This is a genomic window from Streptomyces sp. NPDC091280 (assembly GCF_044768565.1).
Taxonomy (GTDB): Bacteria; Actinomycetota; Actinomycetes; order Streptomycetales; family Streptomycetaceae; genus Streptomyces.
This window is the reverse complement of the sequence record NZ_JBIVUZ010000014.1, coordinates 285,975-341,299: the sequence shown is the minus strand read 5'-3', so window position 1 is coordinate 341,299 and position 55,325 is coordinate 285,975. Positions and strand designations below refer to the sequence as shown.

General features: G+C 70.3%; 56 protein-coding genes and 1 riboswitch (2 of these 57 cut by a window edge). Of the genes, 36 read left to right on the top strand and 20 right to left on the bottom strand.

What is annotated here, in order from left to right; genetic code table 11:
- Positions 1 to 1,289: the 5' portion of an ABC transporter ATP-binding protein gene (locus ACIQPR_RS37895; protein ID WP_403658120.1), read on the bottom strand. The gene continues 565 nt to the left of window position 1, outside the view; only the first 1,289 of its 1,854 coding nucleotides appear in the window; the start codon lies at positions 1,287 to 1,289; its stop codon lies beyond the left edge, outside the window.
- 148 nt (positions 1,290 to 1,437) lie between these two features.
- On the opposite strand from ACIQPR_RS37895, the gene ACIQPR_RS37890 reads away from it, so the two are divergent.
- The 4 genes from ACIQPR_RS37890 to ACIQPR_RS37875 are packed head-to-tail and all read left to right on the top strand — an operon-like array spanning position 1,438 to position 5,012.
- Entirely contained in the window at positions 1,438 to 2,349 is a 912-nt protein-coding gene (locus tag ACIQPR_RS37890; protein ID WP_403658117.1) for an ABC transporter ATP-binding protein, read from the top strand.
- Positions 2,346 to 3,080, top strand: coding sequence for an ABC transporter permease (locus tag ACIQPR_RS37885; protein ID WP_403658114.1), 735 nt, complete (start codon positions 2,346 to 2,348; stop codon positions 3,078 to 3,080). The genes ACIQPR_RS37890 and ACIQPR_RS37885 overlap by 4 nt, the downstream gene beginning before the upstream one ends.
- A gap of 26 nt (positions 3,081 to 3,106) precedes the next feature.
- The gene (locus ACIQPR_RS37880; RefSeq protein ID WP_403658111.1) at positions 3,107 to 4,375 is read left to right on the top strand and encodes a sensor histidine kinase; all 1,269 of its coding nucleotides are present in this window, start codon (positions 3,107 to 3,109) and stop codon (positions 4,373 to 4,375) included.
- Positions 4,368 to 5,012, top strand: a complete 645-nt coding sequence (locus tag ACIQPR_RS37875) for a response regulator (RefSeq protein ID WP_403658108.1) — start codon at positions 4,368 to 4,370, stop codon at positions 5,010 to 5,012. The genes ACIQPR_RS37880 and ACIQPR_RS37875 overlap by 8 nt, the downstream gene beginning before the upstream one ends.
- A 7-nt stretch (positions 5,013 to 5,019) precedes the next feature.
- On the opposite strand, the gene ACIQPR_RS37870 is transcribed toward ACIQPR_RS37875, so the two are convergent.
- Together ACIQPR_RS37870 and glgX are read right to left on the bottom strand one after the other, a co-directional pair.
- The gene (locus ACIQPR_RS37870) at positions 5,020 to 6,435 is read right to left on the bottom strand and encodes a sulfatase (RefSeq protein WP_403658105.1); all 1,416 of its coding nucleotides are present in this window, start codon (positions 6,433 to 6,435) and stop codon (positions 5,020 to 5,022) included.
- 127 nt (positions 6,436 to 6,562) lie between these two features.
- A complete protein-coding gene (gene glgX / locus ACIQPR_RS37865; RefSeq protein ID WP_403658102.1) occupies positions 6,563 to 8,860 on the bottom strand; it encodes a glycogen debranching protein GlgX in 2,298 nt (765 codons plus the stop codon).
- 229 nt (positions 8,861 to 9,089) lie between these two features.
- Between glgX and ACIQPR_RS37860 the strand changes: the two genes are divergently transcribed.
- From ACIQPR_RS37860 to ACIQPR_RS37835, 6 genes are all read left to right on the top strand, one after another.
- Positions 9,090 to 10,322: an Ig-like domain-containing protein gene (locus ACIQPR_RS37860; protein WP_403658099.1), complete on the top strand. Its 1,233-nt coding sequence runs from the start codon at positions 9,090 to 9,092 to the stop codon at positions 10,320 to 10,322.
- 166 nt (positions 10,323 to 10,488) lie between these two features.
- Positions 10,489 to 11,763 (top strand): Ig-like domain-containing protein, encoded by a 1,275-nt coding sequence (locus ACIQPR_RS37855; RefSeq protein WP_403658097.1) that lies wholly within the window; start codon positions 10,489 to 10,491, stop codon positions 11,761 to 11,763.
- 83 nt (positions 11,764 to 11,846) lie between these two features.
- Positions 11,847 to 12,614 carry an enoyl-CoA hydratase/isomerase family protein gene (locus ACIQPR_RS37850; protein WP_403658094.1) on the top strand — a complete coding sequence of 256 codons (768 nt, stop codon included), beginning with the start codon at positions 11,847 to 11,849 and terminating at the stop codon, positions 12,612 to 12,614.
- A gap of 203 nt (positions 12,615 to 12,817) precedes the next feature.
- Positions 12,818 to 13,426 carry an ATP-binding protein gene (locus ACIQPR_RS37845; protein WP_403658091.1) on the top strand — a complete coding sequence of 203 codons (609 nt, stop codon included), beginning with the start codon at positions 12,818 to 12,820 and terminating at the stop codon, positions 13,424 to 13,426.
- Positions 13,427 to 13,515: 89 nt separating this feature from the next.
- Positions 13,516 to 14,316, top strand: a complete 801-nt coding sequence (locus ACIQPR_RS37840) for a polysaccharide deacetylase family protein (protein WP_403658088.1) — start codon at positions 13,516 to 13,518, stop codon at positions 14,314 to 14,316.
- A complete protein-coding gene (locus ACIQPR_RS37835; RefSeq protein WP_403658085.1) occupies positions 14,316 to 15,503 on the top strand; it encodes a hypothetical protein in 1,188 nt (395 codons plus the stop codon). Before ACIQPR_RS37840 ends, ACIQPR_RS37835 begins: the two co-directional genes overlap by 1 nt.
- On the opposite strand, the gene ACIQPR_RS37830 is transcribed toward ACIQPR_RS37835, so the two are convergent.
- Positions 15,470 to 16,162 (bottom strand): GNAT family N-acetyltransferase, encoded by a 693-nt coding sequence (locus tag ACIQPR_RS37830; protein ID WP_403658082.1) that lies wholly within the window; start codon positions 16,160 to 16,162, stop codon positions 15,470 to 15,472. The genes ACIQPR_RS37835 and ACIQPR_RS37830 overlap by 34 nt on opposite strands.
- A gap of 58 nt (positions 16,163 to 16,220) precedes the next feature.
- On the opposite strand from ACIQPR_RS37830, the gene ACIQPR_RS37825 reads away from it, so the two are divergent.
- Positions 16,221 to 17,315, top strand: coding sequence for a MerR family transcriptional regulator (locus tag ACIQPR_RS37825; RefSeq protein ID WP_403658079.1), 1,095 nt, complete (start codon positions 16,221 to 16,223; stop codon positions 17,313 to 17,315).
- A 48-nt stretch (positions 17,316 to 17,363) separates the two neighbouring features.
- Complete coding sequence (locus ACIQPR_RS37820; RefSeq protein WP_403658076.1) at positions 17,364 to 17,576, top strand: EF-hand domain-containing protein; 213 nt, start codon at positions 17,364 to 17,366, stop codon at positions 17,574 to 17,576.
- Between the two features lie 59 nt (positions 17,577 to 17,635).
- On the opposite strand, the gene ACIQPR_RS37815 is transcribed toward ACIQPR_RS37820, so the two are convergent.
- Positions 17,636 to 18,448, bottom strand: coding sequence for an ABC transporter ATP-binding protein (locus tag ACIQPR_RS37815; protein WP_403658073.1), 813 nt, complete (start codon positions 18,446 to 18,448; stop codon positions 17,636 to 17,638).
- A 91-nt stretch (positions 18,449 to 18,539) separates the two neighbouring features.
- Here ACIQPR_RS37815 and ACIQPR_RS37810 point away from each other — a divergent pair, with 91 nt between their 5' ends.
- The 3 genes from ACIQPR_RS37810 to ACIQPR_RS37800 are packed head-to-tail and all read left to right on the top strand — an operon-like array spanning position 18,540 to position 20,566.
- Positions 18,540 to 19,217, top strand: a complete 678-nt coding sequence (locus tag ACIQPR_RS37810; protein WP_403658071.1) for a FadR/GntR family transcriptional regulator — start codon at positions 18,540 to 18,542, stop codon at positions 19,215 to 19,217.
- 46 nt (positions 19,218 to 19,263) lie between these two features.
- Entirely contained in the window at positions 19,264 to 19,833 is a 570-nt protein-coding gene (locus tag ACIQPR_RS37805; RefSeq protein WP_403658068.1) for a GNAT family N-acetyltransferase, read from the top strand.
- A gap of 40 nt (positions 19,834 to 19,873) precedes the next feature.
- Positions 19,874 to 20,566: an NADPH-dependent F420 reductase gene (locus tag ACIQPR_RS37800; RefSeq protein ID WP_403658065.1), complete on the top strand. Its 693-nt coding sequence runs from the start codon at positions 19,874 to 19,876 to the stop codon at positions 20,564 to 20,566.
- Between the two features lie 91 nt (positions 20,567 to 20,657).
- On the opposite strand, the gene ACIQPR_RS37795 is transcribed toward ACIQPR_RS37800, so the two are convergent.
- Positions 20,658 to 21,215, bottom strand: a complete 558-nt coding sequence (locus tag ACIQPR_RS37795) for a glycoside hydrolase family 25 protein (RefSeq protein ID WP_403658062.1) — start codon at positions 21,213 to 21,215, stop codon at positions 20,658 to 20,660.
- A 36-nt stretch (positions 21,216 to 21,251) separates the two neighbouring features.
- Positions 21,252 to 22,328, bottom strand: coding sequence for a phosphatidylinositol-specific phospholipase C domain-containing protein (locus tag ACIQPR_RS37790; protein ID WP_403658059.1), 1,077 nt, complete (start codon positions 22,326 to 22,328; stop codon positions 21,252 to 21,254).
- Positions 22,329 to 22,515: 187 nt separating this feature from the next.
- On the opposite strand from ACIQPR_RS37790, the gene ACIQPR_RS37785 reads away from it, so the two are divergent.
- Together ACIQPR_RS37785 and ACIQPR_RS37780 are read left to right on the top strand one after the other, a co-directional pair.
- Entirely contained in the window at positions 22,516 to 22,872 is a 357-nt protein-coding gene (locus ACIQPR_RS37785) for a PRC-barrel domain-containing protein (RefSeq protein WP_403658057.1), read from the top strand.
- 53 nt (positions 22,873 to 22,925) lie between these two features.
- Positions 22,926 to 23,213, top strand: coding sequence for a hypothetical protein (locus ACIQPR_RS37780; RefSeq protein ID WP_403658054.1), 288 nt, complete (start codon positions 22,926 to 22,928; stop codon positions 23,211 to 23,213).
- A 39-nt stretch (positions 23,214 to 23,252) separates the two neighbouring features.
- On the opposite strand, the gene ACIQPR_RS37775 is transcribed toward ACIQPR_RS37780, so the two are convergent.
- Positions 23,253 to 24,215 carry a LysR family transcriptional regulator gene (locus ACIQPR_RS37775; protein ID WP_403658051.1) on the bottom strand — a complete coding sequence of 321 codons (963 nt, stop codon included), beginning with the start codon at positions 24,213 to 24,215 and terminating at the stop codon, positions 23,253 to 23,255.
- 174 nt (positions 24,216 to 24,389) lie between these two features.
- Positions 24,390 to 25,739: a PLP-dependent aminotransferase family protein gene (locus tag ACIQPR_RS37770; protein WP_403658049.1), complete on the bottom strand. Its 1,350-nt coding sequence runs from the start codon at positions 25,737 to 25,739 to the stop codon at positions 24,390 to 24,392.
- Positions 25,740 to 25,939: 200 nt separating this feature from the next.
- Between ACIQPR_RS37770 and ACIQPR_RS37765 the strand changes: the two genes are divergently transcribed.
- Positions 25,940 to 26,587: a LysE family translocator gene (locus ACIQPR_RS37765; protein ID WP_403658047.1), complete on the top strand. Its 648-nt coding sequence runs from the start codon at positions 25,940 to 25,942 to the stop codon at positions 26,585 to 26,587.
- Positions 26,588 to 26,594: 7 nt separating this feature from the next.
- Here ACIQPR_RS37765 and ACIQPR_RS37760 read toward each other — a convergent pair whose 3' ends face one another.
- Positions 26,595 to 27,569, bottom strand: coding sequence for an MBL fold metallo-hydrolase (locus ACIQPR_RS37760; RefSeq protein WP_403658045.1), 975 nt, complete (start codon positions 27,567 to 27,569; stop codon positions 26,595 to 26,597).
- A gap of 27 nt (positions 27,570 to 27,596) precedes the next feature.
- The gene (locus ACIQPR_RS37755) at positions 27,597 to 28,484 is read right to left on the bottom strand and encodes a helix-turn-helix domain-containing protein (protein ID WP_403658042.1); all 888 of its coding nucleotides are present in this window, start codon (positions 28,482 to 28,484) and stop codon (positions 27,597 to 27,599) included.
- A gap of 396 nt (positions 28,485 to 28,880) precedes the next feature.
- Here ACIQPR_RS37755 and fabG point away from each other — a divergent pair, with 396 nt between their 5' ends.
- Positions 28,881 to 29,585 carry a 3-oxoacyl-ACP reductase FabG gene (gene fabG, locus ACIQPR_RS37750; RefSeq protein WP_403658039.1) on the top strand — a complete coding sequence of 235 codons (705 nt, stop codon included), beginning with the start codon at positions 28,881 to 28,883 and terminating at the stop codon, positions 29,583 to 29,585.
- Positions 29,586 to 29,752: 167 nt separating this feature from the next.
- Entirely contained in the window at positions 29,753 to 30,061 is a 309-nt protein-coding gene (locus ACIQPR_RS37745; RefSeq protein WP_403658189.1) for a hypothetical protein, read from the top strand.
- Positions 30,062 to 30,366: 305 nt separating this feature from the next.
- Here ACIQPR_RS37745 and ACIQPR_RS37740 read toward each other — a convergent pair whose 3' ends face one another.
- The 4 genes from ACIQPR_RS37740 to gcvT form a co-directional block, all read right to left on the bottom strand.
- Positions 30,367 to 31,734, bottom strand: a complete 1,368-nt coding sequence (locus ACIQPR_RS37740; RefSeq protein ID WP_403658036.1) for an L-serine ammonia-lyase — start codon at positions 31,732 to 31,734, stop codon at positions 30,367 to 30,369.
- Between the two features lie 158 nt (positions 31,735 to 31,892).
- Complete coding sequence (gene glyA, locus ACIQPR_RS37735; RefSeq protein ID WP_403658033.1) at positions 31,893 to 33,167, bottom strand: serine hydroxymethyltransferase; 1,275 nt, start codon at positions 33,165 to 33,167, stop codon at positions 31,893 to 31,895.
- Between the two features lie 14 nt (positions 33,168 to 33,181).
- Positions 33,182 to 33,562, bottom strand: coding sequence for a glycine cleavage system protein GcvH (gcvH, locus tag ACIQPR_RS37730; protein ID WP_403658031.1), 381 nt, complete (start codon positions 33,560 to 33,562; stop codon positions 33,182 to 33,184).
- A 110-nt stretch (positions 33,563 to 33,672) separates the two neighbouring features.
- Positions 33,673 to 34,800 carry a glycine cleavage system aminomethyltransferase GcvT gene (gene gcvT / locus ACIQPR_RS37725; protein WP_403658028.1) on the bottom strand — a complete coding sequence of 376 codons (1,128 nt, stop codon included), beginning with the start codon at positions 34,798 to 34,800 and terminating at the stop codon, positions 33,673 to 33,675.
- Positions 34,801 to 34,942: 142 nt separating this feature from the next.
- A riboswitch (glycine riboswitch) is annotated at positions 34,943 to 35,045 on the bottom strand.
- A gap of 149 nt (positions 35,046 to 35,194) precedes the next feature.
- On the opposite strand from gcvT, the gene ACIQPR_RS37720 reads away from it, so the two are divergent.
- From ACIQPR_RS37720 to ACIQPR_RS37685, 8 genes are all read left to right on the top strand, one after another.
- Entirely contained in the window at positions 35,195 to 35,884 is a 690-nt protein-coding gene (locus ACIQPR_RS37720; RefSeq protein ID WP_403658186.1) for an AAA family ATPase, read from the top strand.
- Between the two features lie 64 nt (positions 35,885 to 35,948).
- The gene (locus ACIQPR_RS37715; protein WP_403658025.1) at positions 35,949 to 36,734 is read left to right on the top strand and encodes an enhanced serine sensitivity protein SseB; all 786 of its coding nucleotides are present in this window, start codon (positions 35,949 to 35,951) and stop codon (positions 36,732 to 36,734) included.
- A 212-nt stretch (positions 36,735 to 36,946) separates the two neighbouring features.
- Positions 36,947 to 37,696: an enhanced serine sensitivity protein SseB C-terminal domain-containing protein gene (locus ACIQPR_RS37710; protein WP_403658184.1), complete on the top strand. Its 750-nt coding sequence runs from the start codon at positions 36,947 to 36,949 to the stop codon at positions 37,694 to 37,696.
- A 337-nt stretch (positions 37,697 to 38,033) separates the two neighbouring features.
- A complete protein-coding gene (locus tag ACIQPR_RS37705) occupies positions 38,034 to 39,041 on the top strand; it encodes an ABC transporter permease (RefSeq protein WP_403658022.1) in 1,008 nt (335 codons plus the stop codon).
- A 68-nt stretch (positions 39,042 to 39,109) separates the two neighbouring features.
- On the top strand, positions 39,110 to 40,906 hold the full coding sequence (locus ACIQPR_RS37700; RefSeq protein ID WP_403658020.1) for an ABC transporter substrate-binding protein: 1,797 nt from the start codon (positions 39,110 to 39,112) through the stop codon (positions 40,904 to 40,906).
- 111 nt (positions 40,907 to 41,017) lie between these two features.
- Positions 41,018 to 42,016, top strand: coding sequence for an ABC transporter permease (locus ACIQPR_RS37695; protein ID WP_403658017.1), 999 nt, complete (start codon positions 41,018 to 41,020; stop codon positions 42,014 to 42,016).
- Positions 42,013 to 43,110 carry an ABC transporter ATP-binding protein gene (locus ACIQPR_RS37690; RefSeq protein WP_403658014.1) on the top strand — a complete coding sequence of 366 codons (1,098 nt, stop codon included), beginning with the start codon at positions 42,013 to 42,015 and terminating at the stop codon, positions 43,108 to 43,110. The genes ACIQPR_RS37695 and ACIQPR_RS37690 overlap by 4 nt, the downstream gene beginning before the upstream one ends.
- Positions 43,107 to 44,387 (top strand): ABC transporter ATP-binding protein, encoded by a 1,281-nt coding sequence (locus ACIQPR_RS37685; protein WP_403658011.1) that lies wholly within the window; start codon positions 43,107 to 43,109, stop codon positions 44,385 to 44,387. Before ACIQPR_RS37690 ends, ACIQPR_RS37685 begins: the two co-directional genes overlap by 4 nt.
- A gap of 93 nt (positions 44,388 to 44,480) precedes the next feature.
- Here the strand turns inward: ACIQPR_RS37685 and ACIQPR_RS37680 are convergent, their stop codons facing one another.
- The gene (locus ACIQPR_RS37680; protein ID WP_403658008.1) at positions 44,481 to 45,002 is read right to left on the bottom strand and encodes a hypothetical protein; all 522 of its coding nucleotides are present in this window, start codon (positions 45,000 to 45,002) and stop codon (positions 44,481 to 44,483) included.
- A gap of 279 nt (positions 45,003 to 45,281) precedes the next feature.
- Here ACIQPR_RS37680 and ACIQPR_RS37675 point away from each other — a divergent pair, with 279 nt between their 5' ends.
- Both ACIQPR_RS37675 and ACIQPR_RS37670 read left to right on the top strand, forming a co-directional pair.
- A complete protein-coding gene (locus ACIQPR_RS37675; RefSeq protein ID WP_403658005.1) occupies positions 45,282 to 46,673 on the top strand; it encodes a M1 family metallopeptidase in 1,392 nt (463 codons plus the stop codon).
- Positions 46,674 to 46,696: 23 nt separating this feature from the next.
- On the top strand, positions 46,697 to 47,368 hold the full coding sequence (locus ACIQPR_RS37670; RefSeq protein ID WP_403658002.1) for a trimeric intracellular cation channel family protein: 672 nt from the start codon (positions 46,697 to 46,699) through the stop codon (positions 47,366 to 47,368).
- Here ACIQPR_RS37670 and ACIQPR_RS37665 read toward each other — a convergent pair.
- Positions 47,262 to 48,500, bottom strand: coding sequence for an alpha/beta hydrolase (locus ACIQPR_RS37665; RefSeq protein WP_403657999.1), 1,239 nt, complete (start codon positions 48,498 to 48,500; stop codon positions 47,262 to 47,264). The two genes, ACIQPR_RS37670 and ACIQPR_RS37665, sit on opposite strands and share 107 nt — an antisense overlap.
- Before the next feature lie 151 nt (positions 48,501 to 48,651).
- Between ACIQPR_RS37665 and ACIQPR_RS37660 the strand changes: the two genes are divergently transcribed.
- Positions 48,652 to 49,515: a thioesterase family protein gene (locus ACIQPR_RS37660; protein ID WP_403657996.1), complete on the top strand. Its 864-nt coding sequence runs from the start codon at positions 48,652 to 48,654 to the stop codon at positions 49,513 to 49,515.
- A gap of 46 nt (positions 49,516 to 49,561) precedes the next feature.
- Here ACIQPR_RS37660 and ACIQPR_RS37655 read toward each other — a convergent pair whose 3' ends face one another.
- Complete coding sequence (locus ACIQPR_RS37655) at positions 49,562 to 50,149, bottom strand: TIGR03086 family metal-binding protein (protein ID WP_403657993.1); 588 nt, start codon at positions 50,147 to 50,149, stop codon at positions 49,562 to 49,564.
- A 78-nt stretch (positions 50,150 to 50,227) separates the two neighbouring features.
- Here ACIQPR_RS37655 and ACIQPR_RS37650 point away from each other — a divergent pair, with 78 nt between their 5' ends.
- Both ACIQPR_RS37650 and ACIQPR_RS37645 read left to right on the top strand, forming a co-directional pair.
- On the top strand, positions 50,228 to 51,202 hold the full coding sequence (locus tag ACIQPR_RS37650; protein WP_403657990.1) for a helix-turn-helix transcriptional regulator: 975 nt from the start codon (positions 50,228 to 50,230) through the stop codon (positions 51,200 to 51,202).
- Positions 51,203 to 51,345: 143 nt separating this feature from the next.
- Entirely contained in the window at positions 51,346 to 51,717 is a 372-nt protein-coding gene (locus ACIQPR_RS37645) for a hypothetical protein (RefSeq protein ID WP_403657988.1), read from the top strand.
- 78 nt (positions 51,718 to 51,795) lie between these two features.
- Here ACIQPR_RS37645 and ACIQPR_RS37640 read toward each other — a convergent pair whose 3' ends face one another.
- Complete coding sequence (locus ACIQPR_RS37640) at positions 51,796 to 52,422, bottom strand: TetR family transcriptional regulator (RefSeq protein ID WP_403657986.1); 627 nt, start codon at positions 52,420 to 52,422, stop codon at positions 51,796 to 51,798.
- A 142-nt stretch (positions 52,423 to 52,564) separates the two neighbouring features.
- Between ACIQPR_RS37640 and ACIQPR_RS37635 the strand changes: the two genes are divergently transcribed.
- From ACIQPR_RS37635 to ACIQPR_RS37625, 3 genes are read left to right on the top strand one after another with little or no spacing between them, the layout of a single operon-like run.
- The gene (locus ACIQPR_RS37635; RefSeq protein WP_403657983.1) at positions 52,565 to 52,732 is read left to right on the top strand and encodes a hypothetical protein; all 168 of its coding nucleotides are present in this window, start codon (positions 52,565 to 52,567) and stop codon (positions 52,730 to 52,732) included.
- A gap of 44 nt (positions 52,733 to 52,776) precedes the next feature.
- The gene (locus tag ACIQPR_RS37630; protein WP_403657980.1) at positions 52,777 to 53,058 is read left to right on the top strand and encodes a DUF4190 domain-containing protein; all 282 of its coding nucleotides are present in this window, start codon (positions 52,777 to 52,779) and stop codon (positions 53,056 to 53,058) included.
- A 52-nt stretch (positions 53,059 to 53,110) separates the two neighbouring features.
- Positions 53,111 to 54,274: a cysteine desulfurase family protein gene (locus ACIQPR_RS37625; protein ID WP_403657977.1), complete on the top strand. Its 1,164-nt coding sequence runs from the start codon at positions 53,111 to 53,113 to the stop codon at positions 54,272 to 54,274.
- Between the two features lie 73 nt (positions 54,275 to 54,347).
- Here the strand turns inward: ACIQPR_RS37625 and ACIQPR_RS37620 are convergent, their stop codons facing one another.
- Positions 54,348 to 55,325, bottom strand: partial view of a multicopper oxidase family protein gene (locus ACIQPR_RS37620; RefSeq protein ID WP_403657974.1) — the 3' portion only. Its footprint extends 588 nt past the window's final position; only the last 978 of its 1,566 coding nucleotides appear in the window; the start codon falls outside the window, past its right edge; the stop codon is at positions 54,348 to 54,350.

Below are 55,325 nucleotides of genomic sequence, written 5' to 3'. Positions count from 1 at the left end.
AGGGTGATCCGGCCCGAGGTCACCTCGTGGAGGCGGGGGACCAGCGCGGTCAGCGTGGTCTTGCCGGAACCGGTGGCGCCGACCAGGGCCATCGACTCGCCGGGTCTGATGTGCAGGTCGACGTGATCGAGCACGGGAGGGGAGTCGGCGGGGGCGTCGGGGTAGCGGAACACGACGTCACGGAAGCGCAGCCCGCCGTCCTGCCCGCTGTCCGGCCCGCCGTCCCCCCGGTCGTCCCGCCGGTCCTCCTGCGCGCCGTCCCGCCCCTGGGCCACGACCCCGTGGTCCTCCGGGCTCTCGTCCATCACCTCGAAGTAGCGCTCCGTCGCCGTCGCCGCCTCCTGGCTCATCGCCAGGAGGAAGCCGATCGACTCCACCGGCCAGCGCAGGGCCAGTGCCGTGGAGAGGAAGGCGACCAGGGTGCCGGCCGACAGGTTCCCGTCCGCGACCTGCACGGTCCCCACCACGAGCGCGGAACCGAGGGCCAGCTCGGGGAGGGTCACGATGACACCCCAGATCGTGGCGAGCAGCCGGGCCTTGCGCAGTTCGGTGCCCCGCAGCTTCCGCGACAGTTCACGGAACGCGCGGGCCTGGCTGCGGTGGCGGCCGAAGCCCTTGATGATGCGGATGCCGAGGACGCTCTCCTCGACGACCGTGGTCAGGTCGCCGACCTGGTCCTGCGCGAGCCGGGCCACCCGCGCGTAGCGGCGCTCGAAGATCACGCAGGTGACGACCACCGGCACGGCGGGTCCCAGGATCACCAGTCCCAGCGTCCAGTCCTGGAGCAGCATGATGAGCACGCCCACCAGGATCGTCACGGCGTTGACCAGCAGGAACGTCAGGGGGAACGCGAGGAACATGCGCAGCAGCATGAGGTCCGTGGTGCCCCGGGACAGGAGCTGGCCGGAGGGCCATCTGTCGTGGAAGGCGACCGGCAGCCGCTGCAACCGCCGGTACAGGTCCGCGCGCATCTCCGCCTCGACCCGTGACAAGGGCCGCGCGACCAGCCAGCGCCGCAGCCCGAACAGGCCCGCCTCCGCGATGCCGAGCAGCAGCAGATACAGCGCCCCGAGCCACACCCCCGCCGTGTCCCGGTCGGCGACCGGGCCGTCCACCATCCACTTCAGGACGAGCGGGAAGACCAGCCCCGTACAGGACGCGACGACGGCCACACCGGCCGCGGTGAACAGCCGTATCCGCACCGGGCGGACGTACGGCCACAGCCGCAGCAGGGTGCGGACGGCGGAGCGGTCGGTGTGGTTTCCGGTGGTCGTGCTTGTCGTCGACATCACCGGCGAGCCTACGGACCGGCACTGACAGTGCCCACCGAGTTTTGGCCGACGACGGGGTCGTACCAGGGCATCAACCGATCGGTTGATGCGCGGTCGAGCGCGATGGCCGATGTGCCGGACCCGGTCCGCCCGGGATTCTCGGAGCATGTCAGCCACACCAGTCATCGAAGTCACCGCACTGCGCAAGTCCTACGGCGGCCGGGCCGTCGTCGACGGGGTGTCCTTCGCCGTCGAGGAGGGCGAGATCTTCGGCGTCCTCGGCCCGAACGGCGCCGGCAAGACCACCACCGTCGAGTGCGTCGAGGGACTGCGCGTCCCGGACGCGGGCCGTGTCCGGGTCACCGGCCTCGACCCCGTCGCCGACCACGAGCAGGTCGCCCGCGTCCTGGGCGCCCAGCTCCAGGAGAGCGAACTCCAGGCCAAACTCACCGTCCGCGAGGCCCTGGAGCTGTACGCGGCCCTCTACTCGCACCCCGCCGACTGGCGCCCGCTGGCCGAACGCCTGGGTCTGACCGGCCAGTTGACCACCCGGTTCGCGAAGCTGTCCGGCGGCCAGAAGCAGCGCCTGTTCATCGCGCTCGCGCTGATCGGCAACCCGCGGGTCGTCGTCCTGGACGAACTGACCACCGGGCTCGACCCGCGCGCCCGGCGCGACACCTGGCAGCTCATCGAGGACGTACGGGCCGGCGGGGTCACCGTCCTGCTCGTCACCCACTTCATGGAGGAGGCGCAGCGCCTCTGCGACCGGATCGCCGTGATCGACCAGGGCAAGGTGGCCGCCCTGGACACCCCGGACGGGCTGATCCGCCGCTCGGCGGGCTCCACCGTCATCAGCTTCACGCCCTCCGCGCCGCTGGACGACGGCGAGCTGAACGCGCTGCCCGCACTGACCTCGGTGGCCCGCAAGGACGGCCGGATCACGCTCTCCGGCAGCGACGAGACCGTCAACGCGGTCATCACCCTGCTCGCCCGGGGCCACATCACCGCCCACCAACTCCGGGTCTCCGACGCCACGTTGGACGACGCCTTCCTGGACCTGACGGAGGTCACCCGATGAACACCGCTGTCCTGCGCACCGAGGTGCGCCTCTTCCGCCGCGAACCCGGCGCCCTCTTCTGGATCCTGGCCTTCCCCACCCTGCTGCTGGTGATCCTCGGCTCCATCCCGGGCTTCCGCCACCACCAGGCGGACCTCGGCGGCCTGCGCACGATCGACGTGTACGTCCCGGTCGCCGTCCTGATCGGCATGATCGTCGGCGCGCTCCAGTCGATGCCGCAGAACCTCACCGGCTACCGCGAACGCGGCATCCTGCGCCGCATGTCCGCCACCCCGGTCCGCCCCTCCGCCCTGCTCTCCGCCCAGATGCTGGTCTACGGCACGGCGGCCCTGGCCTCCGCGCTGTGCGCGCTGACCGTCGGCCGGCTCGCCTTCGACGTACGCCTCCCCAAGCAGCCGTTCGGCTATCTCCTCGCCCTGCTCCTGGCGATCCTGGCCGCGCTCGCGCTGGGCGCGGTGGTGTCCGCGCTGTCGCGGACGACGAAGATCGCGGGTGCCATCGGGTCGGCCGTGTTCTTCCCGATGATGTTCTGCGCGGGCGTGTGGATCCCGGTGAACTCCATGCCGGACCTCATGGCCAGGATCGTCGGCTGCACCCCCTTCGGCGCCGCCGCCGAGGCGCTGAACCGGGCGGCGGCCGGGCACTGGCCGGGCTGGACGCACCTGGGCGTCCTGGTCGTCTGGACGGTCCTGCTCACGGCGGGTGCCACCCGCTGGTTCCGCTGGGAGTAGGGGCGACGGCCGTGCAGACTGGGGAGATGACCACCAGGGACCGGCAGATCGACCGCCGCTGGGAGCAGCTGCACACCTGGGGGCCCTACGGGCTGCTCGGCATCAGTGTCGTCCTCGCCGTCGCCTCCTCCGGTCTGTTCGACTACAGCACCGCCCAGTGGTGGAGCGGCTGGTCCCTGGCCGGTGCCGCGCTCGTCCTCCAGCTGTGGTGGCACCGCACCCGCGTCCGCCGCCCCGACCGCGGCCGGACCCCGTCGCGGGCGGGGACGGCGTACTACGCCGTCCGCTGGGCCCTCGCCTTCGCCCTCACCTGGATCGACCCGTTCTTCGCCTTCTACGCGGCCTCCGGCTACATGGACGCCGACGAACTGATCCCGGGCACGGCCGGGCAGCGGACCGGACTGTTCGCCAGCGCGGTCACCGTGGCCGGGGCGCAGGCCGGCGGGCTGCCGTTCGGGAACCCGCTCCAGTGGGTCCTGTTCGCCGCGCTGCTGGCCGCCAACTCCGGTCTCCAGATGGCGGTCGCCCACCTCCAGCAGCAGGAGGCCCAGCGCTCCCACGAACGCAACGCGACCATCGCCGAACTCGAACGCACCAACACGGCCCTGCAGCAGGCCCTCGACGAGAACGCCGCCCTGCACGCCCAACTCCTCGTCCAGGCCAGGGAGGCCGGGGTCGCCGACGAACGACGGCGGCTGGCCGCCGAGATCCACGACACCATCGCCCAGGGCCTGACCGGCATCATCGCCCAGCTCCAGGTCGTGGCGGGCGCCGCCGACCTGACGACCGCCCGCACCCACCTCGACCGCGCCTCCGCGCTCGCCCGGCACAGCCTCGGCGAGGCCCGCCGCTCCGTGCAGAACCTCGCCCCGGTCGCCCTGGAGCACGACGGACTGCCCGAGGCGCTGAAGAAGACGGTCGCGGAATGGGGTGAACGCACCGGTGTCCGCGCCGGGTTCACCGTCACCGGCACCACCGAGCAGCTGCACGACGAGATCTCGGCGACCCTGCTGCGCATCGCCCAGGAAGCCCTGTCCAACGCGGCCCGGCACGCCCGCGCCACCCGTGTCGGCGTCACCCTCTCCTTCCTCGGCGAGGACGTCATCCTCGACATCCGCGACGACGGCCAGGGCTTCGACCCGCTCGCGCTGCCCGAACGCACCGGCAGCGGCGGCTTCGGCCTCGACGGCATGCGCGCCCGCGCCGAGCGCGTCGCGGGCTCCCTCGCGGTCGAGTCCGAACCCGGCCACGGCACCGCCCTGTCGGCTCGCGTACCGTTGGTCCGCCATGAGTGACGAGCCGTCGATCTCCCTGCTGATCGTGGACGACCATCCCGTCGTACGGGACGGTCTGCGCGGCATGTTCGAGTCCGCGCCCGGGTTCCGGGTGCTGGGCGAGGCGTCGAACGGGGTCGAGGCCGTGGAGCGGGCCGCCGCCCTCGACCCGGACGTCATCCTGATGGACCTGCGGATGCCGGCCGGCGGCGGAGTCGACGCCATCCGCGAGCTGACCCGCCGCGCCGCCCGCGCGAAGGTGCTCGTCCTGACCACCTACGACACGGACTCCGACACGCTGCCCGCGATCGAGGCGGGCGCGACCGGCTATCTGCTGAAGGACGCGCCCCGCGACGAACTGTTCACCGCCGTCCGCGCGGCGGCGCAGGGCCGCACGGTCCTGTCCCCGGCCGTCGCCTCCCGGCTGGTCTCCGCCGTCCGCGCCCCGCAGACCCCCGGCAACGAACCGCTCTCCGCCCGCGAACGCGAGGTCCTCGCCCTGGTCGCCAAGGGCACCTCCAACCGCGAGATCGCCCGCGAACTCTTCATCAGCGAGGCGACCGTCAAGACCCATCTCACCCACCTGTACGGCAAGTTGGGCGTCAAGGACCGCGCGGCGGCGGTGGCGACGGCGTACGACCGGGGCATCCTCGGCTGACCGGGCCCTAGGTCTCCGGGTACGGCAGCAGGCCGCTCGCGATCTCCTCCCAGGCCGCCTTCAGCTCGGCGAGCAACTCCGGTCTGTCGGGGGCGAGATCGGCCTGTTCGCGAAGGTCGGCGGCGAGGTCGAAGAGATGGTCGTCGCCGTCCTCGTCCTGGTAGTACTTCCAACCACCGCGCCGTAGCGCCCGGTTGGCCTGCACCCGCCAGAACAGGTCCCGCTCGGGCAGCTCCTCGCCCTTGAGCAGATAGCCCGCGAGGCTCGTGCCGTCCAGCGGATAGGCGGGGTCGGGGCGGGCACCGGCCAGCTCCAGGAAGGTCGCGGTCCAGTCGGGGGAGAAGTTCGGCTCGTGGCTGACCTGGTTCCCGTCGACGCGGTGCGGCCAGCGCAGGATCGTCGGCACCCGGATGCCGCCCTCCTGGAGCACGAACTTCTCGCCGCTCAACGGCCACAGGTACGACCAGCGTTCGCCCCCGTTGTCGCTGGCGAAGTACACCAGCGTGTGTTCCTCCTGCCCGGAGCGGCGCAGCGCGGCCAGCACCTCGCCGACGGCCGCGTCCAGGCTCTGCACCATCTCCGTGTACTTCGCGACCGAGCCGCCGTCCCACTGGTTGAGGGCGTCGCTGATCTCCAGCTGACTGGTGGCCGCCCGGATCTTCGCGGCGATCTCGGCGCCGGTCGCCGCGTCGCCCTCGGCGAGCCAGGGCCAGTGCGGGGTGGTGAAGTTGAGGTTCAGCAGCCACGGCCGGTCGTGCTCGCGGCCGACGTACTCGACCGCCCGCTCGGTCAGCACCTGGGTGTAGTAGCGCAGGTCCTGGTAGGTGGCGTCGCCCTCGTAGAGGTCGTAGTCGCCGAGCTGGCCGAGCTTGGAGAAGTACTCCAGCACACCGCCGTGGTTGCCGAAGAACTCCTCCCAACCCGACTTCGTGGGGCTGTACTTCGGCAGCCAGCCGCAGTGCCACTTGCCGATCATGGCGGTGGCGTAGCCCGCCTTCCGCAGCAGCGAGGCCAGGGTCGGGTGGCCGGGATCGAGGCCCTGCGAGCGGTTGTTGATCGGCTCGGCCAGGCCGCCCGGTGTACGGCCCGGATAGCGCCCGGTGTAGAGGCTGAACCGGGTCGGGGAGCAGGTCGCCGAGCCCGAGTACGCGTCGGTGAACCGCACCCCCTGCCGGGCCAGCCGGTCCAGGTTCGGCGTCCTGATGTGCGGCGCGCCGTAGGAGGAGAGGTCGGCCCAGCCCAGGTCGTCACCGAGAATGACCAGGAGGTTGGGGCGTCTTCCGGACGCGGTGGGACGGGCCTTGAACGGGCGCTCCGCGGGGGCCTGTTCGGCGGCCTCGGCGCCGGCGGTCGTACCGGCCACAGCGGTGACGGCACCACCGCCGACGAGACCGCCGAAGGCACGGCGGGTTAATTCGGGCATGACGGGATCCTTCGGGGAGGCGGCGGAATCGGTGGGGGAGTGCCCTCCATGCGATCAGCCGGCCCACCCCCGTGCCCAGGCATCTGCCCGGGAGTTCACGGAGCCGAAACGTCGGCCCGGCCGCCCCTCAGCCCACCTTCAGCAACAGCACCGCCCGCGCCGGCACGGTGATCGCCGATCCCGCCCGGTGTACCACCCCGGGCGCCGCCGCCTGCTCCTCCCGCGAGGTGTCGACGACCACCTCGTAGCGCTCCGCCCACGGCGGGCCCGGCAGCACGAAGGTCACCGGGCGGTCGCCCGCGTGCAGTACGGCGAGGAAGCTGTCGTCGAGGATCGGGTCGCCGCGCTCGTCGCGGCCGGGGATGTCCCGCCCCGAGAGGTACATGCCGAGGGTGGCGGCGGGCGCGTACCAGTCCCGTTCCGTCATCTCCGTGCCGCGCGCGGTGAACCAGGCCAAGTCCCTTATGCCGTCCGCCGACCGGGCCCGACCGGAGAAGAACGCCCGGCGGCGCAGCACCGGATGGCGGTGGCGCAGCTCGATCAGCCGGGCGGTGAGGTCGGTCAGCGCCCGCCAGCCCGGGTCCTCCCGCAGCCCCCAGTCCACCCAACTGACCTCGTTGTCCTGGCAGTAGGCGTTGTTGTTGCCGTGCTGCGTCCGCCCCAGCTCGTCGCCCGCGACCAGCATCGGCACCCCGGTGGAGAGCAGCAGCGTGGTGAGGAGGTTCCGCAACTGCCGCCGCCGCAGCGCCTGTACGCGCTCGTCGTCGGTCTCGCCCTCGACCCCGCAGTTCCAGGACCGGTTGTCGTCCGTGCCGTCCCGATTGCCCTCGCCGTTGGCCTCGTTGTGCTTGCGCTCGTACGACACCAGGTCCCGCAGGGTGTAACCGTCGTGCGCCGTGATGAAGTTGACCGAGGCGTAGGGGCGCCGGCCGCCCCACGCGTACAGGTCGCTGGAGCCGGACAGGCGGTACCCGAGGTCCCGTACGTCCGGCAGCGCGCCGCGCCAGAAGTCCCGGACGGCGTTGCGATAGCGGTCGTTCCACTCCGTCCACAGCGGCGGGAAGGCGCCCACCTGGTAGCCGCCGGAGCCGACGTCCCAGGGTTCGGCGATCAGCTTCACCCGTCGCAGCACCGGGTCCTGGGCGATGACCGCGAGGAAGGGGGACAGCATGTCGACGTCGTGCATCGAGCGGGCCAGCGCCGCCGCGAGGTCGAACCGGAAGCCGTCCACGCCCATCTCGGTGACCCAGTAGCGCAGCGAGTCGGTGATCAGGCGCAGGACGTGCGGCTGTACGACGTGCAGTGTGTTGCCGCAGCCCGTGTAGTCCGCGTAGCGGCGGGCGTCGCTCTGGAGGCGGTAGTAGCCGCGGTTGTCGATGCCCTTCATCGACAGCATCGGGCCCAACTCGCCCGCCTCCGCCGTGTGGTTGTAGACCACGTCGAGGATGACCTCGATCCCGGCCTGGTGCAGTGCCCGCACCATCCGCTTGAACTCGCCGACCTGCTGGCCCGCCGTACCGGTCGCCGCGTAGGCCGCGTGCGGGGCGAAGTAGCCGATGGAGTTGTAACCCCAGTAGTTCTTCAGGCCCTTGCGCAGCAGATGGTCCTCGTGCGCGAACTGGTGGACGGGCAGCAGTTCCACGGCCGTCACGCCCAGCCGCACCAGGTGCTCGATCGCCGCCGGGTGCGCCAACCCGGCGTAGGTGCCCCGGAGTTCCTCGGGTATCCCGGGGTGCAGTCTGGTGAAGCCGCCCACGTGGAGTTCGTAGATGACGGAGTCCGCCCACGGTGTCTTCGGGCGGCGGTCGTCCATCCACTCGTCGTCGGTGGTGTCGTCGTGGACCACCACCCCCTTGGGAACGTGGGGCGCGGAGTCCCGGTCGTCGCGCACGGTGTCCGCGACCTGCTGCTGCGGCCAGTCCCGGACATGCGCGTACACCGCGGGCGGCAGCCCGAACTCGCCGTCCACCGCCCGCGCGTACGGGTCCAGGAGCAGCTTCGCCGGGTTCCAGCGGGCGCCGGTCCACGGGTCCCAGCGGCCGTGCACCCGGAAGCCGTAGCGCTGTCCGGGCAGCACCCCGGGCAGGAAGCCGTGCCAGATCTCGTGCGTCAGCTCGGTCAGCGGGGCGCGGGTCTCCGTCCCCCGCTCGTCGAACAGGCACAGCTCGACCGCCTCCGCGCCCCCCGCCCACAGCGCGAAGTTGGTGCCCGCCACCCCGTCCGGGCCGACCCGGAAGCGGGCCCCCAACGGCATCGGCGTGCCCGGCCACACGGGCATGGCCGGTGCCGGGTGCGGGGCGCCGTTCAGCACGGGGACGGCACGTGGTGCCGGCACGGCCGCGTCGTCGACGGACCGCTCCACCGGCACGCCGTCACCGTCGACGCGCTCCTCCTGCACGGCCTCCTGCTCGGCTGCGCTCGACACCGTCCGGCCTCCCGCGGCTCATGGAACGACGAGGTGAAGGGCGCTCGACGTCCCGGTCACCAGCCCCTGTCATGTCGTTCTCCCCACTGTTCTGCCCAGAGCTCGGCCAAGCGACCCGGTCAAATCCGGTTGGCGCGCCGCCCGGAGGGGCGCGGACCTCCGATGCCGCGCCCGGCGCGGCGTGTCGCACTCACGTTTCCCTGAGGCGGGCCCGCTCGTTGGGCACCCCGTGAGGCATGCACAAGGGCGCGCGCGGCGCGCGGGGGCCGCACTGGCCGCCGTACTGACATGGGCAGGACTGCTGGCCGGAGCCGCCGGCTGTACTTCGGACGGCGCGGGCGGGAGCGGCATCGACGAGCTCTTCGGCAAGGCACCGGCGCCCGAGGACGTGATCCGGATCTCGCCCGACGACACCGCCAAGGGCGTGAGACCCGACCAGCGGCTGCTGGTCCGGGTGCCCAGCGGGCGGCTGGAGTCGGTGCGGGTCGTCAAGGAGCAGGACGCCCAGGACACCCCCGTCCCGGGCCGTGTCTCCGACGACGGACTGCGCTGGGAACCGGACGACGCACGGCTCGCCCTGGCCGCCCGCTACACCGTCGACGCGGTCGCCCTCGACGGCCACGGCCGCCGCTCGGCCCGGCACACCACGTTCACCACCTACGTCCCCGACGAGCGGTTCATCAGCTACGTCACCCCCGAGAACCGCGCGACCGTCGGCACCGGGATGATCGTCTCGCTCGGCTTCAACCGGGACATCGAGAACCGGGCCGCCGTCGAGCGCGCGATCCACATCACCGCGAAACCGGCGGTCGAGGTCCGCCCGCACTGGTTCGGCAGATCGCGCCTGGACTTCCGCCCCGAGAACTACTGGCGGCCCGGCACCCAGGTGACGGTCTCCCTCCGCCTGCGGGACGTCGAAGGCGCACCCGGTGTCTACGGCCTCCAGTACAAGACGTTCTCCTTCACGGTCGGCCGCAGCCAGGTCTCCCTGGTGGACGCGGCCAGGCACACCATGGAGGTACGGCGCGACGGCGACCTGCTGGCCACCGTCCCGATCACCGCCGGTGCCCCGGGACGGACGACGTACAACGGGAAAATGGTGGTCATGGAGATGCTGGAGGTGACCCGGATGAACAGCCGCACGGTCGGCTTCGGCGGTGAGTACGACATCCCCGACGTCCCGCACGCGATGCGGCTCACCGACTCCGGCACCTTCCTGCACGGCAACTACTGGGCGCCGGACGCCCCCGGACACCTCAACGTCAGCCACGGGTGCGTCGGTCTGCGGGACGTGAAGGGCGGCGGCTCGGACACCCCGGCCGGCTGGTTCTTCGACCGCAGCATCGTCGGGGACGTGGTCGAGGTCGTGCACAGCAACGACAAACAGGTCGCTCCCGACAATGGCCTCGGCGGGTGGAACATGGGTTGGAAGGAGTGGAAGGCGGGCAGTGCGGTCAAGTGACCGAGATGGGGCGGGTACCCGGTGTCAGGCGACAGCCGAAGTTGCGACCGAACGGTGACAATCGCCTGACACGAAGCTCAAATCCTGGCAGTTAATATGCGCGGACGCGCACGTCAGATGCGCAAAGGGGTGCGGGCCGGACCGGGCCCGGCGAGGGGAGAAAGTCTTGAACGTGCGACCGATATCGGGGGCGTCGGTTGACGCGCGCGGCCGGAGAGACAGCCGGACAGGGAGCCGGAGAGGCAAGGGCCTGCTGGCGCTGGTCCTCGGCGTGCTGCTGCTCGCCGTCACCGCGTGCGGAGGCGGCGGTGGCTCCAACTCCGGTTCCGGGTCCACCGACGCCAAGGACAAGCCGGCCTCGGACACCGCCCAGACCAAGCAGTCGCAGGCCGTCGTCACCATCGCCCCCAAGGACGGCTCGAAGTCCGTCGACACCAGCGGCGCCCTCAAGATCAGCGCCGTGAAGGGCAAGTTGACCGAGGTCACCGTGAAGGACGCCGGTGGCACCGAGGTCGACGGCGCGATCACCGGCGGTGGCGCGACCTGGACGCCCGCCACGCATCTCGCCGCTTCCACCAAGTACACCGTGCACGCGGTCGCCAAGGACTCCGCGGGCCGGGTCGCCGCCGAGGACTCCAGCTTCACCACGCTGACCCCGGCGAACACCTTCGTCGGCTACTTCACCCCCGAGGACGGCTCCACGGTCGGCGTCGGCATGCCGTTCTCCATCCGCTTCACCCGGGGCATCACGCACCCCGAGGACGTGAAGAAGGCGATCAGCATCACGACCTCGCCGGCCGTCGACGTCGAGGGCCACTGGTTCGGCAACGACCGCCTCGACTTCCGCCCCGAGAACTACTGGAAGTCCGGTACCAAGGTCACCGTCAAGCTCAACCTCGACGGCGTCGAGGGCCGTTCGGGCGTCTACGGCAAGCAGACCAAGACGGTCAGGTTCACCATCGGCCGCAACCAGGTCTCCATCGTCGACGCCAAGAAGCACACGATGAAGGTCACCCAGGACGGCAAGACCATCAAGACCATCCCGGTCACCACCGGCAAGCCCGGCTACGACACCTGGAACGGCCAGATGGTCATGAGCGAGAAGCTCACCGTGACCCGGATGAACGGCGAAACGGTCGGCTACGGCGGCGAGTACGACATCAAGGACGTCCCGCACGCCACCCGCCTGACCGACTCCGGGACCTTCGTCCACGGCAACTACTGGGGCGGCGACGCCTTCGGCAACTACAACGCCAGCCACGGCTGCATAGGCCTGCGGGACGTCAAGGGCGGTTACAGCAAGACCGTCCCGGCCGCGTGGTTCTTCAACCACTCGATCCTCGGTGACGTCGTGGTCGTCAAGAACTCGAACGACGCGACCGTGGCACCGGACAACGGCCTCAACGGCTGGAACATGTCGTGGGCCAAGTGGACGGCGTGACGTTTCGCTGACCGCGCGGCGGGCCCGGTGCTGTGACCGACAGCACCGGGCCCGCTGTCGTTAGCGCACGTTAACCTGCTGGCATGACCGTGAATCTCGAAGTCGCCGAGGGCGTCGGCACGATCCGCCTCGACCGCCCGCCGATGAACGCGCTGGACATCGCCACGCAGGACCGCCTCAAGGAACTCGCCGAGGAGGCCACGAGCCGCGAGGACGTACGGGCCGTGGTGGTCTACGGCGGGGAGAAGGTGTTCGCGGCGGGCGCGGACATCAAGGAGATGCAGCGCATGGACCACGCGGCGATGGTCGCCCGGTCGCGCGCGCTCCAGGAGTCGTTCACGGCGGTGGCCCGTATCCCCAAGCCGGTCGTCGCGGCCGTCACGGGCTACGCGCTGGGCGGGGGCTGCGAGTTGGCGCTGTGCGCGGACTTCCGGATCGCGGCCGACGACGCGAAGCTCGGGCAGCCGGAGATCCTGCTCGGACTGATCCCGGGGGCCGGCGGCACCCAGCGGCTGGCCCGGCTGATCGGCCCGTCGAAGGCGAAGGACCTGATCTTCACCGGTCGTATGGTCAAGGCCGACGAGGCGCTCCGGCTGGGCCTGGTGGACCGGCTGGCGCCGGCCGCCGAGGTGTACGCGGAGGCGCACGCGTGGGCGGCCCGGCTCGCGCAGGGACCGGCCATCGCGCTCCGCGCGGCGAAGGAAGCGATCGACACCGGTCTGGAGACGGACATCGAGACCGGGCTCGCGGTCGAACGCACGTGGTTCGCCGGGCTGTTCGCGACCGAGGACCGTGAGATCGGGATGCGCAGCTTCGTCGAGGAGGGCCCCGGGAAGGCGAAGTTCCGCTGAACGGGACGGTCGAAGTCCGCTGAACCGGACGGTCAAATACCGCTCAGCCCCTTGCAATTGACGTGATGTCTCATACAGGTGCCTCGACGGGACGGTTTATGGGAACCTTAAGGTGACCTTAAGCCCGCCTTGTCGAGGGAGCCTGTCGATTGCCTCCAACAGAGCCTTCACCGCAGGTCGGAGGGGGTGCGGCCGACACCGAAATGCCCTTGGCATATGTCAACCGGATGTCGCGGAACGGAGGCTTCCGGGGGGCGTATTCCTCCGGAACCACCCCGGAGGCCGTCCGGGGCGGCCATGATGGACGCATGGCGGGGCTGGAGGGTATCGGACAGCCGCGGGGACAAGGCCGTGCGACCGCGGCGCGCTGGTCGCCTGCGGTCGAGGACGAGCGGGCACTGAAGGCGATCGAGTTGTTCGGCGATCCGACGGAGGCGGAGGTTCCGCTCCCGTCCCGCCCCGAGTCCGCCGCCGCGGCCCGCAGACTCACCCAGACCGTCGTCCTGCGGCACTGGGGACTCAGCCCGAAAATGACCGAGGACGCCGTCCTGCTGGTCTCGGAACTGGTGGGAAACGCCGTACGGCACACCGGCGCCCGGGTGTTCGGACTGCGCATGAAGCGCCGCCGCGGCTGGATCCGCGTCGAGGTCCGCGACCCCTCCCGCGGCCTGCCCTGTCTGATGCCGGTCCAGGAACTGGACCTCAGCGGTCGCGGCCTCTTCCTCGTCGACAAGCTCTCCGACCGCTGGGGCGTCGATCTGCTGCCGCGCGGCAAGACGACATGGTTCGAGATGCGCGTCGCCGACCGCTGAGCATCGCCATGGAACCCCCGTTCGAGGTGCGACCCGTGAGGGTCCCTCAATCGGGTTAATGCCCCGGTTTCTCACCCAACCCCCCTTAAATGGACCGGGTGACCACGACCGACCGCCGTACGGCGTTGCGTGCGGGCGCCGGGCTCGTCGCCGGGGGCGCACTCGCCGCCGGATGTGCCACGACCGGCCCCACCGCGGCGCCCGCCACCGCGGCCTCCGCGACACCCGCCCGCGCCCCCGCCGCCAGCGCGACCCCGCGCGCCGCCCCCGCCCCGCGCGCCTTCCCCCGGCAGCCCGCGCAGATCACCCACGGACCCCGCGACCGCCCCCGGATCGCGCTCACCTTCCACGGCCAGGGCGACCCCGAGATCGCCACCGCCCTCCTCGCCGAGGCCGAGAGACACGGCGCCCGGGTCACCGTCCTCGCCGTCGGCACCTGGCTCGACACCCACCCCGAGATGGCCCGCCGCATCCTCGACGGCGGCCACGACCTCGGCAACCACACCCAGCGGCACATCGCCGTCAACACCCTGTCCGAGGCCGACGCGCTGGCCGAGATCACCGGCTGCGCCGACCGCCTCAAGCGGCTCACCGGCTCGATCGGCACCTGGTTCAGGCCCTCGCGCGCCCCGGCCGCGTCCCCCCTGGTCCAGCGCCTGGCCCACCGCGTGGGCTACCCGCACGTGCTCTCCTACGACGTCGACTCCCTCGACTTCACCGAGCCCGGCGCCCCCGCCGTCACCCGCAAGGTGCTCTCCGAGGTCCGCGACGGCTCCGTGGTGAGCATGCACTTCGGGTACGCCGGCACGGTCGCCGCGCTCCCCGCCGTACTGCAAGAACTCGACCGCCGCGGTCTGCGCGCGGTGACGACCACGGAGCTGCTGAGCTGATGCGACACACCCCCCTCACCCGCGCCCTGGTCACCGGCGCCGCCCTCGCCGCGCTGGCCGCCCTCGCCGGCTGCGGCTCCCAGGACCACGCCGACGAGGCCCTCGGCACCAAGGCCGCCCTCCAGCCGCAGCAGCAGCGGAAGCCGCAGGCGGTGCAAGGGCTGCCCGGGATGCCGCCGCTGCTCGACCCCACCGACGTGTACGCGGCCGACCGGCCGGGTCGACTCTCCCCGGTGGTACGGGACTTCCCCTCCCGGGTCTACGTCCCCAACACCGGCTCCAACACGGTCTCGGTGATCGACCCGAAGACGTACAAGGTCATCGAGACCATCCCGGTCGGGGTCCAGCCCCAACACGTCGTCCCCTCCTGGGACTTGAAGACCCTGTGGGTCAACAACGACCGGGGCAACACCCTCACGCCCATCGACCCGCGAACGGGCCGCGCGGGCAAGCCCGTCGACGTGCACGACCCGTACAACCTGTACTTCACGCCCAACGGCAGGTACGCGATCGTCATGGCGTCCCTCGACCGCCAGCTGGTCTTCCGCGACGCGCACACCATGAAGACCGTGAAGGCGGTCCCGGTCAGCTGCTACGGCGTCAACCACGCCGACTTCTCCCCGGACGGGCGGTACTTCATCGTCTCCTGCGAGTTCAGCGGTGAACTGCTCAAGGTCGACACCGAGCGGATGAAGGTCATCGGGCAGCAGAAACTGCCCTTCCACGGCTCGATGCCGCAGGACGTCAAGATCTCACCGGACGGCAAGCGGTTCTACATCGCCGACATGATGGCCAACGGCATGTGGGTCCTGAACGGCGACACCTTCGCCAAGCCGGACTTCCTGCCCACCGGCAAGGGCTGCCACGGTCTGTACATCAGCCGGGACTCGCGCGAGATGTACATCTCCAACCGGGGCGAGGGCTCCATCTCCATCTTCGACTTCACCAAGAACAAGCTGACCAAGAAGTGGCACCTGCCGAACGGCGGCAGCCCCGACATGGGCGGCGTCTCGGCCGACGGCAAGGTCCTGTGGCTGTCGGGCCGCTACAACTCCGAGGTCTACGCCATCGACACCCGCACCGGCGCCCAACTCGCCCGCGTCAAGGTCGGCGGCGGCCCGCACGGCCTCGCCGTCTACCCGCAGCCGGGCCGCTACTCGCTCGGCCACACCGGCATCTTCCGCTGACCCCACCCCGACAGCCGGTCGGTCGGAGCGGCACTGAGCAGCAGCGCCTCCGAACCCACCGGGCGGTAGCCCGCCGCCAGGAACGCCCGCATCGAGCGGGCGTTCCCCGGCGCGACCTGCGCCCACAGCGGCTCGGCCGCCAGCTGACGGGCGGCGGCCACCAGGGCACGCCCCAGCCCCCGGTGCCGTACGCCCTCCTCGATCTCGACCGAGACCTCCAGGCGGCCCGCGACGCCGCGGCCCATGACCAGCAGCCCGCCGTCCGTCGTCCACGCGCGCACGTCGTCGCGCCGGCCGCGGGCGTACACGATCCTCGGGTGGTCGCCGTCCGTGATCTCCCGCAGCGGGAGCGGCGGTTCGCCCGGCAGCGGGGTGGCCACCAGCATCGCGTCGACGTTCTCCGCGGTACGGCCGGTCCGGTCCAGCAGGGCGGTCAGGAACCGCGGGTTCATCGGCGCCGCGAGCGCGTCGCAGGGCACGGCGGCCAGCGTGGCGTACACCCAGTCCGGGTCCTCGTCCGTGAAGACCACCGCGTGCGCGGTGAAGGCGAGCACCCCCGCGTCCCGCTCCGACATCTGCGGCACGACGGTCGTACGGCCGTCCGGCGGCGGGAGGACACCGCGCGCCGCCGCGTCGAGAATGTCCCGGAGAGTCTCCATCGCCGCGCTCCTCGCACTCCTTGAGTCTCCACCCACTGGAAGGCCCACACTCACAGACATGATCGACGACGGCACCGAACTGCTCACCATCGGGGAGCTGGCCAGGGCCACCGGACTGACCGTGCGCACCATCCGCTACTGGTCGGACGAGGGCGTCCTCCCCCCGGCCACCCGCTCCGCCGGCGGCTACCGGCTCTACGACGCCGAGGGCGCCGCCCGCCTCGAACTGATCCGCACCCTGCGGGAGTTGGGCCGAGGCCGTGTCCGCGAAGTCCCGTCTGCCTCGCGACGCCCGGCACGCACGCTCGCCGCACCGCCCGAAAGCCCAAGTACGCCCAGTACGAGGGCTTCCGGGCGGCACGCCGATCGCACGCACCGGACGCCGCGAGGCCCGCCCTCCGGGCGGACGACGCGACTTCGCGGACACGACCTCGGCCTGGACGACGTGCGCAAGGTACTGGCGGGAGAGACGACGGTCGCGGAGGTGGCCGCCGCCCATGTGCTGGCGCTGGACGCGCGGATCCGGGCGCTGCGGGTGACCAGGGCAGTGCTGTCGACCGTGGCGCGACGCGGTTCGACCGCGGAGGAGATGACGCTCATGCACAAGCTGGCACGGCTGTCGGCAGCCGAACGCAGGCGGATCATGGAGGAGTTCGTGGACGAGCTGTTCCACGGCCTCGACACCGTGGACCCGTGCGTCGAGCGGCGGATGCGCGGCATCGCGGTGGACCTGCCGGACGACCCGAGCCCCGAACAGGTGGACGCCTGGGTCGAGTTGGCGGAGATGGTGCGGGACCCGGAGTTCCGGACGGAGATGCGCAGGGTCATGGAGTTCAATGCGGCGGACCAGGACCGCGGTGCCGTGTCCTGGCGGGCCGTCTGGTTCCCGATGCGTCTGGTGCGGCTGGGCGGAGAGGCCCTGCGGCGGGGAGTCGACCCCGGGTCGCCCGAGGCGGCGGGCATCGTCCGGGAGGTGCTGGGCGAGGGCGGCGACCCGGCCGTCGTACTCGAACGGATGGAGTCGGCGTCCAACAACAGGCTTGCCCGGTACCGGGAGTTGCTGTCCACGGTGAAGGGCTCCGGGCCCGCGGGAGCGCACCGGGAGGAGTTCGCGTGGGTGGTCGCCGCACTGCGTGCCCGCGCGGCCGGTTAATCTTGCCTCCGTCAACAGGCGGTAAAGCGTTACGAAGGGGCGGATCCGGTGGCGGACATCGAGGAAGCACGCAAGCAGTTCCAGCGGATCGACACGGACGGTGACGGCTTCATCACCGCCGCCGAGTTCAAGACCGCCCTGGCACAGGGAGGCGACTGGAACGTGACCGAGTCGGTCGCCGAGGCCATCATCAAGACCCGTGACCTCGACGGGGACAAGGTCCTGTCGTTCGACGAGTTCTGGGCCCACCTGAACAAGTGACCCGGGAGCGACCCGAGTGACAGGGGCGCCCGTCCTTCGGTGGACGGGCGCCCCTTCCGTCATCCCCGGTGCCTGATCCGTACGCTCCAGCGGCCGTCGTGCCGCTCCAGGACCAGCGGCAGATCGAAGCACTTGCCGACCTGGTCACCGGTGAGGACCTCGGCCGCCGGACCCTGCGCGAGCGGGCGGCCCTCGCGCAGCAGCAGGGCGTGGGTGGTGCCGACGGGCAGCTCCTCCAGATGGTGGGTGACCAGGACCGTGGCCAGGCGCGGATGCTCCCGGCGCAGCCCGTCCAGCGCGTCGAGCAGCCGCTCCCGGCCCGGCAGATCGAGTCCGGTGGCCGGTTCGTCCAGCAGCAGGAGCCGGGGCTCGGGCATCAGCGCCCGCGCGATCAGGGTCCGGCCGCGCTGCCCCTGGGAGAGCGTGGGCCAGCGGGCGTCCCGCAGTTCCGCCAGCCCCATCGTGTCCATGAGCCGGTCCGCCCGAGCCGCCTGCTCCGGCGTCGGGCGCCAACGCGGCAGCGGGGCGACGGAGTTGGTCAGCCCGGTCAGCACCACCTCACGGACCCGCAGCGGTTCGGCGAGCGGATGCCGGGGATTGACGTGCCCGACGTACGACCTCAACTCCCGTACGTCCACCCGCCCCAGCCGGCGGCCGAGCACCTCCACTGTCCCGCCGGTCGGGTGCACCAGCGCCCCGAACAGGCTCAACAGCGTTGATTTCCCTGCCCCGTTGGCCCCCAGGAGCGCCCAGTGCTCGCCGGCCCGGACGGTGAGGGACACCTCCGCGAGGATGGGCCGCCCGTCGCGGACGACCAGGACGTCCGTGGCGCGCAGCACAGTGGCCGGTTCGTCCGTCAGTACTTCGTTCACCGTGACCTCCGGTTCAGCGCTGCCGGTACGCTATCCACACCTCAGGTCCTCAGACAAGTGAGCTCTCCTCGATCCGGGTTGGTGAACCGCCGTGCCGCTGGGCCCCGTCCGCCCCAGTCCCCTCGTCGAACAGGCCGCCGACCGGCTGCGCGCGCAGATCGCCGCCGGTGAGTGGCCGGTCGGCACCAGGCTGCCCGGCGAGACCACGCTCGCCACCGAACTGGGCGTGGGCCGCTCCACGGTCCGCGAGGCCCTGCGCGCGCTCGCCGGGGCGGGGCTGGTCCGGCCCCGGCAGGGCGCCGGTGTGTTCGTGATCGCCACCGAGCCCGCCGAGGACTGGCCGACCCGGCTGCGGCGGGCCGCGGTCACCGATGTCTACGAGGTGCGGATGGGCGTCGAGGTCCAGGCGGCCCGGCTCGCGGCGCGCCGTCGTACGCCCGAGGACGTGACCGCGATGGAGCGCGCGCTGGAGGGGCGGCGGGCCGCCGCCGGGGCCGACGACACCGCGTTCGTCGACGCGGACATCGCCTTCCACGCGGCCGTGGTCGCCGCCGCGCACAACCCCGTACTCGCCGATCTCTTCGGCCAGTTCAGGCCGGTGCTGCGCGAGGGGCTGGTGGAACTGCTGGCCCTGACCGGGCTGCGCGAGCGGGATCCGCACGCCGGGGACGGGGCTCACGAGGCGCTGGTCAGGGCGGTCACGGAGGGGGACGCGGAGACGGCGGCGGAGGTACTGCGGGCGGAACTTGAGGATCCGTTCGGGGACTAGGCGGATTCCCGCTCCGGCCCGTTCGAACGCTTGTTAGTGTGCCGCGATGGAGGATCTTGGAAGCGTGGTCTGGCCGCCCGAGCCGATCAGGACCGAGCGGTTGCTGCTGCGTGCGTCGGAGGCCCGGGACCGGGCCGTCTTCGTCGAACTGCTCGCCTCCGACGAGGCGCACCGCTATCTCGGCGGTGCCCGGCCGCGCGCCGAGCTGGAGCGGGAGGTGCCCGAGGTGCCCCAGCGGTGGCCCGGGAGCTTCGTCGTCGAACTCGACGGGACGATGATCGGGCAGATTCTCCTCAGACGGGCGACAGCGGCCGGGCACAGCCGTCCGGCCGCCGCGGGAAAGGCCGACCTGGGCTATCTGTTCCTGCCTCGGGCGTGGGGATCCGGGTACGCGGGCGAGGCGTGCGCGGCGGCGCTCGACTGGCTCGCCGGAGTGCTTCCCGGCGTGCCGGTGGTGCTCACCACGCAGACCGCCAACCTCGCCTCGATGCGGCTCGCGGCGAAGCTGGGGTTCGTGGAGGTGGAGCGGTTCGAGCGCTGGGGTGCCGAGCAGTGGCTCGGGACGCGGCCGTCGGCCGTCCCGCCGGTTCACCCGTCCGGCGGCGGTCCGGAATAGCGGGCGACCGCGCGGGGTTCACGCCCCCGGAAGCATGCACATGCATCAAATCCGGATCGGCGAAGGGTCTGTCATGAAGATCGGCATCATCGGCGCGGGCAACATCGGCGGCAACCTCACCCGGCGGCTCACCGCCCTCGGACACGAGGTCTCCGTGGCCAACTCCCGCGGCCCGCAGACACTCACCGACCTGGCCGAGGAGACCGGCGCGACCCCCGTACCGGTCGAGGAGGCGGCACGCGGGGCCGAGGTCGTCGTCGTCACCGTCCCGCTGAAGGCCGTACCGGACCTGCCCAAGGGATTCCTGGACGGCGCGGCCGACGGCGTCGCGGTCATCGACACCGGCAACTACTACCCCGCCCGCGACGGCAGGATCGCCGCGATCCTCGACGAGGGCCGCACCGAGAGCCGCTGGACGGCGGAGCACATCGGCCACACCGTCATCAAGGCCTTCAACGGCACCTACGCCCAGGACATCCTCGACCGGCACCGCCCCGCCGACGCCCCCGACCGCCTCGCCCTCCCGGTCGCCGGCGACGACGAGGCCGCGAAGCGCGTGGTCAGGGCCCTCATCGAGGACCTCGGCTTCGACACGGTCGACGCGGGCAGCCTGGACGACTCCTGGCGCCAGCAGCCCGGCACACCGGTCTACGGCCTGCGCGAGGGCGTGGCCGAGGTCACCAAGGCACTGGCGGAGGCCTCGCCGGAACGGACGGGGGACTTCAAGGGCTGACGGCCACGGCTGACCACCACGGTTGACGGCCACGGCTGACCGCCACGGCTGACCGCCGACGGGCGGGCCGCCCTCTCCTCTCACTCCTGTCTCAGGCGTCTCTGGCCCAGGTCTGGAGGGCGGCCTTGCTCGCGAAGTCGGCCACGTTCTTGTCGTGCGGGTCGGAGGTGTACTGGTGGAAGACCCAGTCCGCCTCGATACGGGGTTTGCCGGCCGTCGTGTAGTCGGCGATCCAGAGGCCGTCGCCCGCGTAGGCGGTCTTGTCGATGTTCAGCCAGAAGTTGCGGTTGCAGTAGAGGACGACCCGGTTGTCGGGCCGCAGGGCCTTCACCTTGCGGATGAAGCTGTCCTTCTCCGCGTTGGAGGCGTGGGTGCCGTCGCCGGTCGTCTCCCAGTCGACGGCGAGCAGCTCGCCCGCCTTCTCGGGGGCCTTGCTCACGAAGTACTCCGCCTGGGCGGTGATGTCACCGGGCCAGAGGAAGTGGTAGAAGCCGACGACCAGTCCCGCGTCCCGGCCCGTCTTCGTCTGGGCGGTCAGTCTCGGGTTGACGTACGAGCGGCCCTCCGTCGCCTTGATGAAGACGAAGGAGGAGCCGTCCGTGCTGTACGCGGTGGACTGGTACGCGCTCACGTCGATGCCATGCAACATAGGGGGACTTGTGCCCTGTCCCCGGCATCCGGAACCTCAGCTTCTGGTGGCCACCGAACCGAGTACGGCCGCCGATTTCGCGGACCAGTCAGAGGTGATCACACTTGCGTGATCGGCGGCCAATAGTGCCAATTTGGCGGCGACTTCCGCATCCGTGGGAGCCGTCGAGGAGATCGCCGGAGCCACCGCGTACGCGTCCGTCATGATCAGGATGTAGTGGTTCGTGGAGTAGAACGACGTGTCGTAGCCGTTGTTGACGTACGTCGCCGCGTCCCCGTCGAAGAACACGAACCAGGGGCGGATCGAGGTGTCCGAGGTCCAACGGGCCGCCCGCGGATCGCCGTTCGCCGCGCCCAGGACGGCGGGGAAGGCCTGCGCCTGCGAGATCGTGCCGGCCGCGTACAGGTCGCGCAGATGGTCGCCGTACTCCTGGTCGGTCCAGTAGTGGTCGAACGGGTTGGCCTGTTCGACCGTGCCCGGGATCAGTTCGAAGATGAACTTGCCCTTGAGGTCGTCACGGGAGGGCCACGCGTTCGCCTTGGCCGCCGCGTCGAGCGTGGAGTACGAGGAGCCGAGCAGGTCGGACGGCTTGTAGACACTGCTGCCGAGCTTCTGCGAGACCAGGGTGTCGAACGCGGTCGGGCCCAGACCGATGGTCTGGTTGAAGCCCACCTTCATCTCCACCTTGACGATGATCGGCGCGTGGTCCGGGTGCAGGGTGTTCCAGGCGGCCATGTTGTCCAGGCAGCTGCCGAGATCCTGGTTGCGGTCCTTGCTGTACAGATCGGCGGGGGTGCTCGCGTACTCGCAGTTGTTGTCGTTGGCGAACAGGTCGCTGTGGCTGACCCGCCACCGCTTGCTCAGACTGTCGACGTACACGTCCAGCTCCAGCAGCGAGGCCCCGGAGTCCAACGCCTGCGCCCAGTACGTGTACTTGTCCTTCTCGTACGCGTTGTGGGTACCGATCGTCGTCGTCTCCGAGAACTTCGGCGCCGCCGCGTGGGCGTTGCCCACGGCCCCGGACATCAACAGCCCGGCCACGCCCAGCAGCACGGCCAGCCGTCTCGCCGCCTTCAAGGGTCTCAAGGGCTTCATGGGTCTCATGGGTCTCATGGGTCAACTCCCCTTCGCCGTGGCCTGGTTGAGCCTGGGTGGCGGCAGCAGCGTAGGGCGGAGCGGTTACTCCTCGGTAGCCCCTGGAGGAACATCGGCTGCGGTGACGTCCGGCGCGCGGGGTGACACGTCCGCGGGCGGGTACCCGCACCACGGGAAACCGAACAGAGCAGAAGGAGTGCGAACCATGCTGCACGCAGCGGATGTCCGGGAGTGGCGGGAGCGGGACGTCGTGGACGCGGAGTCCCACAAGATCGGTGTTCTGGAGGCCGTGTACGTGAACACCGCCACCGACGAGCCGGCCATGGCCACGGTCCGCGTCGGGCTTCCCACGCGGCACCGGCTCGTCTTCGTCCCGCTGGACGACGCGATCCTGGGGCCGGACTACGTCAAGGTCGACTACCCCAAGGCCCTGGTGAAACAGGCCCCTTCGATCGGTACGGACGACGTGCTGCCCGCCGAGCAGGAGGAAGGGATCTTCAAGCACTACGGCCTGCCCTACAGCACCGGCACCGGCGGCGAACGCCAACTGGCCCGCCGCTGAAGCCGCTTGTCGCCGGAGGGTTTCAACCCGCCTATCCCGGCCACCCGTTGAACATGTCCACACGCTACGGCGGAAGCCCCGCGGGGACGGTCATCTCCGTCATCGCGGACCTCGCGGCACTGATCCTGATCCTGTGGATCGCCCTCTACCTGTTCGACGCCAACACCGCGAACAGCACGGTCCACTGGGTCCACCACGCGGCCGACTGGCTCTCCGGCTGGTCGCACAACCTGTTCACCATCCACTCGGCCGACTGGCGCACCGTGGTCAACTACGGCCTGCCCGCGCTCGTCTACCTCTTCATCGGTCACGCGGTGGCCGCCGGCGTCAACCGCGACTAGACCTCCGCGGGCGCCGGTCGCCCGGCCGGCACCGCGGCGTCACTGCGGGACCACCCAACTCGGTGCCCAAGTCCCGCCCACGCCCTGGCTGTTGGCCGGGCCGGCCGTGTTGGCCGCATCGGCCGTGTTGGCGAGGTGGGCGCGGAGGACCGGAAGCGCCGGGTGGGGATTGTCGCGGTGCCAGAGAAGTGAGTGCGGGTACACGGGGGTCGGGTCGGTCACCGGGATGCGGCGCAGATCGTGGCCGGTGGGCCAGACGAGGCGGGTGCGCGCGGTGGTGAAGGTCGCCAGGCCCGGGGTGTCGGCGACGGTGTCCAGGAGCACGTCGGAGCCGAAGTTGGGGCCGGTCGCCTCGATGGTCAGTCCGAACTCGGCGACGAGGGCGTCGTAGTAGGCGCTCCACTCGGTCCCGGGCGCGAGGCCGGGCATCCAGATCCGGTGCCCGGTGAGTTCGGCGAGGGTCACCGAGCGGGCGTTCGCCAGCAAGTGGGCCGGGCCGGTGAGGAGTTGGTGCGGCTCGTCGAGCACCCGGACCGACTCGATGTCCTCGGGCAGCGGACGGCCCGGCATCGCGACGGCCCGGAAGGACGCGTCGATCGCGCCGGACCGGATGGCGGCGACGGCCGTCTCGACGTCGAACAGCATCACCACGTCGAGGTCGACCTCGGGGTGCGCCTGGTGGAAGCCGCGCATCAGGGACGACGGCGCGACCCGCGAGGCGATCACATCGACCCGCAGCGGACGGCGCCCCGGCCGCACGGACGCGCCCGCCCGCTCCGCGACCCGCAACAGCTCACGCGCGTGGGGCAGGAACGCCTGACCGTCGATGGTGAGCTCGGCGCCCCGCGGCGCACGCGTGAACAGCCGCACACCGAGGTCGCGTTCCAGCGCGGCGACACGTTTGGAGACCGCCTGCTGAGTGATCGACAGATCACCGGCAGCCTTCTGGAACTGACCCGCTTCCACGACCGCGACGAAGGTCCGTACTGCTTCTAGGTCCACGGTGACCCACCCTAGTGAACAACTGGTGGTTGTGGACGGGGGGCGGGGCGGCTGTCCGAGCTGGTGTTGTGCCGGTCATCTACCTCGTCATGGGCAACGTCTGTTTGTTCGGCGCTGGTCCGTTCCTCAGTACGGCCTCGGCCGCCATCGGCGTTGTCACGGCGTAGCCCCGCCTCAGTCGTCGGCCAAGTCCTCCGGTGCGGAGCGGGCCAGTTCCGCGAGGGTGTTCAGGGCGCGGGAAAGGGTCTCCGGTTCCGGGGTGGCGAGGCCGAGGCGGATCGCGTTGGGGGAGTGGTCGGGGTCGACGGTGAACGCGGCGGCCGGGACCACGCCGATGCCGTGCCGGGAGGCCGCCGCGACGAAGGTGTCCGCGCGCCACGGGCGGGGCAGTCGCCACCAGCAGTGGAAGGAGCGGGGGTCGCCGTGTACCGCGAACCCGGCGAGTCGCTGGGCCGCGATGCCCTGTCGTACCGCCGCTTCCCGCTGTTTGGCCGCCACCAGCGCCCGTACCGTGCCGTCCTGCTGCCAGCGGTGGGCCGCCTCCAGGGCGAAGCGGGCCGGGGTGCAGCCGCCGGACCGCAGGGCGGCGGTGACGGCGCCGGTCAGGGCGGCGGGTGCCACCGTGAATCCGAGGGTCAGACCGGGGGCCACGCGCTTGGACAGGCTGTCGATCAGGACCGTCCGCTCGGGGGCGTACGCGGCGAGGGGCGGGAGTTCGTCGCGGAGGAAGGCCCAGATGGTGTCCTCGATTGCCGGGATCCCCAGCCCGAGCAGCACCTCGGCCAGTCGCTCGACGCGTCGGGCGGGCATGCTGAGCGAGAGCGGGTTGTGCAGTCTCGGCTGGACGTAGACGGCGTGCAGCGGGGCGCGGGCGTGCGCCTCCTCGACGGCTTCCGGCACCAGTCCCTCGTCGTCCATGGGGAGGGGGACGAGGGTGATCCTCAGGCGGGCGGCCACGGCTTTGACGACGGGGTACGTCAGTTCCTCCACGCCGAGTCTCGCCCCCGGCGGGACCAGCGCGGCGACCGCGGCCGAGATCGCCTGTCGGCCGTTGCCCGCGAAGAGGATCCGGTCCGGGTCCGGGCGCCAGCCGCCGCGGGTGAGGGTCTCGGCGGCGGACTCCCGGGCGGCCGGGAAACCTGAGACGCCGATCGGCCGCAGGGCCTGTCCGAGGGCGTCGGGGCGGAGCAGGCCGGCGAGACTCCCGGCGAGGAGCGCGCTCTGCTCCGGTGCGACCGGGTAGTTGAGCTCCAGGTCGATCCGGCCGCCGTCCGCGGGTTCGGTGAGCGCGGGGGCGGAGCCGGCCGGGTCGGCGGGTGTCGCGCGGACGAAGGTGCCGCGGCCCACCTCGCCCACGGTCAGGCCCCGGCGGGCGAGTTCCTGGTAGACGCGGGTGGCGGTGGAGTCGGCGATGCCGTGCCGTCGCGCGAACGCGCGTTGCGTCGGGAGCCGGTCACCGGGACGGAGGGCACCGGACCTGATCTCCTCCGCCACCGTGTCGGCGACGGTCCGGTAGTCCCGCATGGCTCACCCGTCCATCCTCTGTCGATTGCGAATTCGAACTCGTGCTCGAACTCGTGCTCGCGCTCGATCGTGAACTCTCTCGGACTTCATCTTCAAGGCAATCATGATATTGCACCGAGTGCAATGTTTTCATTGCACTGAGACACTGGTCCGGAATACGCTCCGTGCGAGTCGGTGAGGTGACAGCACAAGGGGGATTCATGGTCGAACTGAGCGGTGTACTCGGCGTGACGGCGGTGGCTCTGGGCATGGTGCTCACTCCCGGCCCGAACATGATCTATCTCGTCTCCCGCAGCATCACCCAGGGCAGGCGCGCCGGAATGGTCTCCCTCGGCGGGGTGGCGCTCGGCTTCATGGTGTATCTGCTCGCCGCCAACCTCGGCCTGTCGGTCTTCTTCGTCGCCGTGCCCGAGCTGTACTTCGCGGTGAAGCTCGCGGGCGCGGCCTACCTCGCCTATCTGGCCTGGAACGCGCTGAAGCCGGGCGGTGTCTCGGTCTTCGCGCCGCAGGACGTACCGCACGACTCGCCGCGCAAGCTGTTCACGATGGGGCTGATGACGAATCTGCTCAACCCGAAGATCGCCATCATGTACCTGTCCCTCATCCCCCAGTTCATCGACCTGGGCAAGGGGCACGTCCTTCTCCAGGGCCTCGTCCTCGGCTCGGTCCAGATCGCGGTCAGTATCGCGGTCAACCTCGCCATCGTCCTGGCGGCCGGCGCGATCGCCGTCTTCCTCGAACGCCGCCCCTCCTGGCTGAAGGTGCAGCGCTATGCGATGGGTACGGTGCTGGGTGCGCTCGCCGTCTCCCTGGCCGTCGACAACTCTGGTCCAGTCAAGGCCAGTTGACGGTACGTCAGGCCGATGCCGCCGTATCCGACGCCCGCCGCCAGGCGATCCTGGCCGCGAGTGCGAACGGTTCGACGAGACTCGGGCGTGCAGTGTCCCGGTCGAGGTGGCGGAACTCCGTGGACAGGGTGATGGCGAGCCGTTCCGGTAGGCCGAGGCCCGGGTAGCGGTCCTCGTCGATGAGGATGTGGGCCGCCTCGATGGGGGTCTTGCCCTGGCCGTGCAGCAACAGGGCCTGGTCGGACAGGTCGTCCAAGTAGCTGATGTATGTGCGTAGTTGATCCGGCGTCATGAGCGGGCCGTGGCCCGGCACGATCCACTCGGGATCGAAGGCCAGGATGCGTTCGGCGGCCTGGGAGATCCGGTCGAGCGGGCCCGCCCAGTGGCAGGGGTGGTCGCCCGAGAAGATGATGTCGCCCGCGAACACCACGCGCTGCTCGGGGAGATGGACGATCAGGTCGCCCACGGTGTGCGCGGGACCCACCTCGTGCAGCTCGACGGGGATCCGGCCGACGGTGAGGTCATGGCGGCCGCTGAACGTCGTCGTCGGCGGCAGGACCCGTATGCCCGAGAAGTCGAACTTCCCGAAGTGGCGGCGGAAGTACCAGCCCAGCGGCTGGTCCGGATCGCTGTCCCACACCAGCGCGTGCAGCTGTTGGGGCGTCGGCTCCACGCACTGGTGCTCAAGTGCCGCGTCCGTGGCGACGATCTCACTGCCGGTCAGACACTGGATGCCCCATGTGTGGTCGCCGTTGGCATGCGTGGCCACCACGGTGCCCGGCACGGCGGCGGTCCCCGTCGCGCGACGGGCCGCCGCGAGCAGGTCCTCGGTGAGGGCCGGGGTGTACGGCGTGTCCACGAGAAGGGCCTCGCCGTCCGAGTGGACCAGGCCGCAGTTGGCCAGACCCCAGGTGTCCACGCCGTCGGGAGCCCACATGTGCACGCCGGGCGCGATCTGGTGGAGCCGGGTTGCGTCAGTCATGGGTACGCATTCTTCCCGGGCCGGACTTCACACGGCAACGGGGCGTGGCGAGGGCTCGAAGACGAGGAAGAGGAAGCGGGCCCCGGGCGAGCCGAAGGGCTGCGCCGCACACATCGTCACCACGCCCAGCTGCGACACCTCGTGGTGCTCGCAACAGCGGTCCCGCAGATCCTCCTCGCCTTCCGGGGGCACAAATCCCGCGTGGCGCATGAGACGTGAGTCACCGTCAGGATGGACGTAGGCGATCTTGTGATTGCGGTAGATCGGGCCCGCGACCGGGTCGTCGTTGACCTCCTGGTCCAGTTGCTGGAGGTCCTTGTTGTCGGGGTGCGAGGCCACGGCCGTGCGCAGTTGGGCGGCGACCGGCTCGGCCCACCGCTTCTCCCACTGCACGAGATGGTGCTCGCGGGCGTCCTCGCGCAGCAGCATCCAGCGGATCAGGTTCTGCTCGGGGAGGCGGGCGGGTCGGCCCGGCGCCTGCGGGAACATCCGGACGAAGTCGTCGTTGGCGGCCAGGACGTTCCAGGCGACGTCATTGGCGTAGCAGGGCTGGCCGGAAACCCGCTCGATCGCCGTCTGCCAGGCCGGGGCGACGCTGCTGCCCGCCGCCGGGTCCATGGGGAACGGCGGTTCGTAGCCCAGCGCGTAGACGTACAGGGCGGCGCGCTCGCGCTCCTCCATCCGCAGGGCCTGGGCGACGTTGTCGAGGAACTCCGCGGTGGGCGAGGGCATTTCCCCCCGCTCAAGGTCGGCGTAGGTGCGCTCGGACACGTACAGCACCTGCGCCACCTGCGCCTGCGACAGCCCCGTGGAACGGCGCCCCCGTCCGCTGCGCTGCGGCCAGCCCAGCTCCACCGGGTCTATCTGCGCCCGTTTCCAGCGCAGCAGTCGTTGCAGCGCCTCCTTGTTGTCCACCTCAGAACCTCTCCCGTACCGCCCGCCCGGCGGCCAACTCAATTACCGGAAAGCCTTGTTCCTGAAATTCCGGAACCGGAAAAAACAGAGCCTGGTGTCCGTGACGCCGGTGCACGAAGATCACTCACCGGGCCGGTCGCGCCGCCGGGGACGCGGGGCCCCGATCACGAAGGGGGCGTGTTTCGACGTGTGGTGGCCGAACCGACGTGCCTACGGGCCACGGTGGCGTGCACGCGGCGCACCGCACCGATCCCCCCTGGTCCCGGAATCCACGAGAACTGTCATGTTCAAACATTCATCACCTACAGTGACGGCTCGGCTGATCTCGTTACAGTCGAGTACTGGCCAGATTGCCGTCGCTCACCGGCCGCACCTCTCAGTCCGGAAAGGCATTCTGTGTCCCGTTCAGTCCTGATCACCGGTGGCGGCCGAGGAATCGGTCTCGCTGTCGCCCGTCGTATGGCAGCCGCCGGTGACCGTGTCGCCGTGACGTACCGGACGGGCGAGCCGCCGGAGGGTCTGCTCGGGGTGCGGTGCGACATCACCGACGCCGACCAGGTCGATGTCGCTTTCAAGCAGGTCGAGGCGGAGCACGGGCCGGTCGAGGTCCTGATATCCAACGCGGGAATCGTCAAGGACCAGTTGCTGCTGCGGATGTCCGAAACGGATTTCACCGAGGTCGTCGACACGAATCTGACCGGTGCCTTCCGTGTCGTGAAGCGGGCCAGTCGGGCAATGCTCCGCGCCAGAAAGGGCCGCGTCGTTCTCATCTCCTCCGCGGTCGCGCTGCGCGGCGAGAGCGGACAGGCCAACTACGCGGCCTCCAAAGCGGGGTTGATCGGATTCGCCCGCTCGATGGCCAGGGAACTCGGCGCGCGCGGGATCACCTTCAACGTGGTCTCTCCCGGTCTCACCGAGACCGCGATGAGCGAGAACCTCACCGAGGACCAGCGCACCCACCTGACCGGGCAGATCCCCCTGGGCCGGCTCGCCGGGCCGGACGAGGTCGCCGCCGCCGTCGCGTTCCTGGCGTCGGACGACGCGGGATACATCACCGGAGCCGTGCTGCCGGTGGACGGGGGAGCCGGCATGGGGCACTAGGCCGTGCCCGCCAAGTCCCTCCAGAGCAGGCGGCGCACGCCGACCGGACGACTGGACGTCGAATTGCCCAGCGGGGGTCCGGGTATGCGCCAACCGCTCTCCGTCGACTGGTTTTCCGCACCCACCGCCAAGGAGTTCTGCTTATGCGCGGGCCGACTGCGCCGAATATGCATCGGTTGACCATCGACGACTTCACCGACGAGGACGTCGCCGAGTTCCACCGTCTGATGAGCGAACTGCTGACCAAGTGCACGGCGGTCGGACAGCAGCACGCGCCGGACGGTACGTGGGTCCCGTCGACCACCGGTCTCTTCGATCAGATGGCCGAGTCCATGCAGTTGGTCGCCGAGGTCTCCAGAGCGCTCAACCACACACGCGCCGGCATCCGCAGGGTCGGCGGCCGGGCACGGCAGCGGCTGTACGAGCGCGTCAGCGGCCGCCACGAAGGCCCCGCCGGCCGGACCGGGTCCGCCTGACCGGCACCACAGACCCGGGCGGGGGTCGGTCGGCAGGAGGGAAGTCTGCCGGCCCCCGCCCGATTTCGTGTTCCGCGTATTTGCCGTGCCGTGCCGGTCGGTGCGGCGAAATCGACGCTGCGTAAAAGCGTCAGACCGCTTAGGTCCGGCTGGAGTCCCGCCCCGGCAAGGACAACCCCGACGTCGTCGAGACCTCCAAGACGTGCGACCTCACCCGACTCGTCGACGACCACTGCACGTGGTTGCTGCACGAGCCCGTGAACACCTGCACCGCCCCACGGCTGTCCGCCCCTCGGCACCCGCCCTCAGCACTCGATGATGTTCACCGCAAGCCCGCCCCGCGCCGTCTCCTTGTACTTCACGCTCATGTCCGCCCCCGTCTCCTTCATCGTCTTGATGACCTTGTCGAGGGACACCTTGTGCGAGCCGTCGCCCCGCATCGCCATCCGTGCCGCCGTCACGGCCTTCACCGCGGCCATGCCGTTGCGTTCGATGCAGGGGATCTGGACGAGGCCGCCGACGGGGTCGCAGGTGAGGCCGAGGTTGTGTTCCATGCCGATCTCGGCCGCGTTCTCGACCTGTTCGGGGCTGCCGCCGAGGACCTCGGCCAGTGCGCCCGCCGCCATCGAGCAGGCGGAGCCGACCTCGCCCTGGCAGCCGACCTCCGCGCCGGAGATGGAGGCGTTCTCCTTGAAGAGCATGCCGATCGCGCCGGCGGCGAGCATGAAGCGGACGACTCCGTCCTCGTCGGCGCCGGGCACGAAGTTGACGTAGTAGTGGAGGACGGCGGGGATGATGCCGGCCGCGCCGTTGGTCGGGGCCGTGACGACCCGGCCGCCCGCCGCGTTCTCCTCGTTCACCGCCATCGCGTAGAGCGTGATCCACTCCATCGCGTGCGCCAACGGGTCGCCCTCAGCGCGGAGTTGGCGTGCCGACAGGGCGGCCCTGCGGCGCACCCGCAGGCCGCCGGGCAGGATGCCCTCCCGTGACATGCCCCGCGACACGCACGCGCCCATCACCCGCCAGATCTCCAGCAGCCCGGCCCGGATCTCCTCCTCCGTGCGCCAGGCGCGCTCGTTCTCCAGCATCAGCGCGGAGATCGACAGGCCGGTCTCCTGGGTGAGGCGCAGCAGTTCGTCGCCGGTGCGGAAGGGGTACTTGAGGACCGTGTCGTCCAGCTTGATCCGGTCGGCGCCCACCGCCTCCTCGTCGACGACGAACCCGCCGCCCACCGAGTAGTACGTCTTGGACAGCAGCTCGGCGCCGGCCGCGTCGTAGGCCCACAGCGTCATGCCGTTCGCGTGGTACGGCAGTGCTTTGCGGCGGTGGAGTTTCAGGTCGTCGTCGAAGGAGAACGGGATCTCGTGCTCGCCGAGGAGGCGGATGCGGCCGGAGCCCTTGATCTGCTCGACGCGTTCGTCGGCTCCCTCCACGTCGACCGTGCGCGGTGACTCGCCCTCCAGGCCGAGCAGTACCGCCTTCGGGGTGCCGTGCCCGTGGCCGGTCGCGCCGAGGGAGCCGTAGAGCTCGGTGCGGACGGAGGCGACGGAGGTGAGCAGGTCCTCGTTGCGCAGTCGGCGCGCGAACATGCGGGCGGCCCGCATCGGGCCGACCGTGTGGGAGCTGGACGGGCCGATGCCGATCGAGAACAGGTCGAAGACCGAGATGGCCACGGTGACTCCTCAGAACGCGGACGTGCGGGGTGGTGCGGGATTCGAGGGCGCGAAGCGCTTCGAGCGTGGTGGTGGCGGGGGCCGGGTGGGCGGGGGCGCCGCACACCTCATCAGTGTGCGCGGCGCCCCCGGCCGCCGACCACAGCCGGACGGGCCGACTACAGCCCGGGATACAGCGGGTACTTCTCCGCCAGGGCCGTGACCCGGGCCTTGAGACCCGCCACGGCGGCCTCCCCGAAGGGACCGGGAGTCTTCAGGGTCTGCGCGATGATGTCCGCGACCTCGGCGAAGTCCTCGGCCGTGAAGCCGCGGGTCGCCAGTGCCGGGGTGCCGATGCGCAGGCCGGAGGTGACCATCGGGGGCCGCGGGTCGTTCGGGACGGCGTTGCGGTTGACCGTGATGCCGACCTCGTGGAGGCGGTCCTCGGCCTGCCGGCCGTCGAGTTCGGAGTTCCGCAGGTCGACCAGGACGAGGTGCACGTCCGTGCCGCCCGACAGGACGTCGACCCCTACGGCCTTCACGTCGTCCTGGACCAGCCGCTCGGCGAGCAGCCGCGCGCCCTCCACCGTCCGCCGCTGGCGCTCCTTGAACTCCTCGCCCGCCGCGACCTTGAAGGAGACCGCCTTGGCGGCGATCACATGCTCCAGCGGACCGCCCTGGAAGCCGGGGAAGACGGAGGAGTTGAGCTTCTTCGCGAAGGACTGCCGGGCGAGGATGATCCCGCCGCGCGGGCCGCCCAGCGTCTTGTGGGTGGTGGACGTGACGACGTCCGCGTACGGGACGGGGTTCGGGTGCAGCCCGGCCGCCACCAGTCCGGCGAAGTGCGCCATGTCGACCCACAGGTGGGCCTCGACCTCGTCCGCGATCCGGCGGAACTCGGCGAAGTCCAGCCGGCGCGGGTACGCCGACCAGCCCGCGATGATGACCTTCGGGCGGTGCTCCTTGGCGAGCTTCTCCAGCTCGGCCATGTCGACCAGACCGGTCTGCGCGTCCACGTGGTAGGCGACCACGTTGAACTGCTTGCCGGAGAAGTTGAGCCGCATCCCGTGGGTGAGGTGGCCGCCGTGCGCCAGGTCGAGCCCGAGGATGGTGTCGCCGGGCTGGGCCAGCGCGAACAGGGCGGCCTGGTTGGCGGAGGCGCCCGAGTGCGGCTGCACGTTGGCGTACTCGGCGCCGAACAGCTCCTTGACCCGGTCGATCGCGATCTGCTCGGCGACGTCGACGTGCTCGCAGCCGCCGTAGTAACGACGGCCGGGGTAGCCCTCGGCGTACTTGTTGGTGAGGACCGAGCCCTGCGCCTCCATGACCGCGAGCGGAGCGAAGTTCTCCGAGGCGATCATCTCCAGCGTGGACTGCTGCCGCCGCAGCTCGGCGTCGACGGCGGCGGCGATGTCCGGGTCGAGTTCGTGCAGGGGAGTGTTCAGGACGGACATGGGTCTACGACTCCTCAGCCGGCGGTGAAGGCGGTGTACTCGTCGGCGGAGAGCAGGTCGCCCGGCTCGTCCGTGATCCGCACCTTGAAGAGCCAACCGCCGTCGAAGGGCTCGGAGTTGACCAGCGCGGGCTCGTCCACGACGGCCGTGTTGATCTCCACGACCTCGCCGGTGACCGGCGCGTACAGGTCCGACACCGACTTCGTGGACTCCAGCTCGCCGCAGGACTCGCCCGCGGTCACCGTGGAGCCGACCTCGGGGAGCTGGGCGTAGACGACGTCACCGAGCGCGTTGGCCGCGAACTCGGTGATGCCGACCGTCGAGACACCGTCGACGGCGGCCGTCAGCCACTCGTGTTCCTTGCTGTACCGCAGATTCTCGGGGTGGTTGCTCATGGCGTGGATTCTCCTGTACGCGGGGGACTGCTGGTGAAGGGGGGAATGCGGAAGGACTCGTCGAGCGGGGGCGATCCGCCCCGGTCACGGACCCGACGCTACGACGACTGTCACTTCCGGCGCTTGTAGAAGGGGAGCGCCACGACCTCGTACGGCTCGTGGCTGCCCCGGATGTCCACACCGACACCGGCCGTGCCCGGCGCCGCGTGCGCGGCGTCGACGTAGGCCATGGCGATCGGCCTGCCCAGGGTGGGGGAGGGGGCGCCGGAGGTGATCTCGCCGATCACCTCGCCGTCGGCGACGACGGAGTAGCCCGCCCGCGGGACGCGGCGGCCCTCGGCGATCAGGCCGACCAGGACGCGCGGCGGCTGCGAGGCGGCGCGTTCGGCGGCGGCCTCCAGGGCGGCGCGGCCGACGAAGTCGCCGTCCTTCTCGAACTTCACGACCCGGCCGAGTCCGGCGTCGAAGGGGGTCAGGGAGGTCGACAGCTCGTGGCCGTACAGCGGCATGCCGGCCTCCAGGCGGAGCGTGTCCCGGCAGGACAGGCCGCAGGGGATGAGCCCGGCCGGGGCCCCGGCCTCGGTCAGCGCCTCCCACAGCTTCTCCGCGTCGGCGGGGGCGACGAACAGTTCGAAGCCGTCCTCGCCGGTGTAGCCGGTGCGGGCGATCAGCGCGGGGACGCCCGCGACCGTGCCGGGCAGACCGGCGTAGTACTTGAGGCCGTCCAGGTCCGCGTCCGTGAGCGACGCGAGGATGCCGGGGGACTCGGGGCCCTGGACGGCGAGCAGGGCGTAGGCGTCCCGGTCGTCGCGGACGATCGCGTCGAAGCCCTCCGCGCGTTCCGTCAACGCGTCCAGGACGGTCTGCGCGTTCGACGCGTTCGCCACGACCATGTACTCGCTCTCCGCGAGCCGGTAGACGATGAGGTCGTCCAGGATGCCGCCGTCGGCGCGGCAGATCATGGTGTAGCGGGCGCGGCCCACGCCCACGGAGGCGATGTTGCCGACGAGCGCGTGGTCGAGGAGCCGGGCGGCCTGCGGTCCGGTGACCGTGATCTCGCCCATGTGGGAGAGGTCGAAGAGGCCTGCCTTCGTGCGGACGGCGAGGTGTTCGTCGCGCTCCGAGCCGTAGCGCAGCGGCATGTCCCAGCCGGCGAAGTCGGTCATCGTCGCACCGAGCGAGCGGTGCAGCGCGTCGAGCGCGGTGCGGCGCTTCTCGGGGGTGGCGGTACTGCTCATCGGTCGTTCTCCCAAGGCATGACGGCGAGGTCGTTCCTCCCCATCTGTCATCGGGACCTGAGAGGTTCGCCATGACCGCGCGGGCCATGGGTTGCACCTTGGGTGGGACCACCGGGACGGGCGGTCCGCTTTTCAGATGTGCCTCGCCCGCGCGGTAACTGGGCCTGAGAGATTCAAGGGAGGGACTTGCTCCTTCGGCGCCCCGGCAACGGATCGTTGCCTGGGGACTCTCCCGCGCGGATTCAAGCGGCCGGTATGCAGTTAGGCGCGCACATCATCGCACAGGCTTTGTAACAGGCCTGTGGCCGGAAGCGAACGGAACCGCGAGACACCGTGCATTACCTTCTCTTTACGTTCAGTGGGGAGAACCTTTCCTGAACCCCCAGGGAGGACGATCACGGTGACAAGGACCACGGTGTACGCCACGACCTCGGCCGTCGCGCTGCCGAAGCAGCCCACGGCCCCGGCCCGGGAGGCGTGCCCGGCCCGCCCGGCACCGGTCGTCCGCGACCTCCGCGAGCGGGCCGGCCGCAGCCCGCACGGACTCCGCTTCGGCCCCCGCGATCTCGTCGTCGTCACCGGCCTGCCCGGCAGCGGCAAGTCCACGCTGATGCGGCGCGCGGTGACCGCCGACAGCGCCCGCGTCGACAGCCAGGACACCCGGGACCGCTGGGACGCCCGGATGTCCGGCGTCCCGGGCCCCCTTCCGTACGCGGTGTACCGCCCGCTGGTCCGCCTCGCGCACTACGCCGGACTGCGCCGCACCCTGCGCTCCGCGTCCGGAGCCGTGGTGCACGACTGCGGCACCCAGAGCTGGGTGCGCGGCTGGCTGGCCCGCGCCGCGCACCGGCGGGGCGGCACCCTGCACCTGGTGTTCCTCGACGTCGGCCCGGACATCGCGCTCGACGGACAGCGCGAGCGCGGCCGGGGCGTCTCGCGGTACGCGTTCCTGCGCCACCGCCGGGCCGCCGCCCGCCTGTTGCGCGCCGTGGAGCGCGGCGACCTGCCGCACGGGGTGGGCTCGGCGGTGCTGCTGGACCGGGACGCGGCGGACGTGCTGCGCCGGATCGACTTCGCGGACTGAGCCGCTAGCCTTTTCTGCCACGGCACGTTCACAGCAGGCGGTTTCACCAGCAGGCGGTAGGTAGATGGACATTCCGGCGGGCTTCCCCGGTCAGGCGTACCCCCACCCGCATCCGCACGGCGGATGGCCCGGCAACGAGCTGGAGGAGGTGCTCTCGGTCTCCCTCGGCCTGCCCTCGGCCGGCGGCCGGATCATCGAGGTGCTGGCCCGCAGCTTCGTGTGGGTCCCGCTGCCCAGCGGCGGCGGCCCGCACAGCGGACCGCTGGACCTGCCCACGCTGGACATCGAGGGGCAGGCCTTCGTGCCGGTCTTCAGCTCCGAGGAGCAGTTCCGCCAGGTCGTCGGCTCGCATCTGTCGTTCACGATCGCGCCCGCGGTGGAGTTCGCGCGCGGGCTGCCCCCGCAGGTGGGCATCGCGGTGAACCCGGACGGCGTGGTCGGCATCCCGCTCCCGCCCGCCGCCGTCGCCGAGCTGTGCCGCGTCGGCCGTACCGCCCTCGACGGCCCCACCAGCGGCGGCCGGGTCCGGCTCTTCGAGCCCGACTGGCAGGACGACCCGGTCGACTTCCTCGCCGCCGCCTCCGCCGAGTTCGCCGCCACCGGCGTGGTCGGTACGGCCCGCCGCTGCCTCGCCGCGATCGAGACCGCCGACCCGGTGATGTTCGTGGGCGTCGAACTGACCAGCTGGGAGGGCGACTTGAGGGCGGTCCCGATGGACGCCCTGTCCCGCGCCCTCACCAGGACCGAGGTCACATGGCCGGTCAACCTGGTCCTCCTGGACGTGACACAGGACCCGGTGGCCGACTGGATGCGGCAGACCGTGCGTCCCTTCTATACACAGGGTCACTGAAGGCGCCCCGAAGAGGCGCGGGGCCGTGTCGATGTACGGCTGCGCAGCGGGGCACTCCCGGCCCGGACGGACCGCCACTCGCGAACGCACCACGGGCCGCCACCCCTTGGGCGCTTAAGCTGTTTCCAACACAGGGCAACCAACCAGAAGGGGCGGTTCACGTGAGCGCCAGCGCCAGCGGCAGCCGCACCGCGACCGGCCAGGTCGAGCACATGCTGCGCCAGGTGACGCCCGGGCGCTACGACGCCTACGAGGCGCTCCTGCGCGCCCTCGCGACCCCGCACTCCGGCCAGGTCTGGATGCTCCTGTGGCACGGCCAGTCCGGCTCCCCGGACGCCCAGTACGGAAACATGCACGTCGAGGGCTACGGCTACGCCCCCTGTGTCACCTCGGCCCAGGAGCTCTCGGCCAGCGGCTGGAACCGCTCCTACGAGGTGGTCGACGGCCTGGACGTGGCCCGCACCCTCTACCCCGACCACTTCGGCCTCTGGCTCAACCCGCACGCCCCCGGCGGCGGGGTCGGCATCCCGTGGCTGGACCTGCGCCGGATCGCCACCGGCCTGGAGCGCCAGCCCGCGGGGCCGCTGCGCCTGACGGACCCGGCGGTCGAGGTCCCGCAGTTCTACGGACTGCTCACGCAGAACGCCCACCGCACCCCGGCGGTCCGCACCCTGCGCCGCGCCTGGGTGCAGCCCGCGCTCGGAGCGCCGTATCTCGCGATCGGTCTGGATGTGTACGACACCAGTCCGGCCGCCGTGGACTCGGTGCGCGCGATGATGCAGCAGTCCATCGGCGCGGTCCCGGACGGGCTGCCGGTGTCGACCGTGGCGATGTCCGACGACTACGACCCGGTGGCGCTGTGGCTGCGGGCGAACGCCCGCCCGTTCTACGACCGCGAGGCCCATGCCGCCCCCGCTCAGGCGGGCGGGTACGGCTACCCGCCGGCCCGTGGTGGATACTGACCCGGCGAGTCCTCTTCCCCGCTTCTCCGCAGATTTTACGTCGACGACACATTTCTTCGCGCGTAGATCGCGGTCTGGTGCCCCGAAAGGCGCCGAATCGGAGATCTGTCCCAACTGCCCCGCGTCCGGGAGGCGTTACCCGTTGTCCGTATAACGGAACCCTCCAGCCCGCATCACGTTTACGCATCCATTCACCGTCAAGTCTGGCAGCAGATCACCAAAGCGTTGAAGACTCCCGCACCAGGGGCCGTTCGCCCCGATGTACGACGGACTGATCATGGCCGCCACAGCGGCAAGTGTGGGCCGGCTACCGCCGGTTGAGAGGGGTCCCTGCCAGATGACGGCACCATTGCACGAGCCGACCGCGGAAGCGGCCCCGAGCGCGGCCGAAGAAGCGGCGGCCGCGACCGTCGGCGACAAGGCCGTGCAGGGACGTTCCCTGGGCCGGATCGCCTGGGAGCGACTCAAGCGCGACAAACTCGCCCTCACGGGCGGCATCGTCGTGCTCGTCCTCGTCCTGGTCGCGGTGTTCGCCCCGATGCTCGCCAGTCTGATCGGCCAGGACCCGGACACCTTCCACGAGACCCTGATCGACCCGCTGTTCGGCACCCCCAAGGGATCGCTGGGCGGCATCAGCGGCGACCACCTGCTGGGCGTAGAGCCCGTCAACGGCCGCGACATCCTCGCCCGCATCCTCTACGGCTCCCGGATCTCGCTCCTCGTCGGCTTCCTGTCCGCGATCGTCGCCGTGGTGCTCGGCACCGTCCTCGGCATCCTGGCCGGCTTCTTCGGCGGCTGGGTCGACTCGGCGATCAGCCGGGTCATGGACGGTCTGCTGGCCTTCCCGCAGCTGCTCTTCATCATCGCGCTCGTCTCCGTGATGCCCAACGACATGCTGGGCCTGAGCGGCTCCAGCGTGCGGGTGTTCGTGATGATCCTGGTCATCGGCTTCTTCGGCTGGCCCTACATCGGCCGCGTGGTGCGCGGACAGACCCTCTCGATGCGTGAGCGCGAGTACGTCGAGGCCGCCCGCTCGCTGGGCGCCGGACGCTTCTACATCCTGTTCAAGGAACTGCTGCCCAACCTGGTCGCGCCGATCATCGTGTACACGACGATGATGATCCCCACCAACATCCTCACCGAGGCGGCTCTCAGCTTCCTGGGCGTGGGCGTCAAGCCGCCCACGTCCTCCTGGGGACAGATGCTCTCCACCGCGATCGACTACTACGACTCGGACCCCATGTACATGGTCGTCCCCGGCGTGGCGATCTTCATCACGGTTCTGGCCTTCAACCTCTTCGGCGACGGCGTGCGGGACGCGCTCGACCCGAAGGGCTCCCGCTGAACCGCCCTACTCATGCGTCCCGTGCCATCTACACGGGGTCTCTCATCAAATCCGGAGGATCCGAGATCGTGACTACCCAACGCACCTCAGGGCGGCGTAAGCAGGCGTTTGCCGCCGCTGCCGCGGTCGCCGGCATGCTGGCCTTGGCAGCGTGCGGCGGCGGCAGCAAGAGCGACGACAGCGGTTCGAAGACCGGCGCCGCCGGCTTCGACGCGGCGAACAACAAGGTCGCCCAGGCCTCGCAGGTCAAGAAGGGCGGCGAGCTGAAGTTCGTCTCGGCTCAGGACGCCGACTTCTGGGACACCACGCGCGGTTACTACGGCTTCATGTGGGACTTCTCGCGCTACTACAGCCGTCAGCTGCTCACGTTCAAGACCGAGCCGGGTGCCGCGGGCGCCGAGCTCACGCCCGACCTGGCGACCGACATGGGGCAGGTCTCGGCCGACGGCAAGACCTACACGTTCCACCTGCGTGACGGGATCACCTGGGAGGACGGCAAGGCCATCACCTCCCAGGACATCAAGTACGGCATCGAGCGGGTCTGGGCCCAGGACGTGCTGTCCGGCGGTCCGATCTACCTCCAGCAGATGCTCGACCCCAAGGGCACCTACAAGGGTCCCTACAAGGACACCTCGGCGGACAAGCTCGGCCTGAAGGCGATCTCCACGCCCGACGCCAAGACGATCGTCTTCCACCTGCCCGTCGCGAACTCGGACTTCAAGCAGGTCCTCGCCATGGTCACGGCGTCCCCGGTCCGCCAGGACAAGGACACCAAGGCGAAGTACACGCTGCACCCCTTCTCCTCCGGCCCGTACAAGTTCCAGTCGTACAGCCCGGGCAAGAAGCTGGTCCTGGTCCGCAACACCAACTGGAAGGCGTCGTCCGACCCGGTGCGCAAGGCGTACCCGGACAAGATCTCGCTGACCATCTCCTCGAACCAGTCCGACATGGACCAGCGTCTGATCAACGGCGACTACGACATCGACGCCGGCCAGACGGGTCTGGGTCCGCAGGGCCGCACCATCGCCCTGAAGGAGCACAAGGCCAACCTGGACAACCCGATCTCCGGCTTCATCCGCTACGCGGTCTTCCCGCAGAGCGTCAAGCCGTTCGACAACATCGAGTGCCGCAAGGCGGTCATCTACGCGGCCGACCACGTGTCGCTCCAGACCGCGCGCGGCGGCCCGATCGCCGGTGGTGACATCGGCACCAACATGCTCCCGCCCGCCATCGCCGGCGGCGAGGGCCAGAAGTACGACCCGTACGGGATCTCCGGTGCCAACAAGACCGGCAACGACGACCTCGCCAAGAAGGCCCTGAAGGCCTGCGGCCAGCCGAACGGCTTCAAGACCACCATCGCGGTCCGCAACAACAAGCAGCAGGAGGTGGCCACGGCCACGTCCCTGCAGGCGGCGCTGAAGAAGGTCGGCATCACCGCCGACATCTACCAGTACGACGGTTCGCAGAGCTCCGGCATCATCGGCTCCCCCTCGAACGTCGCGAAGAAGAAGCTCGGCATCATCATCATGGGCTGGGGCGCGGACTTCCCGACCGTCCAGGGCTTCGGTGCCCCGCTGTGGGACAGCAACTACATCCTGCAGAGCGGCAACAACAACTTCGCCCTGATCAAGGACAAGACGATCGACGGGCTGTTCGACCAGTACAACACCGCGCAGGACGAGTCGAAGAAGACCCAGATCGCCACGGACATCAACCACAAGGTGACCGAGGGCGCGTACTACCTGCCCTTCACCTTCGAGCGACTCCTGAACTGGCGCTCCTCGCGTATCGCCAACGTCTACACGACGAACGCGTACAGCGGCTACTACGACTTCGTCAACATCGGTCTGAAGTCCACGAAGTAATCCCGGCACACCCGCCGTACGGCACGAAAGGCAGGTGAAGGCCGGCGCGGCGGGACCGCGGGCCACCGGACGACCTCCGGTGGCCCGCGGTCCCGCGGCGGGCCGTTAGCTGTGCTCGCTTACCTCATCAGGCGGCTGTTCGCCGCCGCAGTGATGCTGGTGGTCATCATCCTGGTGGTCTTCAGCATCTTCTTCCTCGTCCCCAAGTGGGCGGGCGTGGACATCGCCACGAGTTTCGTGGGCAAGCAGGCCGACCCGCACGCCGTCGCGGCGGTGCGGGAGAAGCTGGGTCTGAGCGACCCGATCTTCGTGCAGGTCTGGCACTTCTTCAAGGGGATCTTCGTCGGCCGCACCTACTCGGCCGGCGGCGACGTCACCCACTGTGCCGCGCCCTGCTTCGGCTACTCCTTCCGTAGCGAGCAGTCCGTATGGCCGGTGCTCACCGACCGCTTCCCGGTGACCCTGGGTCTCGCGCTCGGTGCCGCCGTGCTGTGGCTGGTCTTCGGTGTCGCGGCGGGTGTGCTCTCCGCGCTCAAGCGGGGCAGCATCTGGGACCGCACGGCCATGGTCGTCGCGCTCGGCGGTGTCTCCCTGCCGATCTACTTCACGGGTCTGCTCTCGCTGGCGGTCTTCAGCTACGGGTTGAACTGGATCAACGGCCAGTACGTGCCGCTGGACCAGAGCTTCACCGGCTGGCTGGGCGGCATGATCCTGCCCTGGATCACCCTCGCCTTCCTGTACGCCGCGATGTACGCCCGTATCACCCGCGCCACCATGCTGGAGATCCTCGGTGAGGACTACATCCGCACGGCACGCGCGAAGGGCCTCAAGGAACAAGTCGTCATCGGCAAGCACGCCATGCGCTCCACGATGACGCCGATCCTGACGATGCTCGGCATGGACCTCGGCGCGCTCATCGGCGGCGCCATCCTGACCGAGACGACGTTCAGCCTGCCCGGCCTCGGCCAGGCGGTGCTCGCCGCCATCAAGAACCAGGACCTGCCCATCATTCTGGGCGTCACCCTGATCACTTCTCTCGCGGTGCTGCTTGCCAACCTCGTGGTGGACATCCTGTACGCCGTGATCGACCCCCGAGTGAGGCTCTCATGACGGAACTGAGCAAGACCGGAGCGGCCCTCGGCGAGCCCACCAGCGCGTCGCCCGCTCCGACGTCCTTCCTCGAAGTGCGCGACCTGAAAGTGCACTTCCCGACCGACGACGGTCTCGTCAAATCCGTCGACGGACTCACCTTCTCGCTGGAGAAGGGCAAGACCCTCGGCATCGTGGGCGAGTCCGGCTCCGGCAAGTCGGTGACCTCGCTCGGCATCATGGGCCTGCACACCGCCGGCCAGTACGGCAAGCGCAAGGCACAGATCTCCGGCGAGATCTGGCTGGACGGCACCGAGCTGCTGTCCGCCGACCCCGACCACGTGCGCAAGCTGCGCGGCCGGCAGATGTCGATGATCTTCCAGGACCCGCTCTCCGCGCTGCACCCGTACTACACGATCGGCGCGCAGATCGTGGAGGCGTACCGGATCCACCACGACGTCGACAAGAAGACCGCCAAGCGCCGCGCGGTCGAGATGCTCGACCGGGTGGGCATCCCGCAGCCGGACAAGCGGGTGGACAGCTACCCGCACGAGTTCTCCGGCGGTATGCGCCAGCGCGCGATGATCGCGATGTCGCTGGTGAACAACCCCGAGCTGCTGATCGCGGACGAGCCGACGACCGCCCTGGACGTCACCGTCCAGGCGCAGATCCTCGACCTCATCCGGGACCTGCAGAAGGAGTTCGGCTCCGCGGTCATCGTCATCACCCACGACCTGGGCGTCGTCGCCGAACTCGCCGACGACATCCTGGTGATGTACGGCGGCCGGTGCGTCGAGCGGGGACCGGCCGAGGACGTGTTCTACCAGCCCCGGCACCCCTACACCTGGGGCCTGCTCGGCTCGATGCCGCGGCTCGACCGCGAGCAGCAGGAGCGGCTGATCCCGGTCAAGGGCTCCCCGCCCTCGCTGATCAACATCCCGTCCGGCTGCGCCTTCAACCCGCGCTGCCCGTACGCGGACCTCCCGAAGGACAACGTCACCCGCACCGTCCGCCCCGAGCTGGCCGAGGTCGGCACCCGGCACTGGGCCGCCTGCCACCTGGGCAAGGAGCAGCGGGAGCGTATCTGGACCGAAGAGATTGCGCCGAAGCTGTGAGTGACGACGAGAAAGCGGTGACGATTCCCGCGCAGGCCGACGAGCCGCAGAAGCAGGGCGCGACCCTCACCAAGGACCCCGCCCCGGGCGAGGTCCTGCTGAAGGTGACCGGACTGCAGAAGCACTTCCCGATCAAGAAGGGCCTGCTCCAGCGGCAGGTCGGCGCCGTGCACGCGGTGGACGGCCTCGACTTCGAGGTCAGGTCCGGCGAGACGCTGGGCGTCGTCGGCGAGTCGGGCTGCGGAAAGTCGACGATGGGCCGGCTGATCACCCGGCTGCTGGAGCCGACCGGCGGAAAGATCGAGTTCGAGGGCAAGGACATCACGCACCTCGGGGTGAGCGGGATGCGTCCGCTGCGCCGCAATGTGCAGATGATCTTCCAGGACCCGTACTCGTCGCTGAACCCGCGCCACACCATCGGCACGATCGTCGGCGCTCCCTTCCGGCTCCAGGGCGTCGAGCCCGCGGGCGGGATCAAGCAGGAAGTGCAGCGGCTGCTTGAGGTGGTCGGTCTCAACCCCGAGCACTACAACCGCTATCCGCACGAGTTCTCCGGCGGTCAGCGCCAGCGCATCGGCATCGCCCGCGCGCTCGCCCTGAACCCGAGGCTGGTCGTGGCGGACGAGCCGGTCTCCGCGCTCGACGTGTCGATCCAGGCGCAGGTGGTGAACCTGCTGGACGACCTCCAGCAGGAGCTCGGCCTGACGTACGTGATCATCGCGCACGACCTCTCGGTGGTCCGGCACGTCTCGGACCGGATCGCGGTCATGTACCTCGGCAAGATCGTCGAGCTGGCCGACCGCGAGCTGCTGTACAAGGCGCCGATGCACCCGTACACCAAGGCGCTGATGTCGGCGGTGCCGATCCCGGACCCGCGGCGCAAGAACGCGAAGAGCGACCGCATCCTGCTCCAGGGCGATGTCCCCTCGCCGATCTCGCCGCCGAGCGGCTGCCGTTTCCACACCCGGTGCTGGAAGGCGACGCAGATCTGCACCACGACCGAGCCGCCGCTCCTGGAGCTGGTGCCCGGTCAGCAGGTCGCGTGCCACCACCCGGAGAACTTCGCGGACCAGGCTCCGCAGGACACGGTCCTGCTGACGGCCGCGAAGGAGGCCGAGAAGCTGCTCGGCGAGACCGCGTTGCAGGAGTCGGCGGAGACGTCGGCGGCGGTGGCGGCGACACTCGCGGAGGAGGCGGCCGAGCCGGTTTCCGAACCGGCTTCCGAGCCGGTCTCCGACTCCGCCGAGCCGGAGGCCGGAACCGGCGAAGAGAAGTAGCGCGGAAATTCGACCGCGCGAATGCCCCGGAAACCGTTTCAGGTTTCCGGGGCATTCGCGTTGTTCACCGGGCTTTTTCGGCCCGGCCTCAATTCACGACTTGGTCTCCCAGTAGCGCCAGCCGACGGAAGTCACCGGAAACTTCGCCGTCCCCGTGGACAGCACGGTGTTGGTGCAGTTCGGGTTCGTCTTGTTCGACTCCCAGCCGAGCTTGAAGCCGTTGGAGCCGTACTGCATGTTGCCGTACTTGTGGGCGGTGATGTTGTGCGTGTACGTGTGCCCGGTGGTGACCGCCACGGACTTGGCGTAGGTCGAGCCGATGGACGCCTTGGCCGAGGCGAACAGGTAACTCGCGCTCACCTCAAGGGAGCCGGAGACGCTGTAGGAGATGGTGGAGGCCTTGGTCACCGAGACCGACATGGTGCCACCGGGGCCGTCCTTGAAGTACTGGCCGCTCGCCGGCAACCGGTAGGGCGTGCGGGAGGTGATCAGGACCCCGTAGGTGATCGGGCAGGACCTCTTCGGTGTGACGACCGCGGAGGCGGGCGCCGCACCGGCGATGACGGGCAGGGAACCGGCCAGAATGAGTGTGGCGAGCTTGGTTCTCTTGCGCATGAATTCCCCCTGTGAGTTTTTCCCAGAACGTCAAGCGCGGCTGAGCCTAGGGAGCTTGACGGAAGCAGGTCAATCGATAAAAAAAGCGTTGAGGAAGAATTGAGCTTGCCCTTTTGCGGAGTGAAATCTCTGGCAAAGATGTGGAAAAAACCCACCGCCCGCCGCGGTCAACTACCCTGTGCCGTATGACGAGTTGGCAAAGTCATGGCCATGACATGTGAGGACGGGGCAGAGTCGAGCGTGTCCGACTGATCGGAAACGCACCCGAAGGGACGACTCATGGCACTCTCCCGTTCGGCACGTTCAGGGGCCCTCGCGACCGCGGCGGCCTCTTTTCTCGTCATAGCCGCCTCCTCCGCCCCCACCCCCGGGGCCGACGGCATCGGTGACACCTACTTCCCCCAGCTCGGCAACGGCGGCTTCGACGCCCGCCACTACGCCCTCGACGTGGCCTACAACCCCGACACCGACCGCCTCGACGGCCTGACGACCCTCACCGCCCGCGCCACCCAGAACCTCTCCTCCTTCGACCTGGACCTGCAGAAGCTGGAGGTCACCCGGGTCGAAGTGAACGGCAGGCGGGCCCAGTTCACCCGCACCGGCGACGAACTGCGCATCACCCCACGGGACTTCCTCCGCAAGGGCAGGGACTTCACGGTCGCCGTCACCTACGGCGGGGTGCCCGAACCCCTCAACGGACCCATCGTGTTCGGCTCCGACTACGGCTGGATGAAGACCGCCGACGGAGTCTTCGTCGCCTGCGAACCCAACGCGGCCTCCACCTGGTTCCCCTCCAGCGACCACCCCTCGGACAAGGCCACCTACGACATCCGCATCAAGGCCCCCAAGGGTCTCACCGGAGTCTCCAACGGCCGCCTCGTCTCGACGTACGACAAGGGCGACTCGACGTACACCCACTGGCGGGAGTCGAAGCCGATGGCGACCTACCTCGCCACCGCCACCATCGGGAAGTTCGACGTGCGGACGGGGACCACCCCCGGCGGCACCCCGATCTACGTCGCCATCGACCCGGTGCTCGCCAACAGCAACAGCGTCGACGTGTACGCCGTGACGGCCGACGCCACCGACTACTGGTCGCAGCTCTTCGGGCCGTACCCCTTCGAGGAGACCGGTGCGATCGTCGACGACATGCCGGAGGCGGGGTTCTCGCTGGAGGTGCAGAGCAAGCCGGCCTACTCGGCCGTGCGCAGCGAGACGACGATCGTGCACGAACTGGCCCACCAGTGGTTCGGCGACTCGGTGTCGGTCGCGCACTGGAAGGACATCTGGCTCAACGAGGGCTTCGCGACCTACGCCCAGTGGCTGTGGGCGGAGCACCGGGGCACCCGCACCGCGCACGACTCGTTCCTGGCCGGCTACAACTCCCGCCCCGCCGACAGCGCCTTCTGGCAGACCGTCGTCGCGGACCCGCAGCGCGACACGATGTTCGCCTCCGCCGTCTACCAGCGCGGCGCGATGACCCTCCAGATGCTGCGCGAACGCATCGGCGACACGGCGTTCTTCAAGCTGCTGCCCACCTGGACGAAGCTGCACCGCTACGGCAACGCGAGCACCGAGCAGTTCATCGGGCTTGCCGAGAAGATCTCCGGGCAGCACCTCGACGACCTGTTCTCGACCTGGCTCTACACACCGGGCAAGCCCACCCTGTGACATCCCTCGGGTGACAATGCGGTGTGCTTCAGCAACTGTTCAGCCCCTCCGTCCAGCACACGCTCGACCTCGTCGGCATCTTCGTGTTCGCCATCTCCGGCGCGCTGCTGGCCGTCCGCAAGAACTTCGACGTGTTCGGCATCGCCGTGCTCGCCGAGGTCACCGCGCTGGGCGGAGGGCTGTTCCGTGACCTCATGATCGGCGCGGTGCCCCCGGCCGCCTTCACGGACCTGGGGTACTTCGTCACCCCGCTCTTCGCCGCGCTCCTCGTCTTCTTCCTCCATCCGCACGTGGAGCGGATCCAGGCCGGCGTGAACGTCTTCGACGCGGCCGGCCTCGGCCTGTTCTGCGTCTCGGGCACGGTGAAGGCGTACGACTACGGGCTGAACCTCACCTCCTCGGCCGCCCTCGGTCTCGCCACCGCCGTCGGCGGCGGTGTGCTGCGCGACGTCCTCGCCAACGAGACCCCGTCCCTGCTGCGCTGGGACCGCGACCTGTACGCGGTCCCGGCGATCGTCGGCGCCACCATCTCCGTGCTCTGCATCCGCTACGACGCGCTGACCCCGCTCACCAGCGGGCTCGCGATCGTCACCGCTTTCGTACTACGCCTGCTCGCGATGCGGTTCCACTGGCGAGCTCCGCGTGCGTGGAACCGCCGCTCGAACGTCCAAGAGGATCGGACGCCGACTTCGTGATCCGGGGGTGGTTCTGCCCCAGCTCCAGGGTCAGCCAGCGGAACACCGTCTTCACCTGGGGCCGCCACAGCGCCATGGTGTGCCCGCCGTCGCTGCGCGGCAGGAACACCACGTGCACGCTCGTCGGCGCCTTGGCGATCTGTTCGAGGGCCACGCCCGCCTGGTAGCCGTCGCCGGACTCGCCGGACAGGTACATCGCGATCGGCGGCGGTGTGGCCGCCTTCTTCAGCAGCAGGTAGGGGTTGTTCGCCTCGCGCAGGGCCACGCTCTGCGCGGCCAGCGAATTGCGTTCGCCGATCGGGTCGTTGTAGCCGGACATGCTCACCGCGGCCTGATAGCGGTCGGGGTGGGCGACGGCGAGCTTGACCGCGCAGTGCGCGCCGGCCGAGTAGCCGGCGACGCCCCAGCCCTTGGGCGCGGGCTGCGCGCGGAAGTTGTCCATGACCATCTTCGGCACGTCGACGCTGAGCCAGGTGTCGGCGTTGACCGTGCCGGGGATGTTGGCGCACCCGGTGTCCACCCCGGCCAGCAGGTTGTAGCGCGGTGCGACCAGGATGAAGGGCGCGATCCGCCCGCTCTTCATCAGCGGCTCCAGCTGCTGGGTCACGTGCATCGACCCGAACCAGGCCTTGGCGGAGCCGGGCCAGCCCGGCAGCAGTTCCACCACGGGGAACTTCTTGTGGCGGTAGGCCGCCTCCTTGTACTGCGGCGGGGTCCAGACGTAGACCTCGGCGTTCACGCCCGACACCTGGCCCTTGAGCTGGGTGACCTCGACCTGGCCGGCCGAGCTCATGCCGGGGCCGCTGGCGGCGGAGAAGTCCTGCTTGACCTTGGGCAGCCGGTTCAGCGAGATGTTCCCGGTGCCGTTCTTGCCGAGATTGGCTGCCTGCTGGACGTGGTTGCCGGTGCCGAGGAGGTCGGCCCAGTTGTCGTAGAGGTTGTTCTGGTTGTTGACCATGACGAAGACCAGGGTGACGGCCGTGGCCTGCGCGAACAGCAGCATCAGGGCCCGGGCCGCCACGCGTACGGCCTTGGGGCCGCGCAGTCTCGACCACAGCACGAGCGGCAGTATGAGGGCGACGATCGTCAGCACGACGGCGGTGTAGAGGAACGGGGTCCCGGTGAGGCTCATGTCCCCAAAGAGGGGGATCAAGGGCCCTGGGTCACGGACGAGTGCGGACACTTACCAAGAAATTGCCGGACGCTCACCCGGCCGGCGGTAGTTTCATATGCCCGCAACACCAAAGCTACCGCTTAGTAATTTCCTGTTGTACGGTTCACCTATGCCAGAAGCAGCTTCCGCACCCGCGGTCACCCGGGCCGTGATCGGCGACAGCGAGTTCGACCGCGACACGGCGGTCGTGCGCCGCGCCCCGGGCGTCTACGACACCCACCTCTCGGCCGGCTGGACGATCATCAGCGCCGTCAACGGCGGCTATCTCCTCGCCGTCCTGGGCCGGGCCCTCGCGGACGCGCTCCCGCACAGCGACCCGTTCACGATCTCCGCGCACTACCTCACGGCGTCCCGGCCGGGCCCGGCGGTCGTCCGCACGGACGTGGTCCGCACCGGCCGCACCCTCTCGACGGGCCAGGCCTCCCTCTTCCAGTACGACGACGAGGGCCACGAGGTCGAACGCATCCGCGTCCTGGCCTCCTACGGCGACCTGGACGCCCTCCCGGACGACGTCCGCACGACGGCGCGCCCGCCGGTGTTCCCGCCCATGGACCAGTGCTTCGGCCCCGAGGACGGTCCGGCGCCGGTGGAGGGCAGCTCGGCCATCGCCGACCGCCTGATGCTCAAGCTCGACCCGTCCACCCTCGGCTGGGCCCTGGGCGCCCCCTCCGGCAGGGGCGAGATGCGCTCCTGGTTCGGCCTCGCGGACGGCCGGGACGCGGACCCGCTCTCCCTCCTCCTCGCGGTGGACGCCCTGCCCCCGACCGCGTTCGAGATCGGCCTCAAGGGCTGGGTCCCCACGGTCGAACTCACCGTCCACGTCCGCTCCCGCCCGGCCCCGGGCCCCCTCCGCGTCTCGATCACCACCCGCAACCTGGCCGGTGGCTTCCTGGAGGAGGACGCCGAGGTCTGGGACAGCGAGGACCGGCTGGTCGCCCAGTCCCGGCAACTCGCCCGCGCGAGACTGACCTGACCGCGCACCGGCCCTGCGGCGGCGGCCGACTGCCGTCCGGCCGCGTTCAGTTGAGGGGCTTTCGGCCCAGCCAGGCCGCCAACCGGACGTAGGCGTCCGACTTCTCGGGTACCGGCTGGGCCGTGTCGAACGGCGTGTCCGTGTCCCGTTGCTCGTCCGGCAGGACCCGGCGGGCGACGGCGAGGGCGAACTCGGCCAGTTCCGGGTCGAGTTCGAGCGGGCGGCCGAGGGCCTCGGAGAGGTCCCAGGTGTGGGTGACCTTCTCCATGACGTAGCCGGAGAGGGCCGCGCGGCCCGGTGCCTCGCCCCACGGGACCCGCACCGGCGCGTCCAGCCGGGCGTCGTCCGCCCAGGCGGCCAGGACCCGGACGCGGGCCTCCTCGTACGCGGCCGGCCAGCCCTCGTCGGGCACACCGTCCACGAAGGGGTGTACGGCCAGGCCGTCGCCGCCCTCGCCGATCGTCGCGATCCGCAGGGTGCCGCCGACGAGATGACTCAGCAGGGTCCGTACGTCGAACTCCGCGCACGGCGTGGAACCGGCCAGGTGTTCCGGCCTTACTGTCCTGATCAGCGCGGCGACCTGCTCGGTGGCGCGGGTGTAGAGGGGGCGGGGGTCGATCGTCTGTGTGTTCATGGCCCCGATGCTGGGCCCATAACCTGACAGTTTCCGGCAACATTTGCGCACGGTTTCCGGGCGGCCGATCCTGGGGGAGTGAAGGCCGACCGACTCCTCTCGATCCTGCTGCTCCTCCAGACCCGCGGCCGGGTCCCCGCGCACGAACTCGCCGACCGGCTGGAGGTGTCGGTGCGCACCATCTACCGGGACGTCGAGGCGCTCTCCGCCTCCGGTGTGCCGGTGTACGCCGAGCGCGGCCGGCACGGCGGCATCGAGCTGCTCGCCGGGTTCCGCACCGATGTGACGGGACTGACCGCCGACGAATCGCGCGCCCTGTTCATCCTCGCCGCCCAGGGCGCCCACGCGGCGCTCGGCCTCGACGCCGCGCTCGGTTCCGCGCTGCGCAAGGTGATGGCCGCGCTGCCGGCGCCGTACCGCCCGGCCGCCGAGGTCACCTCCCGGCGCATCCTCGTCGACGCCACCCGCTGGAAGGGCGGGCCCCAACCCGCCGTGGATCTGGACGTGTTGCAGGACGCGGTCTTCGCCGACCGGCGGCTGCGGCTGCGCTACCGGCACAGCGGCGCGAGCGAACCGAGCACCTACACCGTCGACCCCTACGGCCTGGTCTCCAAGGCGGGCGTCTGGTACCTGGTCGCCGACCGCCGCGCCAGACCCCGGCTCTTCCGCGCCGACCGCGTGCACCTGGCCACCCTCCTGCCCGACCCGGTGCGGCGCCGGCCGGGCGTCGAACTCGCCGACGCCTGGGAGGAGTTGCGCCGCCAGGTCGAGGAACGCCCCGGCGGGCTGGACGTCACCGTCCGGGTCCGCCGCTCCCGCCTCGACATGTTCCTGCGCCTCAACGCCTCCTCGCTGGCCGAACTCCCCGAGGACGACGGGACGCACGAGTGGGTGACGGTCCGGCTGTCCTACCGCGTGGTCCGCGAGGCGCGTCAACTGCTCCAGTTCGCCGACGCGTTGGAGGTCGTGGCACCGCCCGAAGCGCGCGCGGAGGTGATCGCGGCGGCTGCTTCTGTCACGGAGCTGTACCAGCGAGTAGGCGGGCCGTCCTAGCGAACTCCCAGGTCAGAGCGATCACTTGGGCTGCGCTTTACCCTGCGCACAGGGTGCGGACAGGGTGCCGACAAGGAAGCCCTAAGGGGCGTTGATTGAGTTCCCGCCACAAGGACTCCTCATCGGTTTTGGAGCTGTTTCTCATGAAGCGTGCGCGTCTCTTCCCCGCAGTGGCCCTGCTGGCGCTCTCGCCCCTGGCCCTCGCGGCCTGTGGGTCGAGCGACTCGTCGTCGTCCTCCGGCAGCGGCAACTCCGGCTCCACGCAGTCCTGTTCGGCGCCCACCGGCAACGCCACGGCGCGGCCCAGCGGTGCCCCGTCCGGTGCCCCCTCCGGTGCGCCCACGGGTGCCGCGGCCTCAGCCCGGCCGTCGGGCGCGCCGACCGGCAACGCCTCCGGCATGCCGAGCGGCGGTCCCGGTGGCGGCGCCGGTGGCGGCCAGGGCGGCGGCCCTGGCGGCGGGTGCGGCGGAGGTCCGGGCGGTGGCCAGATGAGCGGGGCCCCGCAGCAGGGCTGACCGCGGTCCGCACGACAGGGGCGGCGCACCGGGACACCGGGAGCGCCGCCCCTGTCGTATGTCGGCGTCCGGTGCCGCTCAGCCGAGCCAGTGCCGGCGGCCCACGCTGATCAACCGCATCTGCCGGGTGGCCAGTTGAGTCACCCGCTCGCGCTCCTCGGGCGAGGTCTCCAGCGCCTCCATGAAGAGCGAGGCGGTGATGAGCATCTGGTCGACGTAGAGGTGGGCCAGCATCATCAGGTCCGCGTCGTTCCAGCCCGCGGACTCCGGGTCCTTGGCGAGTTCGGCCTTCACCTCCTCGGCGAACCGGGCGAGTTGGTCCCGGATGGCCTCGCGCACCGGCTGCACCCCGCCGTGCCGCTCGCGGGCGAGGAAGCGGACGTGGGCCGGGTGGGCGTCCACGTGGTCGGCGATCAACCGGACGGCGCGCGCGATGCGTTGGTCGCTGTCCTCGGCCGTGGCCACCGTCCGCCGGATCATCGGGTGCAGACTGCCGAGCGCCTCCTCGACGAGCGCCACCCCGAGGTCGGCGGTGGAGCGGAAGTGCCGGTAGAAGGCGGTCGGGGCGACGCCCACGGCACGGGTGACCTCGCGCAGGCCCAGGCTGCTCAGGCTCTGCTCCTCCAGCAGTCCCAACGCGGCGTCCAGCAACGCCTGTCGGGTCTTCTGCTTCTGTACCTGCCGGATGCCGAGGGTGTGACTCATGTCATCCAGTTAACAACTGTTCTCCGGAATTGGAAAGCCGTCGGAAGCGCTAGACTCAAAGTCAGTGAACAAGTGTTACTACAACCGTTCACCGAAATGTAACGAGAGTTCGCCCAAGCCGTCCCGGAGGGGGATTCGTCCCATGCTGGTCCTCGTCGCAGCGCTCCTGCTGTTCGGCGTCGTGATGGGCACCGTGGCCCACGCGTCGTTCGCCTTCACCGCCGTCGCCGCCACCGTCATCGCCGTATGGCTGGGCATCTTCGCGCTCCGCGAGCGGCACGCCCGCCGCGGCCGTACGTCCGCCACCTGACCGCCCGTCCATCCGCCCGCCCGATCCTCGGGAGCCGAACCACCATGCAGCTCACCGCACCGGCAACCACCGCCACCGACCTCAAGGCCACCGGCCGCCGCGACGCCGACGGCATGGCCGTCGCGTCCTTCATCCTCGGCCTCGTCGGCCTGCTCGTCCTCAACGTCTTCCTCGGCCCCATCGCCATCGCCCTGGCCGGCGCGGCCCTGTGGCGCGGCACCACCCGCCGCGGCCGGGCCCTCCTCGGCCTCGGACTCGGCATCGCCGATCTGCTGGTCCTCGTCGCCTTCATGCAGCTGGACAGCACGGTCTCCTGGAACTTCTAGACCCGCCCACCCCTCCGGGGTGCCCGCCGGGGACCGTAGAATCGGCGGCACCATGGCATACCTCGACCACGCCGCGACCACCCCGATGCTTCCCGAGGCAGTCGAGGCGATGACGGCCCACCTGAGCACCACGGGCAACGCCTCCTCCCTCCACGCTTCCGGCCGCAGGGCCCGCCGCAGCGTCGAGGAGGCCCGGGAGAGCCTCGCCGAAGCGCTCGGCGCCCGCCCCAGCGAGGTGGTCTTCACCTCCGGCGGCACCGAGGCCGACAACCTCGCGGTCAAGGGCCTGTACTGGTCCCGCCGCGACGCCGACCCGGCCCGCACCCGGGTGCTGGCCAGCCCCGTCGAGCACCACGCCGTCCTCGACGCCGTCCACTGGCTGGGCGAGCACGAGGGCGCCACCGTCGAGTACCTCCCGGTCGACTCCTACGGCCGGGTCCACCCCGAGGTGCTGCGCGAGGCCGTCGCCCGCAACCCCGACGACGTCGCCCTCGCCACCGTGATGTGGGCCAACAACGAGATCGGTACGGTCCTGCCGGTCCGTGAACTCGCCGACGTGGCGCAGGAGTTCGGCGTACCGCTGCACGCCGACGCGGTGCAGGCCTTCGGTCAGGTCCCGGTCGACTTCGCCGCCTCCGGACTCGCCGCGATGACCGTCTCCGGCCACAAGATCGGCGGCCCGTACGGCATCGGCGCCCTGCTGCTCGGCCGCGAGTACACCCCCGTACCCGTCCTGCACGGCGGCGGCCAGGAACGCCATGTCCGCTCCGGCACCCTCGACGTCCCCGCCATCGCCTCCTTCGCCGTCGCCGGCCGCCTCGCCGCCGAACAACGCGCGTGGTTCGCCCGCGAGATCGGCGCCCTGCGCGACGACCTGGTCGAGGCCGTCCGTACGGCGGTCCCGGACGCGATCCTCGGCGGGGACCCGGTGGACCGGCTCCCGGCCAACGCCCACTTCACCTTCCCCGGCTGCGAGGGCGACTCCCTGCTGCTCCTGCTGGACGCCCAGGGCATCGAGTGCTCCACCGGCTCGGCCTGCACCGCGGGCGTCGCCCAGCCCAGCCACGTCCTGCTCGCCACCGGCACCGATCCGGACCTGGCCCGCGGCACCCTGCGCTTCTCGCTGGGCCACACCTCGACGGAGGCCGACGTCGACGCCGTGGCGAAGGCGATCGGCCCGGCGGTGGAACGGGCCCGCGCCGCCGGACTGACCTGACCCGCCCCGGCCTTGACACGCGAAGAACCGGGGAGGGTCCGCCGACTCTCCCCGGTCCGTGCGCCGTGCGCGGCTAGGACTCCGTGACCATGAGGGACGCCATCATGCCCTCGTCCTCGTGCTGCAACAGATGGCAGTGCAGCATGTACATATAGGTGTCGTCGGCGAAGTCGGTGAACTCCATGGCGATCTCGATCGAGCCGCCACCGACGACTTCGTAGGTGTCGTACCAGCCGAGTTCGACCCCCGTCGGGGTGTCGCCGTTGATCGATATGAGCTGGTACGGCACATCGTGCAGATGGAACGAGTGTTCCAACTGTGTGCTGTTCTTGATGGTCCAGATCTCCTTGGACCCCAGCGTGGTGCTGATCATCGCCATGGACGACATGCTGGTGCCGGCCGAGCCGTTGATCAGCATCGTCGTGCCGCTCTGGCCCAGCGTGATGGTGCGGGCGGTGAAGTCGCTGGTGTCGTAGCGGTCGATGGTGTTGAGGGTGGACGGCAGGTCGTCCGGGGTGTCGCTGCCGCTCGCGGTGATCGCGAGGACGTCGTAGGTGCCGCTGCCGCCGCGGACCCAGCCGGTGGTGATGACGGCCTGGAGCGTGGCGTCCGCGCTCAGGTCCATCACGAACTCGGCGCGGGCGCCCGCCACCAGCCGGATCGACGTCACGTCGGCCGCCTCGGCGAGGTAGCCCTGGTCGGTGGCGATCTGGGTGAGGGTGCCGCCGTCGCTGCGCTGGATGGTGATGATGTCGGAGGGCGAGGCGTTCAGCGCGCGGAACCGGGTGCGGGTCTTCGTGGCGGTGAAGCCCAGCGTGGTGGAGTCGACGTTCGTGCCGTTGAGCAGGACCGGGTAGCTGAGGCCGCTGCTCAGGTAGCCGGACAGGTTGTACTTGATGTCACCGCTGCTGTCGACGGCGAGACACTGGAAGATCAGCGGGATGTCGTCCACGCCGTAGTCGCTCGGCAGGTCCGAGGAGGTCGTCGAGTCGTCCTCGACGATGATCATGCCGGCCAGCCCGTGCACCGCCTGCTCCGCCGTGGTGCCCAG

Coding starts and splice junctions, on each gene's coding strand:
- ACIQPR_RS37880 (WP_403658111.1), top strand. CDS start 3,107: ATGACCACCAGGGACCGGCAGATCGACCGCCGCTGGGAGCAGCTGCAC.
- gcvH (WP_403658031.1), bottom strand. CDS start 33,562: ATGAGCAACCACCCCGAGAATCTGCGGTACAGCAAGGAACACGAGTGG.
- ACIQPR_RS37765 (WP_403658047.1), top strand. CDS start 25,940: ATGGTCGAACTGAGCGGTGTACTCGGCGTGACGGCGGTGGCTCTGGGC.
- ACIQPR_RS37785 (WP_403658057.1), top strand. CDS start 22,516: ATGCTGCACGCAGCGGATGTCCGGGAGTGGCGGGAGCGGGACGTCGTG.
- ACIQPR_RS37875 (WP_403658108.1), top strand. CDS start 4,368: ATGAGTGACGAGCCGTCGATCTCCCTGCTGATCGTGGACGACCATCCC.
- ACIQPR_RS37655 (WP_403657993.1), bottom strand. CDS start 50,149: ATGAACACACAGACGATCGACCCCCGCCCCCTCTACACCCGCGCCACC.
- ACIQPR_RS37835 (WP_403658085.1), top strand. CDS start 14,316: ATGCGACACACCCCCCTCACCCGCGCCCTGGTCACCGGCGCCGCCCTC.
- ACIQPR_RS37800 (WP_403658065.1), top strand. CDS start 19,874: ATGCATCAAATCCGGATCGGCGAAGGGTCTGTCATGAAGATCGGCATC.
- ACIQPR_RS37630 (WP_403657980.1), top strand. CDS start 52,777: ATGCAGCTCACCGCACCGGCAACCACCGCCACCGACCTCAAGGCCACC.
- ACIQPR_RS37790 (WP_403658059.1), bottom strand. CDS start 22,328: ATGAGACCCATGAGACCCATGAAGCCCTTGAGACCCTTGAAGGCGGCG.
- ACIQPR_RS37845 (WP_403658091.1), top strand. CDS start 12,818: ATGCCCTTGGCATATGTCAACCGGATGTCGCGGAACGGAGGCTTCCGG.
- ACIQPR_RS37890 (WP_403658117.1), top strand. CDS start 1,438: ATGTCAGCCACACCAGTCATCGAAGTCACCGCACTGCGCAAGTCCTAC.
- ACIQPR_RS37830 (WP_403658082.1), bottom strand. CDS start 16,162: ATGGAGACTCTCCGGGACATTCTCGACGCGGCGGCGCGCGGTGTCCTC.
- ACIQPR_RS37680 (WP_403658008.1), bottom strand. CDS start 45,002: ATGCGCAAGAGAACCAAGCTCGCCACACTCATTCTGGCCGGTTCCCTG.
- ACIQPR_RS37710 (WP_403658184.1), top strand. CDS start 36,947: ATGCTGCGCCAGGTGACGCCCGGGCGCTACGACGCCTACGAGGCGCTC.
- ACIQPR_RS37840 (WP_403658088.1), top strand. CDS start 13,516: ATGGACCGGGTGACCACGACCGACCGCCGTACGGCGTTGCGTGCGGGC.
- ACIQPR_RS37760 (WP_403658045.1), bottom strand. CDS start 27,569: ATGACTGACGCAACCCGGCTCCACCAGATCGCGCCCGGCGTGCACATG.
- ACIQPR_RS37825 (WP_403658079.1), top strand. CDS start 16,221: ATGATCGACGACGGCACCGAACTGCTCACCATCGGGGAGCTGGCCAGG.
- ACIQPR_RS37645 (WP_403657988.1), top strand. CDS start 51,346: ATGAAGCGTGCGCGTCTCTTCCCCGCAGTGGCCCTGCTGGCGCTCTCG.
- ACIQPR_RS37690 (WP_403658014.1), top strand. CDS start 42,013: ATGACGGAACTGAGCAAGACCGGAGCGGCCCTCGGCGAGCCCACCAGC.
- ACIQPR_RS37625 (WP_403657977.1), top strand. CDS start 53,111: ATGGCATACCTCGACCACGCCGCGACCACCCCGATGCTTCCCGAGGCA.
- ACIQPR_RS37850 (WP_403658094.1), top strand. CDS start 11,847: ATGACCGTGAATCTCGAAGTCGCCGAGGGCGTCGGCACGATCCGCCTC.
- ACIQPR_RS37805 (WP_403658068.1), top strand. CDS start 19,264: ATGGAGGATCTTGGAAGCGTGGTCTGGCCGCCCGAGCCGATCAGGACC.
- ACIQPR_RS37780 (WP_403658054.1), top strand. CDS start 22,926: ATGTCCACACGCTACGGCGGAAGCCCCGCGGGGACGGTCATCTCCGTC.
- ACIQPR_RS37635 (WP_403657983.1), top strand. CDS start 52,565: ATGCTGGTCCTCGTCGCAGCGCTCCTGCTGTTCGGCGTCGTGATGGGC.
- ACIQPR_RS37770 (WP_403658049.1), bottom strand. CDS start 25,739: ATGCGGGACTACCGGACCGTCGCCGACACGGTGGCGGAGGAGATCAGG.
- ACIQPR_RS37660 (WP_403657996.1), top strand. CDS start 48,652: ATGCCAGAAGCAGCTTCCGCACCCGCGGTCACCCGGGCCGTGATCGGC.
- gcvT (WP_403658028.1), bottom strand. CDS start 34,800: ATGAGCAGTACCGCCACCCCCGAGAAGCGCCGCACCGCGCTCGACGCG.
- ACIQPR_RS37870 (WP_403658105.1), bottom strand. CDS start 6,435: ATGCCCGAATTAACCCGCCGTGCCTTCGGCGGTCTCGTCGGCGGTGGT.
- ACIQPR_RS37640 (WP_403657986.1), bottom strand. CDS start 52,422: ATGAGTCACACCCTCGGCATCCGGCAGGTACAGAAGCAGAAGACCCGA.
- ACIQPR_RS37665 (WP_403657999.1), bottom strand. CDS start 48,500: ATGAGCCTCACCGGGACCCCGTTCCTCTACACCGCCGTCGTGCTGACG.
- ACIQPR_RS37715 (WP_403658025.1), top strand. CDS start 35,949: ATGGACATTCCGGCGGGCTTCCCCGGTCAGGCGTACCCCCACCCGCAT.
- ACIQPR_RS37705 (WP_403658022.1), top strand. CDS start 38,034: ATGACGGCACCATTGCACGAGCCGACCGCGGAAGCGGCCCCGAGCGCG.
- ACIQPR_RS37675 (WP_403658005.1), top strand. CDS start 45,282: ATGGCACTCTCCCGTTCGGCACGTTCAGGGGCCCTCGCGACCGCGGCG.
- ACIQPR_RS37885 (WP_403658114.1), top strand. CDS start 2,346: ATGAACACCGCTGTCCTGCGCACCGAGGTGCGCCTCTTCCGCCGCGAA.
- ACIQPR_RS37745 (WP_403658189.1), top strand. CDS start 29,753: ATGCATCGGTTGACCATCGACGACTTCACCGACGAGGACGTCGCCGAG.
- glyA (WP_403658033.1), bottom strand. CDS start 33,167: ATGTCCGTCCTGAACACTCCCCTGCACGAACTCGACCCGGACATCGCC.
- ACIQPR_RS37795 (WP_403658062.1), bottom strand. CDS start 21,215: ATGTTGCATGGCATCGACGTGAGCGCGTACCAGTCCACCGCGTACAGC.